The organism is Planctomycetota bacterium (assembly GCA_016125255.1).
In the GTDB taxonomy this organism is placed as follows: Bacteria; Planctomycetota; Phycisphaerae; order Phycisphaerales; family Zrk34; genus RI-421.
Genome location: WGMD01000020.1, coordinates 1 through 57,671 on the forward strand (window position 1 = coordinate 1; position 57,671 = coordinate 57,671).

General features: G+C 61.8%; 51 protein-coding genes and 1 tRNA gene (1 of these 52 running past the window's edge). 20 read left to right on the forward strand and 32 right to left on the reverse strand.

All coding sequences use genetic code 11. The features are described 5' to 3' along the window. Positions 1 to 62: 62 nt before the first annotated feature. From GC162_14230 to GC162_14250, 5 genes are all read right to left on the reverse strand, one after another. On the reverse strand, positions 63 to 977 hold the full coding sequence (locus GC162_14230; protein ID MBI1369799.1) for a hypothetical protein: 915 nt from the start codon (positions 975 to 977) through the stop codon (positions 63 to 65). Positions 978 to 1,156: 179 nt separating this feature from the next. Then, positions 1,157 to 2,317 (reverse strand): hypothetical protein, encoded by a 1,161-nt coding sequence (locus GC162_14235; GenBank protein ID MBI1369800.1) that lies wholly within the window; start codon positions 2,315 to 2,317, stop codon positions 1,157 to 1,159. Positions 2,318 to 2,324: 7 nt separating this feature from the next. Next, positions 2,325 to 2,708: a hypothetical protein gene (locus GC162_14240; GenBank protein MBI1369801.1), complete on the reverse strand. Its 384-nt coding sequence runs from the start codon at positions 2,706 to 2,708 to the stop codon at positions 2,325 to 2,327. Positions 2,709 to 2,716: 8 nt separating this feature from the next. Continuing rightward, positions 2,717 to 3,700 (reverse strand): caspase family protein, encoded by a 984-nt coding sequence (locus tag GC162_14245; protein ID MBI1369802.1) that lies wholly within the window; start codon positions 3,698 to 3,700, stop codon positions 2,717 to 2,719. A gap of 3 nt (positions 3,701 to 3,703) precedes the next feature. After that, positions 3,704 to 4,192 carry a TIR domain-containing protein gene (locus GC162_14250; protein ID MBI1369803.1) on the reverse strand — a complete coding sequence of 163 codons (489 nt, stop codon included), beginning with the start codon at positions 4,190 to 4,192 and terminating at the stop codon, positions 3,704 to 3,706. Positions 4,193 to 4,841: 649 nt separating this feature from the next. Between GC162_14250 and GC162_14255 the strand changes: the two genes are divergently transcribed. From GC162_14255 to GC162_14280, 6 genes are all read left to right on the forward strand, one after another. Continuing rightward, positions 4,842 to 5,369, forward strand: coding sequence for a DJ-1/PfpI/YhbO family deglycase/protease (locus tag GC162_14255; protein ID MBI1369804.1), 528 nt, complete (start codon positions 4,842 to 4,844; stop codon positions 5,367 to 5,369). Between the two features lie 63 nt (positions 5,370 to 5,432). Continuing rightward, positions 5,433 to 5,912, forward strand: a complete 480-nt coding sequence (locus GC162_14260; GenBank protein MBI1369805.1) for a 6,7-dimethyl-8-ribityllumazine synthase — start codon at positions 5,433 to 5,435, stop codon at positions 5,910 to 5,912. Further along, positions 5,909 to 6,439: a transcription antitermination factor NusB gene (gene nusB, locus GC162_14265; protein MBI1369806.1), complete on the forward strand. Its 531-nt coding sequence runs from the start codon at positions 5,909 to 5,911 to the stop codon at positions 6,437 to 6,439. Before GC162_14260 ends, nusB begins: the two co-directional genes overlap by 4 nt. A gap of 94 nt (positions 6,440 to 6,533) precedes the next feature. Further along, complete coding sequence (gene ftsY, locus GC162_14270; protein ID MBI1369807.1) at positions 6,534 to 7,451, forward strand: signal recognition particle-docking protein FtsY; 918 nt, start codon at positions 6,534 to 6,536, stop codon at positions 7,449 to 7,451. A 342-nt stretch (positions 7,452 to 7,793) separates the two neighbouring features. Then, positions 7,794 to 9,506: a hypothetical protein gene (locus tag GC162_14275; GenBank protein MBI1369808.1), complete on the forward strand. Its 1,713-nt coding sequence runs from the start codon at positions 7,794 to 7,796 to the stop codon at positions 9,504 to 9,506. Positions 9,507 to 9,596: 90 nt separating this feature from the next. Further along, the gene (locus GC162_14280) at positions 9,597 to 10,490 is read left to right on the forward strand and encodes a hypothetical protein (protein MBI1369809.1); all 894 of its coding nucleotides are present in this window, start codon (positions 9,597 to 9,599) and stop codon (positions 10,488 to 10,490) included. A gap of 137 nt (positions 10,491 to 10,627) precedes the next feature. Here the strand turns inward: GC162_14280 and GC162_14285 are convergent, their stop codons facing one another. From GC162_14285 to GC162_14295, 3 genes are all read right to left on the reverse strand, one after another. After that, a complete protein-coding gene (locus GC162_14285; protein MBI1369810.1) occupies positions 10,628 to 11,980 on the reverse strand; it encodes a hypothetical protein in 1,353 nt (450 codons plus the stop codon). A 66-nt stretch (positions 11,981 to 12,046) separates the two neighbouring features. After that, positions 12,047 to 12,307 (reverse strand): YggU family protein, encoded by a 261-nt coding sequence (locus GC162_14290; protein MBI1369811.1) that lies wholly within the window; start codon positions 12,305 to 12,307, stop codon positions 12,047 to 12,049. Between the two features lie 198 nt (positions 12,308 to 12,505). Continuing rightward, the gene (locus GC162_14295; GenBank protein ID MBI1369812.1) at positions 12,506 to 13,840 is read right to left on the reverse strand and encodes an excinuclease ABC subunit UvrC; all 1,335 of its coding nucleotides are present in this window, start codon (positions 13,838 to 13,840) and stop codon (positions 12,506 to 12,508) included. Positions 13,841 to 13,958: 118 nt separating this feature from the next. Between GC162_14295 and GC162_14300 the strand changes: the two genes are divergently transcribed. Beyond that, entirely contained in the window at positions 13,959 to 16,115 is a 2,157-nt protein-coding gene (locus GC162_14300) for a hypothetical protein (protein ID MBI1369813.1), read from the forward strand. Positions 16,116 to 16,124: 9 nt separating this feature from the next. Here GC162_14300 and aroB read toward each other — a convergent pair whose 3' ends face one another. Continuing rightward, positions 16,125 to 17,210, reverse strand: coding sequence for a 3-dehydroquinate synthase (gene aroB / locus GC162_14305; GenBank protein ID MBI1369814.1), 1,086 nt, complete (start codon positions 17,208 to 17,210; stop codon positions 16,125 to 16,127). 3 nt (positions 17,211 to 17,213) lie between these two features. Then, positions 17,214 to 18,074: a hypothetical protein gene (locus GC162_14310; GenBank protein ID MBI1369815.1), complete on the reverse strand. Its 861-nt coding sequence runs from the start codon at positions 18,072 to 18,074 to the stop codon at positions 17,214 to 17,216. Between the two features lie 208 nt (positions 18,075 to 18,282). Between GC162_14310 and GC162_14315 the strand changes: the two genes are divergently transcribed. Beyond that, the gene (locus GC162_14315) at positions 18,283 to 19,254 is read left to right on the forward strand and encodes a hypothetical protein (protein MBI1369816.1); all 972 of its coding nucleotides are present in this window, start codon (positions 18,283 to 18,285) and stop codon (positions 19,252 to 19,254) included. Positions 19,255 to 19,507: 253 nt separating this feature from the next. On the opposite strand, the gene GC162_14320 is transcribed toward GC162_14315, so the two are convergent. The 5 genes from GC162_14320 to GC162_14340 all read right to left on the reverse strand — a co-directional run bounded on the left by GC162_14320 (position 19,508) and on the right by GC162_14340 (position 23,308). Further along, positions 19,508 to 19,972 (reverse strand): hypothetical protein, encoded by a 465-nt coding sequence (locus tag GC162_14320; GenBank protein ID MBI1369817.1) that lies wholly within the window; start codon positions 19,970 to 19,972, stop codon positions 19,508 to 19,510. 192 nt (positions 19,973 to 20,164) lie between these two features. After that, complete coding sequence (locus GC162_14325) at positions 20,165 to 20,584, reverse strand: hypothetical protein (protein MBI1369818.1); 420 nt, start codon at positions 20,582 to 20,584, stop codon at positions 20,165 to 20,167. 97 nt (positions 20,585 to 20,681) lie between these two features. Further along, complete coding sequence (locus GC162_14330) at positions 20,682 to 21,203, reverse strand: hypothetical protein (GenBank protein MBI1369819.1); 522 nt, start codon at positions 21,201 to 21,203, stop codon at positions 20,682 to 20,684. Between the two features lie 95 nt (positions 21,204 to 21,298). Beyond that, positions 21,299 to 21,688, reverse strand: coding sequence for a hypothetical protein (locus GC162_14335; GenBank protein ID MBI1369820.1), 390 nt, complete (start codon positions 21,686 to 21,688; stop codon positions 21,299 to 21,301). Positions 21,689 to 23,023: 1,335 nt separating this feature from the next. Further along, entirely contained in the window at positions 23,024 to 23,308 is a 285-nt protein-coding gene (locus GC162_14340) for an antibiotic biosynthesis monooxygenase (GenBank protein ID MBI1369821.1), read from the reverse strand. Between the two features lie 298 nt (positions 23,309 to 23,606). Here GC162_14340 and tatA (GC162_14345) point away from each other — a divergent pair, with 298 nt between their 5' ends. The 4 genes from tatA (GC162_14345) (at position 23,607) to GC162_14360 (ending at position 26,508) form a co-directional block, all read left to right on the forward strand. Beyond that, a complete protein-coding gene (gene tatA, locus GC162_14345; protein MBI1369822.1) occupies positions 23,607 to 23,876 on the forward strand; it encodes a twin-arginine translocase TatA/TatE family subunit in 270 nt (89 codons plus the stop codon). A 25-nt stretch (positions 23,877 to 23,901) separates the two neighbouring features. Beyond that, positions 23,902 to 24,162 (forward strand): twin-arginine translocase TatA/TatE family subunit, encoded by a 261-nt coding sequence (tatA, locus tag GC162_14350; GenBank protein ID MBI1369823.1) that lies wholly within the window; start codon positions 23,902 to 23,904, stop codon positions 24,160 to 24,162. 122 nt (positions 24,163 to 24,284) lie between these two features. Continuing rightward, positions 24,285 to 24,358, forward strand: a tRNA-Val gene (locus GC162_14355). A 242-nt stretch (positions 24,359 to 24,600) separates the two neighbouring features. Continuing rightward, a complete protein-coding gene (locus tag GC162_14360; protein ID MBI1369824.1) occupies positions 24,601 to 26,508 on the forward strand; it encodes a GNAT family N-acetyltransferase in 1,908 nt (635 codons plus the stop codon). A 6-nt stretch (positions 26,509 to 26,514) separates the two neighbouring features. Here the strand turns inward: GC162_14360 and GC162_14365 are convergent, their stop codons facing one another. The 13 genes from GC162_14365 to GC162_14425 all read right to left on the reverse strand — a co-directional run bounded on the left by GC162_14365 (position 26,515) and on the right by GC162_14425 (position 38,003). Then, the gene (locus GC162_14365; GenBank protein MBI1369825.1) at positions 26,515 to 28,185 is read right to left on the reverse strand and encodes a hypothetical protein; all 1,671 of its coding nucleotides are present in this window, start codon (positions 28,183 to 28,185) and stop codon (positions 26,515 to 26,517) included. 19 nt (positions 28,186 to 28,204) lie between these two features. Then, positions 28,205 to 29,029 (reverse strand): hypothetical protein, encoded by an 825-nt coding sequence (locus tag GC162_14370; GenBank protein ID MBI1369826.1) that lies wholly within the window; start codon positions 29,027 to 29,029, stop codon positions 28,205 to 28,207. Next, on the reverse strand, positions 28,966 to 29,712 hold the full coding sequence (locus GC162_14375; protein MBI1369827.1) for a hypothetical protein: 747 nt from the start codon (positions 29,710 to 29,712) through the stop codon (positions 28,966 to 28,968). The genes GC162_14370 and GC162_14375 overlap by 64 nt, the downstream gene beginning before the upstream one ends. Continuing rightward, a complete protein-coding gene (locus tag GC162_14380) occupies positions 29,579 to 29,980 on the reverse strand; it encodes a DoxX family protein (protein ID MBI1369828.1) in 402 nt (133 codons plus the stop codon). Before GC162_14380 ends, GC162_14375 begins: the two co-directional genes overlap by 134 nt. Positions 29,981 to 30,101: 121 nt before the next feature. Further along, the gene (locus tag GC162_14385; GenBank protein ID MBI1369829.1) at positions 30,102 to 31,130 is read right to left on the reverse strand and encodes a glyoxalase; all 1,029 of its coding nucleotides are present in this window, start codon (positions 31,128 to 31,130) and stop codon (positions 30,102 to 30,104) included. Between the two features lie 2 nt (positions 31,131 to 31,132). Continuing rightward, a complete protein-coding gene (locus tag GC162_14390) occupies positions 31,133 to 32,710 on the reverse strand; it encodes an FAD-binding protein (protein ID MBI1369830.1) in 1,578 nt (525 codons plus the stop codon). A gap of 38 nt (positions 32,711 to 32,748) precedes the next feature. After that, complete coding sequence (locus GC162_14395; protein ID MBI1369831.1) at positions 32,749 to 33,594, reverse strand: aquaporin family protein; 846 nt, start codon at positions 33,592 to 33,594, stop codon at positions 32,749 to 32,751. Between the two features lie 8 nt (positions 33,595 to 33,602). Next, positions 33,603 to 33,998: a hypothetical protein gene (locus GC162_14400; protein MBI1369832.1), complete on the reverse strand. Its 396-nt coding sequence runs from the start codon at positions 33,996 to 33,998 to the stop codon at positions 33,603 to 33,605. A gap of 188 nt (positions 33,999 to 34,186) precedes the next feature. After that, the gene (locus GC162_14405; GenBank protein ID MBI1369833.1) at positions 34,187 to 34,450 is read right to left on the reverse strand and encodes an anti-sigma factor; all 264 of its coding nucleotides are present in this window, start codon (positions 34,448 to 34,450) and stop codon (positions 34,187 to 34,189) included. Continuing rightward, positions 34,447 to 35,058, reverse strand: a complete 612-nt coding sequence (locus GC162_14410; GenBank protein MBI1369834.1) for a sigma-70 family RNA polymerase sigma factor — start codon at positions 35,056 to 35,058, stop codon at positions 34,447 to 34,449. Before GC162_14410 ends, GC162_14405 begins: the two co-directional genes overlap by 4 nt. A gap of 96 nt (positions 35,059 to 35,154) precedes the next feature. Continuing rightward, positions 35,155 to 36,978: a Rieske 2Fe-2S domain-containing protein gene (locus GC162_14415; protein ID MBI1369835.1), complete on the reverse strand. Its 1,824-nt coding sequence runs from the start codon at positions 36,976 to 36,978 to the stop codon at positions 35,155 to 35,157. Between the two features lie 103 nt (positions 36,979 to 37,081). Beyond that, complete coding sequence (locus GC162_14420) at positions 37,082 to 37,300, reverse strand: hypothetical protein (GenBank protein MBI1369836.1); 219 nt, start codon at positions 37,298 to 37,300, stop codon at positions 37,082 to 37,084. Between the two features lie 10 nt (positions 37,301 to 37,310). Next, on the reverse strand, positions 37,311 to 38,003 hold the full coding sequence (locus GC162_14425) for an SDR family NAD(P)-dependent oxidoreductase (protein ID MBI1369837.1): 693 nt from the start codon (positions 38,001 to 38,003) through the stop codon (positions 37,311 to 37,313). A 138-nt stretch (positions 38,004 to 38,141) separates the two neighbouring features. Between GC162_14425 and GC162_14430 the strand changes: the two genes are divergently transcribed. The 5 genes from GC162_14430 (at position 38,142) to mdoH (ending at position 46,305) form a co-directional block, all read left to right on the forward strand. Beyond that, positions 38,142 to 40,904: a glucosidase gene (locus GC162_14430; protein MBI1369838.1), complete on the forward strand. Its 2,763-nt coding sequence runs from the start codon at positions 38,142 to 38,144 to the stop codon at positions 40,902 to 40,904. Between the two features lie 112 nt (positions 40,905 to 41,016). Further along, the gene (locus GC162_14435) at positions 41,017 to 41,847 is read left to right on the forward strand and encodes a glucose 1-dehydrogenase (GenBank protein ID MBI1369839.1); all 831 of its coding nucleotides are present in this window, start codon (positions 41,017 to 41,019) and stop codon (positions 41,845 to 41,847) included. A 626-nt stretch (positions 41,848 to 42,473) separates the two neighbouring features. Continuing rightward, positions 42,474 to 43,844 carry a glucan biosynthesis protein D gene (locus GC162_14440; GenBank protein ID MBI1369840.1) on the forward strand — a complete coding sequence of 457 codons (1,371 nt, stop codon included), beginning with the start codon at positions 42,474 to 42,476 and terminating at the stop codon, positions 43,842 to 43,844. A 38-nt stretch (positions 43,845 to 43,882) separates the two neighbouring features. Beyond that, a complete protein-coding gene (locus tag GC162_14445; GenBank protein ID MBI1369841.1) occupies positions 43,883 to 44,227 on the forward strand; it encodes a hypothetical protein in 345 nt (114 codons plus the stop codon). After that, positions 44,224 to 46,305, forward strand: a complete 2,082-nt coding sequence (gene mdoH, locus GC162_14450) for a glucans biosynthesis glucosyltransferase MdoH (protein ID MBI1369842.1) — start codon at positions 44,224 to 44,226, stop codon at positions 46,303 to 46,305. Before GC162_14445 ends, mdoH begins: the two co-directional genes overlap by 4 nt. A gap of 5 nt (positions 46,306 to 46,310) precedes the next feature. On the opposite strand, the gene GC162_14455 is transcribed toward mdoH, so the two are convergent. From GC162_14455 to GC162_14465, 3 genes are all read right to left on the reverse strand, one after another. Continuing rightward, the gene (locus GC162_14455) at positions 46,311 to 47,738 is read right to left on the reverse strand and encodes a DUF1501 domain-containing protein (protein MBI1369843.1); all 1,428 of its coding nucleotides are present in this window, start codon (positions 47,736 to 47,738) and stop codon (positions 46,311 to 46,313) included. Positions 47,739 to 47,750: 12 nt separating this feature from the next. Beyond that, positions 47,751 to 50,714, reverse strand: coding sequence for a DUF1553 domain-containing protein (locus GC162_14460; protein ID MBI1369844.1), 2,964 nt, complete (start codon positions 50,712 to 50,714; stop codon positions 47,751 to 47,753). A 260-nt stretch (positions 50,715 to 50,974) separates the two neighbouring features. Continuing rightward, the gene (locus GC162_14465; protein ID MBI1369845.1) at positions 50,975 to 52,369 is read right to left on the reverse strand and encodes a hypothetical protein; all 1,395 of its coding nucleotides are present in this window, start codon (positions 52,367 to 52,369) and stop codon (positions 50,975 to 50,977) included. Positions 52,370 to 52,746: 377 nt separating this feature from the next. On the opposite strand from GC162_14465, the gene GC162_14470 reads away from it, so the two are divergent. Continuing rightward, positions 52,747 to 53,532 (forward strand): hypothetical protein, encoded by a 786-nt coding sequence (locus GC162_14470; GenBank protein MBI1369846.1) that lies wholly within the window; start codon positions 52,747 to 52,749, stop codon positions 53,530 to 53,532. After that, positions 53,532 to 53,891 (forward strand): hypothetical protein, encoded by a 360-nt coding sequence (locus GC162_14475; GenBank protein MBI1369847.1) that lies wholly within the window; start codon positions 53,532 to 53,534, stop codon positions 53,889 to 53,891. Before GC162_14470 ends, GC162_14475 begins: the two co-directional genes overlap by 1 nt. Here the strand turns inward: GC162_14475 and GC162_14480 are convergent. Beyond that, positions 53,877 to 54,716 (reverse strand): helix-turn-helix domain-containing protein, encoded by an 840-nt coding sequence (locus GC162_14480; protein MBI1369848.1) that lies wholly within the window; start codon positions 54,714 to 54,716, stop codon positions 53,877 to 53,879. The genes GC162_14475 and GC162_14480 overlap by 15 nt on opposite strands. 159 nt (positions 54,717 to 54,875) lie before the next feature. Here GC162_14480 and GC162_14485 point away from each other — a divergent pair, with 159 nt between their 5' ends. Then, on the forward strand, positions 54,876 to 57,671 hold the 5' portion of the coding sequence (locus GC162_14485; GenBank protein ID MBI1369849.1) for a DUF1553 domain-containing protein. Its footprint extends 144 nt past the window's final position; only the first 2,796 of its 2,940 coding nucleotides appear in the window; the start codon lies at positions 54,876 to 54,878; its stop codon lies off the right edge, out of view.

Sequence of the window (57,671 nt, forward strand, 5' to 3'; positions counted from 1 at the left end):
CAAGATGACGAGCTTCGACCGTCAACAGATCGATGCGATCCGAAAGGAACTGAATCAGACCTTCAACACCCAACACCAACCCGCCGTCCAGACACCCGCCCCTTCACGAATTTACAGCACGACAGGGACTTGACCGCGGAACTGGCAGCATCAATAGCCACAATTTGGCACTGTGGAAGCCATTCCAGCACTTTTGCACGCCACTCTTTTGCCTTCACGAAGTCCTTCGCCGCGGTTGCATCGATTCGCTCAAATGTTTCACTAGGCCGTCCAAGGGCAATATATGGACCAATGCACTGAAAGAACAACTTAAAAAGTATCTGCTCATCTAACATGAGCCGAAATGGATCGCGGTCCGATGTCCCCAATTTCCGACACACTCCGGAGTAAAGGAACAAGTTGCCTGGCTTCTTTCTATTCCGCAAGAACCTTGCATATCGAAAAAGAAGACTCAACTGCGATCGCTCTTTATCGAACGATCGCAAATAGAGGATGGGTTGTCGTCCATCCTGCGCCATGGTTTCTGTTGCAGACGTGCTCAATAACCAAGCTGGTGACAACAAGCGCCTATGAAACCGGTTCATTGCCAGACTTCCCATCTGCCACAATGTTGAGCCGATTGCAATACTGCATAATCCCACGACGGAATCAACAAGATTCACGGAGTGAGGCGAAGCGCTTAATGAATGAAAACGTACGTAGAGAACAATCGGCGCAAAAAATAAGACTGTACCAATTGTGCAAAGGAGAATGCTCATCACCGAACGTGGAACATCGGCGGCCGAGATCAGCATCTTGCGCAGAATTCCAGCCAGAAGTAAAAGTCCGCCTGCGGCCACGTATGTCCAGAATCCACGGTGTGGAAGTTGATGCATGATCTCCACAGTGATATATGGAGCAAAGAACCAAAATACCACAGACCAACAGACAAGGCTGACAGCAAACAGCGTCGTAAAGAGTACAAGTTGCCGAAACATTGTCTCGCTCAGACGGATGAACTGCTAAAGTATCCTAAATACGTACTCGCTCGACCCAACGCCGGTAGTTCCGCCAAGACGGTTAGTTTGCACGACTTGCTCTCCATCGCAACATACCACATATGCGGCTGAGATGCGCCGAGGGTGAGGGGTTAAAACACGCCCTCCGAAAGCTCCCTTCATGCTCCCAAGGCGTCCAAAAGTCTCCTGTCACTTTCGATCGCCACCTCTTCTGCTTGCGCCTTTGCTATGCGCGAAATAGCATCTTCTCCTCTTTGAGATCGCCCTCCAGCGCCAGTGCTATCAGATGTAGGCCCGCGCGTCCGTTGTCCCTCCCCCATTGTCACATGAGCTGGATTCACCGTCCGGTCGTCGAACATGTATGTTAAATCCAACCTATGTTCCGGCGTCCCTTGGGGACGTGCCACATTAGGGATGAAATACTCCGAAGGAATCGTGTAATCCGTATGGTAATGGCCGCGATAGACGCAGTGGCTCTTCCCCTGCAAGTCAGGTGGTAGATCAACGGGGCACCTGATCTTGGAGTCGATCTCCTGGACGGGAAGCAACTCCGTGGCCTTTCCGGAGGATGTCGCTGCCGCATTCGCGATTGTTTTCATCGCAAGAATGAGTGCTTTGGGCAACGAATCGACCCGGGAGGCGTTCCACGCCTCATCCGTTACACCCAGGTCGGCGTTTAGTTTTTCCATGTATTCTTTAAGACGGCCCGACTTCACCATATGACCAACGGAGTTCACAGAGAATGCCACCCCCCCCGGCATACGGTGATCCGTCCACCATCGCCCGTCGCCTTGCGTACTGAAGTAATTGACGCCGGTCTTCCATTTCCATGTGACGCGAGCATTGCCCGGTTTCTCAAGAAATATGTCATCATAAAGGATGCGATCTTCCCCGCAGTCATCGAGCAAATACAACGAGCACAACCGCTTTGCTATATCCTTCACCAATGGCGATGGAATCGCGCCGGCAATTCTCTCTGAAACCGCCACGAGCACGAATGCACTCTTCGCTCCCTGATAACCGTCGCGTGTCCATGCGGTCCTATCTCGCTGGATTTTCTCTCGGATGGCATCGTCAGACATCGCAAGATCGCTGTCTGTTAAAAAACAATAACTGATCAGGCCAAGCTTGGCGGCAATGCGGCCAAATAAGCATGGCTGATACTTTTCAAGCCACTGCCCGAGTATTCGCGCGCGCGCTTGATCGGTCGTCGCGCAATATAGCTCGGTGTTCGCGCCTGCTACCTCTTTACTGAACGCAGCTTCCTTACGCCACGGGTCAGGCTCAAGTTGATCCAAGAGCTGCGCAAGACTCAGCATGTTCGCCTCATATTCCAATCAGCGTCTTGAGGTTCGGCCGCGTCCAATCGTAGATCATGTCCGTCGCTAGCGCCGACGATGGTTTCTTGCACACCTTTCCATTCCGGCCCTTGAGCAAAAAATAGCGCTTACCTCCTTCGCGCGCGATCCGGAGTTCAGCGGCAACTCCCGCAGCGTTGTGACACTGCTCCCCGCAAATCACAATGACGACGTCGATGTTCTGAAGGCGTCGTCGGAACTTTTCCTTCCAGTCACCCGTCAACGGTTCTTTCAGGGATCGGTCCTTCATTTCGAACGGGGCATCGGGATGCTGGGCTTGTCCGGCTAGCAGGTTCCGAAGATCCTCGTCGTGGTCGTAGTCAAAGCTGATAAATACTCGTTTTAGTGCCATGTTGCCTCCTATATGAGTTTCTCTTCAACAAGCCGACGATAGTGTTCCCCAAGTACCGTCAGCTTGCACGATTTACCTTCCATTGCAGCATTCCACATATGTTCTGCGCCGACGGGGACTAAGAGATTGACACGGTTATACTTTTGAAGAATTGTGAATTTTCGGTTGTTCTCAAGATTCGCGCGAGGCATTTCCGGTGTACGTCCTTCGTCACGCGGCTCAAAGGATGGGTCCAACTTAAAATCGAAGCCAGGCGTGGGAAAAAACTCTGTAATGCGGTGAAGGTCAGCCAAAGGGATGGGCGGCTCGACCTTGCGCAGTGAAACAAACGTCTTTACATTGGTCTTGAATACGGGGCGCTGCTTCCAATTGCCGAGGGATTGGTCAATGTGCGCGTACACACTGCCAGGGGTGATGTTTCCAAGAAGATCACGAGCTGAGCCCTGTAAAGCATCAATTAATAGCGTTGTGAATACGCCGTGACCGTTCTCCTCGGAGGCGCGCTGTTTGTCCGTAGAAGCCGTCAGAATGGTCATACCATCGGAAAGTGCGGCCTCCTGTTTCGTGACTACTGGGTTTCCAGCACTACCTGAATGGCAACTATCAAGGATGATGATCTTATTCTTTGCCTTCGAGCCTCTCGCGAGTTCCAATATCTCATTCAGCGAAACGCCGTCATCCCATCTCTTTGCGTCACTTGCCAGAATGTAACCGCCAGATGCTTCGATATGACCATGTCCAGCAAAGTAGAGTAGAGCGATTTCATCATCAGTCGAAAACAATTCTTCAATCGCGTCCTTCAATACCTGCTTGTCGCAATTATCTGTCGAGGCAGAGCTGGTCAAAAGCTTTGGAGTACCGAAGTTAATGCTGCCAGTGCCGTCCCGTTCCAAAGTCACCTTCATAGAATGCGCATCATTAACGCAGCCGAATAGCTTCGGAAGTGACTGGTAGTAGTCGATGCCGACCACGAGTGCTTTTTTCGTGTTCATCGCTTACTGTCCTAGAGCAGCCTTCAACTGGCGGTGGAAGGCGTCAACACCTGCGATACCCTCGGACGCTGCCGCATATTTTTCCATGAGCGAGCGTTTCACGATCGGTGCCTGCTGCTTGTAGTGCCTCGCGAATGTGTCAATCGCATTTTCGCCGCGGAGCACCGGCCACTCTGTTAGGTATTCGGGCAGATCTCCCTGCGCGAGATTCGTGTACGAGGTGATGATCCGGGGTGCTTGACGCGCGACGCCGACCTCAAACGGCACCCACCATGAGCCACGCGTATTTTGCGTCACAAGGGCCAAGAGGTTTGTGCAGTCATTGAGCCGCTTCACAATCAGTGCGGTGACGCGATTGCTCTGATTGGCGTAGCCCGCTTCTTTATCAAGGTCGTCCAAGTAGCACGTGATTCCATGCACGTTGGTGAGGCGGTCACGCACTGCTCTGGCGATCACGTCGTCGGCCGTTCGATGTGAGATGAATACGGGCATTAGTTCTCCAATGGCTCGGGTCTTCCACGAATCGTAGCGAAAAATCCCGCCGCGTACAGCCAACAGACAGGTTATCTACACAAAGGCGGGGTCAACCTGTACAGAAAGATTTGGCACCGGTGACACCGCCCACGCGTTCCGTCGCGACCTCGACCACTTCGACATCCGAAGCAGTGCCATTGCAGTGCCAAACGGCTTGCGGTGACAGTCATGTGACGATCACATGACGGTTTTCTGGCACTGCAAGCGTCACATGACGGGGGTTGTGATGCGGTAACATGGGGCAAAAGCGGGTGCAACTCGCACCCATGGCGATTTGGCGCAAGTGTATGATGTGAAGCAGTTTGTCTCTTACGTGACGGGGGTACGACCTCGTCACGTGGATTTGAGACTTTGAGACGATCTCGGCTCTCGGGGGGTGGTTTTCGGGCGCTACCCCGTCACGTGTTTGGGCGGTGCGGCACGGCGGCGTAATTGCGAAAACTCTTTGTTTATAGGTCGAAATGAGCGAAGCCCGCCGCCGGGTGGCAACGGGCCTTGCTCTGGACAGAGACGGGTCGCAAGGACCCGTCCAATGGAGGGAGAGGGGATCGAACCGAAAATCACACATCTGTTATCATGCCCCTTCGCACATTTGCGGAGGATTCGCATGTCGTCCCACAAAAATCATCGCATTCTGATGTTCGTCGACGATGTCTACGAAGATTTGGAGCTCTGGTACCCCAAGCTTCGGCTCATCGAGGCGGGGTGCGAAGTGGTCGTCGCCGGGCCCAAGGCGGACAAGGTGTATGCGGGCAAGCACACGTATCCGTGCAAGGCCGACGCCGCCATCGCCGACATGGACGCCGCGGACTTTGACGGGCTGGTGATCCCCGGCGGGTTCGCTCCCGATCAGTTGCGCCGCGATCCGAAAGTGCTTTCCCTGACGCGCGAGATTCACGAAGCGGGCAAGCTGATGGCGCACATCTGTCACGCCGGCTGGATTCCGATCTCCGCGGGAATCATGAAGGGCTACCGCTGCACCTCGACGCCGGGCATCAAGGACGACCTCGTCAACGCCGGGGCGACTTGGCTCGATGAACCGCTCGTGATCGATCGCAATCAGGTCTCCAGCCGCCGGCCCGGCGACCTGCCGCAGTTCATGCAGGGCGTTTTGAAAGTGCTCAGCGGAGCGTGATCAGCCCGCTATAATCGTCCCCGCAACCAGAAACCAGGAACCAGAAATTCGGAACTTCCCCCGATGCCCATCGACTACCAAGGCGACCTGACGGCCGGCGAAAACCGCTTCGCCATCGTCGTCTCGCGCTTCAACAACGAAATCACCGACCGCCTGCTCGAAGGGGCGCTTCAGGCCCTCGCCGCCTGCGGCGTGAACATCGACGAAGTGCCCGTGGCTCATGTGCCCGGCAGTCTCGAACTCGCCGTCGTCGCCAAGTCGCTGGCCATCACCGGTCAGTACGACGCGGTGATCTGCCTCGGCTGCGTGATCCGGGGCGAGACGACGCACTACGACTGCGTCGCCATGGGAGCCGTCCACGCCATCACCGCCGCCGCCGCCGAGACCGGCGTGCCGATCATGTTCGGCGTGCTGACCACCGAAGACGATGACCAGGCCCTGGCCCGTTCCGACGCGGCCCGCAAAACCAACATGGGCGCCGACGTGGCGCGCGGCGCGGTCGAGATGGCCAACCTCATGAACGCGATCGCCAACCCCTCATGACCCCACGCCACCAGGTTCGACAACTCGCCATTCAGGCGCTCTACCAGCTTGACGCGCGCGGCGACGCCGACGCCGAGCAGGTCGAAGCGACCGTGCGCGAAGCGCCCGCCAGCGCGGAAATCATCACCGACGCGCTGGGCATGGCCCAGCGCGCCTGGCTCATGCACGACGAAGCCGACAAGCTCGCCGCCGAACTCGCCCCCGATTGGCCCACGCATCGTCAGCCCCCCGTCGATCGCGCGATTCTCCGGCTCGCCTATTACGAAATCGCCGGCGAAACCGAGACGCCCGCCGCCGTCGTCATCAATGAAGCCATCGAGCTGGCCAAGACCTTCAGCTCCGAGCGCAGCCCCGCGTTCATCAACGGCGTCCTCGACAAGATCGCCAAGCGCCTGCGGCCCAATGAGGAGCGACTCTCCCGCCGCGAAACACCCGGCAAAGCGGCGGCGCAACCCCTCGCCGTCAAAGTCCCGCCGCAGGCCAATGACCAAGGTCCAAGCACCAATGACCAAGGTAATGAACAATGACCAACGGACGCATTCCTTGAACCTTTGACCATTCGACTTTTGATCATTCCCTTGGTCATTGGGATTTGGTCATTGGTCATTTTTAACCACCACCATGGGCTTGTTTGGTTTTTCATTCAAGAAAGTCAAAGAGGGTCTGGCACGCACGCGGCAGACCTTCGCCCGGCTGCGCGGCTTGTTGACCCGGCAGCTTTCCGATGACGTGATCAACGAAGTCGAGGCGCTGCTCATCCAGTCCGACATCGGCGTCAAGACCACGCAGGACATCATCGCGCATGTGCGGCAGGCCTACCGCGAGAAGAAGTTCACGCGCGGCGATCAGGTCTTCGACTACATCAAGTCGTACATCGCCGGCCTGTTTCCCGCGGCGGATCGCTCGATTCGCTTCGCGCCCAGCGGGCCGACGGTGATCCTCGTCAGCGGGATCAACGGGGCGGGAAAGACGACGAGCATCGCCAAGATCGCCAAGGCGCTGCGCGATGAGAAGAAGAAGGTGCTGCTGGCGGCCTGCGACACGTTCCGCGCCGCGGCGGTGGAGCAGCTTGAAGTGTGGGCCGGTCGATTGGGCGTCGAAGTCGTCAAGGGCCAGCAGGGGGGCGCCCCCGCGGCCGTGGCGTTCGACGCGGCGCAAGCGGCGGTGGCGCGCAACGTCGATGTGCTCCTCGTCGACACCGCCGGCCGACTCCACACGCAGCAACATCTCATGCGCCAGCTCACGAAGATTCGTGACGTCATCGCGCGGAAGATTCCGGGGGCGCCGCATGAGGTGATCCTCGTGCTCGACGCCACCACCGGCCAGAACGCCGTGAATCAGGCGATGATCTTCAAGCAGGCGATCGACGTCACCGGCATCTTCCTCTCGAAACTCGACGGCACGGCGAAGGGCGGCATCGTCGTGGCGATTCGCCAGCAGCTTGAATTACCCGTGAAATTCATCGGCGTCGGCGAAACGCCCGACGACGTGGAGCCCTTTGACCCCGCGAAGTTTGTGGAAGCCCTCTTCGCGGAGTGAGGCGGGGGACCGGCGGGACGGGGCGCGGGCGGGGTTTTCGGAGTAAACCGGGAATTCGCTTGACGGCATAAACGGGTGGTGATATTGTCGAATCGGATATGGAGGTCGCGGAGTTTGTGAGTCCATTTTGTTGTCCGGCGGGGCGTCCTCAAAAAAGTGCGTAGGGTTTGTGATGCAATTGAGTAGGTTCGTTGGCACAGGCGTGCGGCTTTGCCGCGCGGTTGGTGCGCGAATTTCCGCGGGGGCGGGGGCGCGATGACGGCGCGGCGGCGGCGTTGTCTTCGCGCGGCGGTTCCGGAGGACGGTCGCGGATCGGTTGTGCGTTGGACAAAGGAATGAGACATGCACACACGCGCGATGGCGGGTCGATGGGCGGTCGGTGTGGTCGGCGCGGCGATGCTGCTGGGCGGGGCGCAATTGGCGCATGCGGCGGCGTTCATCGACCGCAATGGTGACGCGAACAACGAAGGCAACGAGCTGGCGAACCCCGGCGTGTTCTTCAAGATTCTCGACGAGATTCCCGGCGGGCCGGTCACGACCGTGTTCTGGCGCATCGGCGGGGCGGGGCTCGACCTCTTCGACGATCCGAACAATCCGGGCACGCCCTTCAAGTCCTCCGCCGCGCCCGCCGGGGCGCATGACGCCATCGCTTCCGCGCTGGCGTCGATCGCCGCCAGCTCCAACTTTCTGTTCATCGAATCGACGACCACCGCCGCGCGATGGAACAACCTGCCCGACGCGGGGGTCAACGGCAATGGCAACACCCTCGACTTTTTCTTCGCCGACCTGGACACGGCCTTCGGCGCCGGCACCCTCGGCGGCGCCTCCACCGGCAACGCCGTCGGCGTCCAGAACGGCACGACCCTCGCCGCCAACGACACCTTCATCGCCTCCAACGTCGACCTCGTCTTCAACGACAAACTCGGCGTGTTCAACCCGAACAACGCCCCGGCCGGTTACGCGCCCGTGAAGAACCCGCTGACCAATCCCTACGGGACTTTCACCAGCACAGGCAACGGCGCGGTACTCGACGACATCGAAAGCACCGCCATTCATGAAGCCAGTCACGCACTGGGCCTTCAGCATCCCGACCGGGCGGTGCAGAACATCAACACCGACGCCCGATTCACCCGCAATTACGACACGACCAACGACATGGGGACCATCAAGGCGTCGATGTCGTTCGTGATCAACGAGGACAATTTCTTCACGAGCGGCCTGGTCCGCATGCGCGACGGATCGTCCAACGCCGTCGCCGGCGAGCCGTTCTCCGTGACGACCAACGGCGGATCGTCGGCGTACATGAACTCCGTCGCCGCGACCACCGGCGGCATCATCCGCACCGCCACGCCCGATGACCTGAAGGGGCTGGCCTATTTGTACCAGGACGCCGTGGCGCAGTCGGCCGCCGACACGTTGCAGGCCGCCACCGCCGCGCGATACGCCAGCGTCATTATCGAAAGCGACTACTCCAAGGTCGGCGGGACGACCAACACATGGAACGACGACCCCTCGCAGACGACGCGCAATGACCTGCGTGCCAATGCGCAGTTCCTCGGCGATCTGGACCTGTCCGGCGGATCGTTCACGATCCTCGGCTCCATCGCCGGCCGGGCCACCGGCGCCGAATCGCCCGGCGGCGATGTCGACAATTACCTGTTCATGGCGCTGGGCGGGGACCACATCCGCTTCGACCTCGACGAAGGCGTCGACGTCGGCAACAGCGTCGACACGCTGCTGCGGCTCTACAAGGACGACGGCACGCTGCTCGCGAGCTTCGACACCGATCAGATTCTCGACGCCCAGACCAAGAGCGGGAGTCTGAGCGATGAGGACCCCGCGTTCGACTTCATCGTGCCGGGCAACCTCCTTCAGCAGTTCAGCTTCTACATCCGCGTCGAAGGCGTGCTGCTGACGCCGGTCGGCGGCGGGGCGACGTTCAACAGCGAAGGCGATTACGTACTGAACATCACCGTGATCCCCGAGCCGACGACGTTCGCGTTTGTCGCCGTCGCGCTGGGGGCGGTGATGCTGCTGGGTCGGCGGGTTCATTGAATCATCATCAGCCGGAGCCGCGGCGGAGGATGCACCATCGGGGTCGCCCCGCATGCGGACAGGTTGAATGAGCAACTCTGGAGAACGGACATGGGCTTGCGGAACTGGAAACGGATGGGATGGTGCCTGGCGTTCGTGCTGGCGGCGCAGATCGGGGCGCGGGCGGACCTGACGACCAAGAACGCCACGATCGACGACATCATGCTTAATTATCGAATCCCCTGCGACGGGCCGATTCAGTCGATCAACCTCGGCGACGTGGCGATTTCGCTTTCGGACGCCGGTGCGTTCTCGAACATGAGCGCGACGCTGACGATCGACGCGGCCGCGCAGACCAGCGACATCTGGCACTGCCTGCAACTGCACTGGATCCAGACGATCTGGCACCTGTCGGCGACCGACCCCGCCAAGTACAAGGGCGCCAACCCCGATGTGCCGACCAACGGGCAGATCATCGATCCGCCCAACGGCGGGTGGGACTACATGTACACCGACGGCTCGGCGCGGACGATGCCCGACCCGGCCTACAACTTCTTCATCGATGATCAGCCCTGGTACTACAGCGCGGTCGGCGAAGCGGCGATGAACGTCAACTGCCAGAGCTACACGATCGAAGACGGACCGGCCGACCGCGCCGATCCCGAATACGTCGGGTTCAGCACGTACCTGGTCGCCACCGTCACGATGACCTGCGACGACGACCCGATGCCCGACTGCCTCATCCCCGGTCAGATGATCGTGCTCGGCGGGTTTGATTGGACGACCAGCAACACCGACATCTTCATCCTCGGCACCTTCAACGGCGCGACCGCCGGCGACATCGCCGAGATCAACCTCGCCCTCACCAACGCCGACTTCACCGGCTGGGAGGCCTTCGATAATGACACCAAGGTGATCTGCTGCATTCCGACCCCGGCCGGTTTCGCCGGCGGATTCATGCTCCTGTGCATCGCCGCCACGCGCCGATACCGCGCCGCGGCCTGACCGAAATAAAAAAGGGCTCGTGCAGACGAGATGGCGGATGTCGAAAGGCATCCGCCATTTTTGTTGCGCGCCGAAAATAAAGAAGCCCACGCTTTCAAAGCGTGGGCTTCGGATGCCTTTGAGCATCACGTGTCGACTTACGACCCCGTGCCGAACGGGTCGATCTTCCCGCCGGTCGGCGCGGGGGCATTGCCGGGGGCGGGCGTACTTCCGGGGGCTGGGGCGGACGCCGGCGCGTTCGGCTTGGGCGACTTGCCGGGTTTCACCGAGGCCGGCGGGTTTTCGGTGAGCATCTTCTGATGCCACTCGAGCACCTTGCCGTGCTTGAGGAAGAAGTAGTACATGCGGCCCTCGGCGAACTGTCCGCCGGCCCGCTGCTCGGCGTCGGGGCCGATGCCCATGTAAATATCCGCACGGCCCGCCGCGCGAATCGCGCCGCCCGTGTCCTGATCGAGCATCATCCGATTAAAGCTCCCCTGCGGACCGGCCATCGGCGTCGTCTTCGTCTGCACCACCACCAGCCCGCCGCGCGGGAACACGCTCTTGTCCGTCGCCAGCGTCGTCATCGGCGTCGCCTTGAACCCCAGCGAACCGGCCGGCCAGTTCTGACCGTTGTACTCGGCGAAGAACACGTAGCGGTCGTTCATGTTGATGTACCGCTCCAGCTCCGCCGGCTTGTCCGCGAAGTACGCCCGAATCGCCGGCAGACTCAGATGCTCCGGCGAAATCTTGCCTTCCTTGACGAGCGTCTGGCCCAGACCGGTGTAGTCGTGACCATTGTTGCCGGAATACCCGATGTACATCACGCTTCCGTCGGCCAGCTCCAGCTTCGCCGACCCGTTGACCTGGATGATGTACTGATCGAGTCGATCCTTGACGTAGACGAGCTCGGTGCCCTTGAGCATGTTGCTCGATTCGATCTCGCTGCGTGTCGGGAACGGCTGATACCCCGAGCCGACTTTGCGCCCGAGCACCTTGCCGGTCATCGGTTCGATGTCCAGGTCGGCGGGCTTTTTGTAGAGCGGATACTTGTAGGTGCTGTCGGCGGTCTTGGACGCTTTGAAGACGGGCGTGTAGTAACCGGTGAACAGCACGCCGCCCTTGTTGTCGTAGCCGACGGAGGTGTAGCAGTCGAAGTCCTCGCGCATGCGCTGTTCGAACTGCGAGCCGGACTGCGATTCGGTGAGAATCTTGGATAGTGCATACACGCTCATCTGGGCCCGCAGATGCGACACGTCGAACAGCGGGAAGAACTGCTTCGTCGATGCGATGCCGAACCACGAGCGCGAGCGATCGAGCGACTCCATGAACGCCGGGTCCTTGCGCTCCCACGGCTCCTTGAGGTCGGGCCACTGCGCCGGATCGAGCAGCAGCCGCAGCGCATTGGCGCCCGGGGGCAGGGGTTTGTTGTAATCGGGCTTGACCTGCTGCTCCTTCTGGCATCCGGCCAGAACGGCGAACAGCAACACGACCGACAGGCGACGCATCATGACGGGCTCCTTCCGTGGAGTTCTTGGCCATAAGGATAGCCGCCCCGTTCGCGAACGTCGAGAATGTTAAAAAAGCCCCGCAATATCAGCGGGTTTGATGCCTCGCACCGCAATCCGCTTGTGCGGCTGCGTATGTCCCGAAACGACCTGGACATCGCGCTTGCTCACGCCGAGCTTCTCCGCCAACAGCGCACACACCGCCGCGTTCGCCTTCCCGCCCTCCGCCGGGGCGCTGACTTTGACCTTGATCGCCTCCCCGAGCCGCCCCACAATCTGATCCCGCGAAGCGCCCGGCACGACTTTGACTTCGATGATCACCGAATCCATGCGCGTCGCTCGCCGTTTCCCTCCCCCTTGCAGGGGGAGGGTTGGGTGGGGGTAGATCGTATCAGTTTCAACCGCTTTGACATTGTGAGCTGTCTCATCGCACCGCATTCGATGCGTTACCGACTTCCGCGACATCACTTGAACTGTTACGACTCACCCTCCCCCAGCCCCTCCCTCAAAGGGAGGGGTGTAAGACCCTCACTCACCGATCACCTTCTTGCGCCTTAGCACATGATGATACGATTGGGCGAAGCGGTGGGCTTCGTCGCGGATGGACTGGCACAACTTGAGCCCCGGGTTCTCCCGGCCGAGTTTGATCGGCTCGGGTCTGTCGATCGTGTAGATCAGCTCCTCCTTCTTCGCCAGCGAAATCACCTTCGGCGGCTTCACATCAAGCTGCGCGAAGGCGTCCATCGCCGCGCCGAGCTGGCCGATGCCGCCGTCGATGATGACGACCTCGGGGTAGAGCTGATGACCCGCCCCGGCTTCGCGGTACGCCCGGCTCACCACTTCGCGGATCGACATGAAGTCGTCGTTGCCCGCGGTGCGGATGCGGAACTTGCGGTATTCGCTCTTGCACGGCCGACCGTCGACGAAACACACTTTCGACCCGACCGTTTCCTGCCCCTGAAGGTGCGCGATGTCGATGCACTCGACGCAGCGGATGTCGTTTTCCATGTTCAGCGTCCGCCGCAGCGAGGCGAGCCCCTTCCGGGGGTCGACATAAAACGACTCGACATTCGGCTGAAAACCCATCGATTTCTTGCCGCGCTCGCTGAGCTTTTCGATCGCCTTGATCTGATCGCGCAGCGTCGCCGCCTTCTCGAACGCCAGCTCTTTTGAAGCCGCCTCCATCTCCGCCCGCATCTCGCGCAGCATGACCGACCGCTTCGATTCGATGAACTTCACGAAGCGATCGATGTCCGCCCGGTACGCTTCCTTGCTGATGCGCGCGGCGCACGGCGCGGTGCATTGATGAATCGGATGCAGCAGGCACGGCCGAAAAAAGCGCCGCTGCGGATCATCCTCGCGAATGTCCAGTTCGCATGTTCGGAACTTGAACACGCGTTGCAACATCTTCACCGACTCGCGCAGGGCGGCGACATTCGTGAACGGCCCGATGACCTTCGCGCCTTTGTACCGCTCATCACCCGGCTGCCGCGTGATGAACACCCCCGGAAAATCATCGCGCAGCGTGATGACGAGATACGGAAAACTCCGATCGTCGGTCATCGACGCGTTGTACTTGGGATGCAGATCCTTGATGAGCCGATTCTCAGCAAGCAGCGCCTCCCATTCGCCTTCACATTCGATGACATCGAAGTCATCGATCAGATCAAGCATCGGCTGCTTGCGCGGCCCGAGGTCCGCCGACGCCTGAAAATAACTGCCCACCCGATTCGGCAACACCAGCGCCTTACCCACATACAGCACGACGCCCTTCGCATCCTTGAACAGATACACGCCGGGCGACTTGGGCAACGCCTTCGCCTTGGCCGCGAGCTGGGCCATTTTCGTCGCGCGATCACTCATCGATTGATTATAGATCGAGTCCTTGCGGCGCGATTGTGTCCAACGGTAGAATTGGATCACGGCGTCAGTTTTGCCGCGTCGTATGTCGATTCAAATTTGTCCTTTCCGGAGCTATGTCATGAAACGTGCATTGATGTCCGTATTGTTGGTGGGCTGGACATGTGTTCGTGCGGCGGTTGCGCAGCCGGCGGCGCTGCCTCCGAAGGCAGTGATACCGACGGGGCCGGAGGCGTACACGCAGGCGAAGTTTGAGACAGAGGTGATGATTCCGTTCTACAAACGGACCGTGCTCGACGCCTACAAGCAGCACGGCGTACACGACCCAAAATGGGACGACGCGGCGACGACGTTTCTTGAACATGTGGTGACCTATGAGATGCGCAGTCCCGGCGCGCTGCCGCAGACGGAATTACGTGATGAAGGCGGTCGCCTTGTGGGGAAGCTCAAATGCATGGATCCACTCGTGCGGCTTTACTTCTGGCAATTGCAGCAGGATGTATGGTATTGGGGACAATCGGACGAGGCGGCGAAAATTCCTTCGGAGATGATTCAGTGCGGATATTCAGCGCCGCAAATTGCTGAGGCGTATGAGTTCGCGCAGATGTTGATGGACGGAGCTGGCCAACCTGTCGACAGAGTTTTTGGGTTGCTGGAAGAGTCGCAAAAATTCTGGTTGGAAGCGCTTCGCGATCCACAAAATCAAGGTGCAACACAACGCGTGCTTTATGCAATTTTCACCGCACAATATGAACGCGCAGAGCCGATGGCACTTGAGTCGCGATACGTGGCATCATGGTCGAAGTTTATGGATCAATTAGTGACGGATGCAAGCATTGATGCGTGGACCAAGAACATATTGAATGGATATTGGCATATTCGAACTGCATGGGTATCCCGCGGCTATGGATGGGCGAACTCCGTCACGCCGGAGGGCTGGCTGGGATTTGACGAGCACATTGCTAAGGCTCAGGCGCACCTTCGTGCGGCATATGCAGATAAGCCAGACCGGCCAGAAGCAGCATCTGAGATGATTGCGCTTGCGGGGGCAGGCAAGTTACCGAAGTCCGAAACGATACTTTTCTGGTTCAACCGGGCCGTAGCAGCACAGATGGATTATGAACCGGCGTATTGGCGGGTGCAGCAGTTTCTATTGCCGCGCTGGGGTTTTGACCTCAATGAGTTGGTTGCGTTCGGCGAAGCGTGCGCGGCGACGAAGCGCTATGACACGATTGTACCGATGACCTACAGCAGCGTCGTGAGCGTCGTCGAACGCGACGCACGAGATGGCGGGGTGACGATCCATCATACTGTGCAGTATCAGAAGCTGCTCGATATCGTCAAACATATGCTCGACGAGCCGCGTTTTGCAGATGACCATCGGCGACTCGACTCGGTGGCGATCGCACTGTCGGCGCAATTGGGCGATTATGCATGGGCGAATCAGAAGCTTGAATCGCTCGGTGCGGATCGACTCCGCGACGAGACGATGACCGCGAATCTCCATGCGGCTGAGGTGGGGAGGATCGTGCCGGCGCGTGGTGGGCCGGTCGGGAAATTGGTGCTCGAAGGTGATGCGGCGTTTGACAAGCGTGATCACGCTGGGGCGGCGGCGGTCTATCAAAAGGCGCTTGATGCGCTGCCCGCCGGACACGCCGGCCGCAAGTATCTGCACGATCGCATGCAAGTGATCGCATGGGAGAAAGCGTACGATGCCGGGGAGCGCGTCGATCTGTCGCCGAATCAGGACATGGACGGGTGGATGCCGCTGGAAGGGACATGGGGATTGGACGCCAATGGCGCGATTGTGGGCCGGGTCGAAGAGGCGAGGATGAAGGTTCGTTTGATCAATCTGGGCCGATTCAGCCACCGCTTTGAATACACAGGGCAACTCGATCTGGATGAGGCGGCCAAGCAGTGGGTTCCGTCGGCGGCACCGATCTTTGGATATGCGATGAAGCCCCTGTACCGATTCCGCACGGTAATTTTTCAACCCTCGAACCACAAAATGGCGCTACGCCGCGACTTCGCATTTGGCGATTTCATCCCTGCGAATGTACCTTATTCGATTCCCTTCCGGATCGTGGTCTTTGATCGTCTGGTGCGCATCTACATCGGGGGCCAATTGATGTTGGACACACACTGGCTCAACCCTGATGAAGTCTTCGGTCTCGATGAATTCGTTGGTTGCGGGGCGTCTAGCGGGATCCGTCACAAGGAACTGTTCCGCTTCAGCCACCTGCACATCCGCAAGCTTGACGCCTTGCCGGCCGAGTGATGCGCCGGTTCATTCCCGGATCGCTTCCCAAGCCCTGACGATCGCGTCGTCAGCGATGTCGTTACGCATGATGACTTCGCCGAGGCGGGTGGGGAGGATCAAACGGATGCGGGCGTCTTTGACTTTTTTGTCGAGGCGCATGGAGGCGAGCAGGGTGCTCGAGTCGGCGAGTTTGGCGCGGACGGGGAGGCCGATGTTGACGAGGAGGGCAGCGAGGCGTTCGAGGACGGCGGGGGGGCAGAGGCCGATTTCGACGGCGAGGGTCGTCGCGGCGACCATGCCCAAGCTGACGGCCTCGCCGTGCTCGATGGTGCCGTAACCGGTCGTGGCTTCGATGGCGTGCGCGAAGGTGTGGCCGAAGTTGAGGTGGGCCCGGACGCCGGTTTCCTTTTCGTCCTCCATCACGACGGCGGCTTTGATGGCGACGTTGCGCTCGATGAGTTCGACCATCGCTGCGGGTTTGATTGCCTGAATCTTCGGCAGATTTTCATCAATGAAGTCGATCAGCGACGCATCGCGAATCACGCCATGCTTGACGCACTCGGCGAGCCCGCATCGCAGTTCGCGCGGCGGGAGCGTCGCCAGCACGAGCGGGTCGATGATGACGACGACGGGTTGATGAAACGCGCCGATGAGGTTTTTTCCTTGCGGGACGTTGACGCCGACTTTCCCGCCGACGCTCGCATCGACCATGGCCAGCAGCGACGTCGGCACCTGGACAAACGGCACGCCGCGGAGGTACGTCGCCGCGACGAACCCGACGGTGTCGCCGGTGATGCCGCCGCCGAGGGCGATGACGGGGCTGCGTCGTTCGAGGCGGTCGTCGAGCATGACGTCGTACATTTTCGCGACGGTGTCGAGCGTTTTGTGCGATTCGCCGGGGATCATCGTGCCGGACGTGACGGTGTATCCGGCCGACCGAAGCGACGTCGTCGCGCGGCCGCCGTAGATGTTGTGCACATTCGCATCGGCGAACAGCGCGCATCGATCATGCGGCGCAAGCCCGCGCACGATCGCCCCCATCCGGTCCAACGCCCCCGGCTCGATCAAAACCTCGTACGCATGATGCGGCAGCTTGATTGCAACGCTCGGCATGAATCACTCGACATCTTCAAAGGGCTTGGGGTGGTGCTGCGCCAGCACGTCCAGCGCGTCCGCCGGGTTCTCCGGCAATTCGATCTCCGGCTCGGCGTCCGCTTCGTCCGCCGATGCCGACGCCGCCGCTTTCCGCGCTTCCTCTTTCTTCTGGCGGTATTCTTCCCATCGCTGCGGCGGCGTCAACAGCGCATCGCGCCCGCGACGAAACAATCGCACCAGCATCCACCCCAGAAACATCGCCATCGCACCGATCACCACCGCGATGAGGTACGGCGAATAACTCCGCTCCGCCGCGTTCATCACCGCCAGCTTCTTGCCCACGAACGTCAGATACAGCCGTCCCTCGCCCTTGATGTTCTTCTCGTTGAGCACCTTGTAGAACCGCGCCGCCACGCGCACTTTCGATCCCGTCTCCGCCAGCATGTTCCGATTCAACTGAAGCACCGGCGCGTGAAGATCCGGCGGATCCGTCAGATACACGATCGCCATGTCCTCCGCCGTCAGATCGCCCGGCTTCTTGTCAAAGCCCCGCACCTGCACGATCAGACTCCGCACCTTGTCCCATCCCTCGCGCGACAGTTCCGCCCTCGGCTCCTCCGCCAGCAGCACGCCCTCGATCAGACAAAGCTTCCCGCGCCACTCCGCCGGGCTGTCCATCATCTGCGCGTAATCCGGAATCGTCGCCCCCGCTTCCGATCCGTCCGACGTCGCCGCGTTTTCCAGAAGCGCATACAACGCCGCCTCGTCCACGGTCGCCGACCCGTCCGCCGCCGTATCCAGCCGCGTCTTCTGCGAATCCGTCAGCGGCGCCGCCCCCATCAGCACGGCCGCCGCCATCAGAATGTAAAGCGTCTTTCGCATCGGTCCATTGTATCGACGCCGCACGATGCCCGCAGTTCGCGCCGACGAGGCATTCTCATGCATCGAGAAGCCCACGGATTTCATCCGTGGGTCCACGAAAAATCCCTACATGGATGAATAAAATCCCCGCGTGCCCGCGTTTCATGGATAGCGCCCGTTCATGCCACTTGATGCGCGACCCGCCCGCGCGATTCGGGAAAGTCATTCGATGCTGCGCCATGTTGTCCGCCTCGCCGTGTTGATCGGTCTGTGCTGTGCGTCCGTCCAGGCCGCGGAGGGCGATGCGCCCGCGGAACTGTTAAGCCCGCGCGCGGTGGAGTACACGACGTTTCAGCGCGACAAGCTCACGCTGCATGCATGGGTCGGCGAGCATGTCGCCGTGCTCACGCCGACCGCCGACCTCGACGCCGCGACGATGACGAAGATGGTGCGCGGCCTCGATCGGGTGTATGCGTTCTACCGCACATCGACCGGGCGCGATCCCAAGGCGATCAAGACGAAGATGATCGACGGGCGGACGACCGTGGCGGTGGTCGCAAAGACCTGCGGGGCCGGCTGCGGCAACGTCGGGGCGACCGGCATCGAGATGATGCCCGAGTATTTTCAGGAGCTCTACACCGGCCTCAAAAAGCGCGATCAGTGGGATCAGGTGATCTGCTACGAATTCGGCCGCAACTTCTGGTTCGCCGGCCCGCAGCTTGAGTATCAGGGCGATGACAACCCGCGCTCCGTGCAGACCGGTTACGCCGTGTTCATGCGCTTCATGTCCATGCAATCCGCCGGCCTCGACGGCGGACCCTTCCGCGGCAAATCCTTCGACGAATTCAAGCAAACCGTCGAAGGCCTCGTCGACCTCTACGAAAAAGACGCGTCCCTCACATGGGCGAATACGCTCCGCGTCGACAAGGCCCCGGCCAACCCGATGGACCTCAACGGCACCGACCTGTTCGCCGGCTTCTGCTTCCGTCTCCGCCGCATGTACGGCGACGACTTCGTCGGCAAACTCTGGCAGGAAGCCGCCAAACGCCCCAAAGCCAAAACCTCGCAAGACGCCCTGGACAACTTCGTCATCGCCGCCAGCATCGCGGCCCACGCCGACCTGTCCTCCCTCTTCGCCGACCGCTGGCGCTGGCCCCTCTCCGACGCCGCCCGCAAACTGGCGCACGACGCCGGCTCCTGATCGCCCGAAATGGCCCCGCGTTTCCACGCGGGGCTCACTTCATTAAAAGCGCGCCTCATCAAGGAAGCCCTAAGAGCGTGTGTGAGAGGGCGGCGTTTAACGAGCCGCGACCGTGAGGGAGCGGTCACGGCGCCGCTCATGGATGCTCGTTTCGACCGCTCCCTGACGGTCGCGGCTCGTCGATCGATGGCCTTCTCACACATGTTCCGAGTGGCAACGTGAAGCCCGCATCGCTTCGCCCGCATCACTCGCCTCAATTCTCCGCCAGCTTCAGCACCAATTTTCCCTTCGACGCCTTGCCGCACGCGCGGCAGAACGTGCGGGCGAGCATCTCCGAACGCATGCGTCGATGACGCCGCCCCAGCTCCCGATCGCACCCCGGGCAGTACATGATGTATCGCCCCTGGACCGTTTGCACTTCCTCCCCCGCGAGCCGCACCGGCCTCGCCCCGACGCGCCGGCACGCCGCCTTCCAGATTTCATTGTGCCCGTTCCGCACCCCCGCGATGGCGTGCGCGATCTCGTGCAGGATCGTCTCGCGTACTTCCTCATCGCCGTTGAGCGCCACAAGATGGCGCGAGAGCGTGATTGTTTTGGTTTCGATGATTTTCCCCGTCCCCGCCACGCGCCGCCGCCGCACCTGCGCACTGCCGAGCTGCCGCTTGCCCCGGCTCCACGCGAATCGCCACCCCGCCGCATGCACCCCATGCGCCTTCATCAGCGCCATCGCAAGTTGTCCCGCCTCTTCGTGCGTCATGCTCACCGCTCAGCGTCGTCACCGACAACCTTACCGACTCAAGCACACGGGTCAACACCCGCCGCCCGCGCCGCCGCACGACTCATCATTCAAATTGCAAGCCGTCGCGTAGGGCAGGATTTATCCTGCCGCCTCAATTCGTGCACGTGGCGCTCAATGACCCAAACGGCAGGATGAATCCTGCCCTACGTCACTAACTCCATCGTGCTGCCGAATGAACGCTCGCAAGTCGCCCAGCGATGCAAGCTGCTGCTCAGGCAACTGAACCTCGCAGCAAAAGTAACCCGCCAAGAAAACCTCTGAGCCGTCGGAGAAGCGGAACAGAGTGGCGCCGTCGTCGTGCGTGAGATGGTGTGAACGAAACCAAAAGCGTGATGAGCTGCCGTCGCGACAACTGATGATGCCTGCCTCTGTGCCGTCGGCGAGAATGGCGCGACGAACGTAGTCATTGTAGCCGCGCTCCAAAGTCAGTGACGCCGGGTCTGAACTGCTGGCGCGTTGAACCTCGCGCTGGGCATTCGAGGAGCATCCGGCGAGGATGACAGCAAACGCTATGAGCAGGAGTGCACGCATGACGCCTAACGGACTGACATTCACTGGCCGGCCCGGCGCCAACCAGCTCTGAAATCACGAGGACCGTTCCGCCGGGCCGGTCCAGTGCAATGTTGGGTTAGGCAGCCCGGCGTCGGATCGGATCGCTTCGCTTGGGTATTAAGCGCGGTGCAAGCAGTACGATCGCCAAGCTCAGAAGCATGATGAGCCACCCAACCCATTCGCGATCGCCGATCGGCCAGATCGCATCCAAAGCGATGATGCCGACAAAGGAGATGACCCAAAAGAGCAACCCGCGGCGCATCCAAGACCAGCACTCCCGACGGCACCTTTCGTACCCCTTCATCCCGTAGCGATCGGCAATCAGCATCTGCGGTATGCCAAAGGGGAAAACGAAGTTTATGATTCGCCACACCCACGGCAACGGACGATTAGCGCGAGCTTGATCGACCATCGCCTCTTCCTGCAACGCCGTCTCAACTTTCCTGGCGACCGTAGGATCAATCTCGCGTCGCTCGACTTCGCGCCGGGCGGCAGCCAACGCCTCCGGAGTGTATTCCGACCCGTGACCGATCATGTCGAGCAATTCGTGATCGGGCATCGCTTCCAGACGAGATTCAAAACCATGCGGTAGCGTCATGGCGAGCCTGCCTAATGTAAAAGGCTCAGTTGCCGGCCGCCCGCAGTAAGCGAGCTACAGACCAACAACAAAATATCAATCGCGGGCACAGCCGGTCAACTGCAGCCGCTGGTTAGCGGGCACTCTTGCGGAAGATAGACGTCTAGATCGTTGTGGTGGCCGACATAAGCAAGCCAACCGCCCTTTACAGGAAAGAGGTACGCATCGTTATCGACGCACCAACCATGAGACAAGAGTGTGGAGACCAGCTCAACGACTTCGTCGGTCGATTCAAGAAGAACGACGCGGTGATGTGCTAATGCTGATACTTCTTGTGTTTCGATACCCGCCAATGGCGGGACCGCCTCACGTCCCACGCAGTGTTGTAGGGCAGGATTCATCCTGCCTCCCGCCGCAGGTATGGTGCGCGACTTCGGGTCTTTCAATGGCAGGATGAATCCTGCCCTACGCGACGGCGTTCGACGCGATCGACGGTGTTCGATCATCGAATGATCATATGTCTCGCGTGGCGGGTCCGCCCGGACACGGTTGACATGATGATACCCGAGGTTCGTCGATGCCCCGTCGCGCGACGGGCGCGGGTCGCACGCATCAGTTTCCAGAGCTATTCGTGCAGTGATAGAAATGGAACGATGCAGCTTACTGCAAAGTACAAAACCGATAGGATCATATTGACGATTCCAGCCCACTGCATCCAACCACGGATAAGTTGGCGGCCTTTTGACTGGTCGTGCTTAAAGGCAGCACTGTATATGCAAAGCCCGATGAGTCCTTGTACGGGGCTGAACGCCAAGCCCAAGAACCCAAATAGCGGTGCTTCGGGCGCACCAATTATGCCGATCCATACTCGCGTCATGAATGCGTCCAACAGAAGGCATATGGCGCACCCAATGACCGCTGCCATGGTCAGAATATGACTTTGTCGGGTTGCCATCATCAATAGTCTTTGTGGATCCGAGCCGACGTTACATAATCGGGAAGTCCTGTCGGTCCGGGCCCGCCCGGACACGGTTGACATAATGATACCCGATGCTCGTCGATGCCCAGTCGCGCGACGGGCACGGGTCGTACGCCGCAACCCTGTTCGTCACGCGTGTCCGGGCTGGCCCGGACCTACGTCACTGCGTGCGCAATTTGGGAGGCCGGCGGCTGACGCCGAGTTGCGGGAGAATGGCCACGACGAGAACGATGACGATGCCAAGCAGGAAGAGGACCGAGAAGAGAACGGAGCCGGGGGGTTGGGCGCGGGCGGTGCGGTTCATGGGGGCGCTCCACGGTGGCGCGGGGAGGGGGCGACGATGCATGGTAGGAGCGGGAGGGGGGAGGGGAATTGAAAATTGGCCATTGGAAAATGGCAAATGAAAAATGAAAAATGAAAAATGGAAAGTGGAAAATGGAAAATGGAAAATGGATCCGATTTTCCATTGGTCATTTTCCAGTTGCCATTTTCCATTGGGGGGGGACGGGGTGGGATGAAAAAGTGGGGATCGTGGGGCGGGGAATTGGGCGATTTTCGCATGGGGGTGACGCGAAAGGCGCATGGTGGAGGCAAATTTGCCGCGGGGGTGCGCACGGGGTTTTGTAAGTCGTTGATTGATGGGGCGCGGGGGGCGAGGGGATTGCCTTGGCGGTGCGCATGAGCGCGCCGATGCGCGCGGTAGGAGCGGCGTGGGATGGGATTTAGGGGAAATGGAGAGGGGAGGCGCGTTGGCGGGGGAGTGCGCGGGGTGCGCTCGCTTCGCGGAGGCGAGGCGGGGCGGGGCGGGGGAACGCGGGGCGGTGCCCCGCCGCTAAACGGGGGGCGAATCGGGGATGGAGGGTCAGTGTTTGTAGACTTTGTGTTTGGGGCGGTCGGAGAGGATCTGTTCCTTGCCCCAGGTGGTGACGGCTTTGAAGGCGTCGGAGCGGATGAAGTCGGTGAAGGCCTGTTCGTCGTTCCATTCGGAGACGATGAGGTAGGAGGCGTCATCGTTGATGTCGCGGTAGAGATGGGAGGCGGTGTGGCCGGGGGCGGCGTTGAGTGCGGCGAGGACGGCGTTGAATTTGGATTCGAAGTCGTGCTGCTTGCCGGGGAGGGTGTGGTAGTTCATGCCGACGGTGATCATTTTTAACTCCGGGGTGGGGGGAAGGGGGTTGGGGAGAGGGGTTTGGGGATGATTGTAACGGAAAAGGGGTCGCGGGGCGGGGATGTGGATATTGAGGGGGCGGGTGGATAGGATTTGATGCTCGCCCATGCGGCGATCGCGTATCTTGATGGGTTCTGGTGCGTTCATAGGCCGCGCACCGGGCTCGTCGGGCTCCAGCGGTCGGGAGTGGGTCGCGCTCGTTAGGCAGGCCTGAATCCGAAAGCCGGTCCCGTGCAGGGCTCCCGGCGCTAACGAACGCGAACCTGCGAGGTGCGACATGTTTGGTTTACCCGGCGGCTCGGAGTGGATGGTCATTCTCGTCGTGGCGCTGCTGATTTTCGGCAAGCGTCTGCCTGAAGTCGGGCGATCGATGGGGCGAACGATCACGGAATTCAAGAAGGGCATGGCGGGCATCGGCGACGAGGTCGAACAGGACATGCGTCGCGTCGATCGTCAGATCGCCGCCAAGAGTGAAACCCAGCCGTCCTCTCCGGCCGCCGAGACGACGCCGACTTTGACTGAGGAACATCATGCACATCACACCTGATCTGACGCTGGCTGGAATCCTCGGGATGCCGGGCGGGTCGGAATGGATCGTCATTCTCGTCGTCGCCCTGCTGATCTTCGGCAAGCGTCTGCCCGAAGTGGGCAAGTCGCTGGGCAAGGGCATCGTCGAGTTCAAGAAGGGCCTCAAAGGCGTCGAAGACGACATCGACGATGTGGATGGCGAGATCGACGACGCCGCGTCCCGCAAGACCAAAAAGCGCACCGACCAGCTCGAATCGCAGCAACACGTCGTCGGCGAACGCAGCAAGGATAAGGCCGAGGCATGAGGCGGGGCTTTCAGCAATCAGCGATCCGCAGGCGCCCCTCCGGCTGATCACTGAAACCTGACCGCTGATGCCTTGCATTCGATTTGACCCGGTCGATCCACCTGCTATCTTAATTCCCCGACGGGCGATTAGCTCAGCTGGCTAGAGCGCACGGATCACACCCGTGAGGTCGAGGGTTCGAGTCCCCCATCGCCCATTTTTGTAAACCCAGCCGAACGCAATTCTTGCGTACCTGCCTATGTTGGTCGATGAAGCATTAGGCGATTGAGCTGAGGCCGTACAGGCCATCGATTCACCCAGTTCGGTGGCCCCGAATTGCCCTACGCAGGCTCAGTCAGGCAAATTCAGCGACGGGACATACGTGCGTTGTGAAGCGTGGCGTCGGTAGGTCGGTCTGCTCTGGGCAGTAATAGTCGCGGCGCTAGCTGGCAATTCGCTGTGTACTCATCACTGGCAAATTTGAACTTGCCACCATTTATGGGCTTGGTGCATCCAACCGTCATCGATCGCATTGGAGGTGCACTGATGGTCTGGTCCAAAGCTTCCGCGTCTGAATCGCCGTTCCGGCTGACCGGCGGCGGGACGGTTATTGGTCGAACGGGAATCAGACGGGTGGGCTTGTCAGCAGTCGAGCGGCTTCTGTCGCTTCGACGCCTCGAGTCCTTATACCGAACGGCGCAGGACGGGAACGCAAGTGATCGCTTCATCGAGCGAGCGATGGACGCGCTGCACATTGAGGTTGTTACCGACGAAGCTCGTCTTGCGACGTTGCCGTGCACCGGTCCGCTCATCGTTGTCGCCAACCATCCTTTTGGGGGTCTCGACGGTCTGCTGCTGGCGGGGCTGATCCGACGTGTACGCCTTGATGTGAAGATCATGGCCAACTACATCGGCGCCCGTGTGCCCGAGCTCAATCACCATTGCATCTGGGTCGATCCATTCGGCGGTCCCGGTGCAGCAGCTCGCAATGTCGCAGGCATGCGACAAGCCGTCCGATGGGTACGCGACACGGGCGGGGCGCTGATCGTCTTTCCCGCGGGTGAAGTGGCCCATCTTCGTCTGGCGGATCGGGGTGTTGTGGAATCAACATGGTCGCCGTCCATCGCGCGACTGATTCGACTTACCCAGTCGCCGGTCGTGCCGGTGCACTTCCCGGGACGCAACAGCATCGCCTTCCAGTTAGCCGGCCTGATTCATCCGCGCCTTCGCACCGTCATGTTGCCGCGCGAGGTGGTCAACAAGCAGGGCAGTTGCGTGCATGTCGAGGTCGGCCATGTCATTCCTGCCGTCAAACTCCTGCACCGCTCGGATGAGGAGATGACCGACTATCTCCGCGCTCGGACGGAGTTGTTGTCCGCCCGAGTGCCTGTTCCGCCACCCGCGTATCCCATGACGGTCACGCCGCCCGGTGAGATGGAGCCGATCATCGATCCCGTCGCCGCGGAACTGATCGCGGCGGAAATCGACGCGCTGCCGGCGGAGTCGATGCTGGTCGAGGCGTCGGATCTTTCGACATACATTGCCCCGGCTCACGCCATTCCGCGAACATTGCGAGAGATCGGTCGTTTGCGCGAGTTGGCATTTCGAGCTGTCGGCGAAGGCACCGGCAACTGCATCGACCTCGATCGCTTTGACAATCATTATCTGCATCTGTTCGTTTACCGCCGCACGCTCAAGCGAATTGTCGGAGCGTATCGCCTTGGCGTGACAGATGAGATTCTTCCGAAGTTGGGTCGTGCGGGAATGTACTGCTCGACGCTCTTTCGCATCAGCGAGCGCGTGTGGCGACAGGTGGGTCCGGCCATCGAGTTGGGACGATCCTTTGTTCACCCGGAACATCAGCGTGAATTCTCGCCGTTGTTGATGCTCTGGCGCGGAATCGCCACGTTCGTCGCCCGTCATCCGCACCGCCATCGCCTGCTCGGGCCTGTCAGCGTCTCGCGCGAATACCAATCGCTCAGCCAGCACATCCTTGTCGAATTCCTGCGACATAACCGCATGGCCGCCGACTTGGCGCGCTTCGTCCGTCCACGTCGTCGCCTCAAGGGTCGCCTAACCGACGCCCTCGCCGGACTGTTGCGATCCGCCGCAGTGGCGGACTTGGACGATGTCGATGAGCTCATCACGGAAGTGGAGTCCGACGGTCGATCCATGCCCGTTTTGATGCGTCAATACCTCAAGCTCAACGCTCGTGTGCTCGGCTTCAACCGCGACGCTGCGTTTAGCGACGTGCTCGATGCGCTGATGCTCGTGGATCTCGCGGAGGTTCAGCCGATGGTGCTGACGCGATACATGGGCCGGCAGACAGCGGCGGCGTTCCTGGCCCATCATGGCGTAAAGATATAGGGCGATTCAATCCGACCGCAGATCGCGATCACGGTTGCGGTAGAACGACCAGGTGGTTCGCACCAGTTCGATAAACGAAGTAACGCGACCGCCGCGCTGACGATTGAGCGCGCCGATCCGGTACGCCAACGCCCACTGTTTGCCCAGCGTCCGATAGGCCCAGATCAGCGATCGGCTTGGGTCATACACATTCGTCGACTCGCTGGTGACGCCGTTGAGTTCGATGATCGTCAGGTCGCGGCCGGCCATGAACGCGGCGCGGTCGGTGTAGCGCACGTCGAATCTTCCGATGTAAAAGCCATCGACGGACCGGGCGATTCGGTCAATGGCGCGCTCGAGGTCGGGAGTGATCAGATCGGCGCCATCACGGAACATCGTGCCCTGACAATGATTGCCCGCCATCGCTAAGGCGATTCGTTCGCCGGCGGTAGGCACCGTGGCGGCGGCTTCGCCCAGGCGCGAAAGGAATGTCGCCGCCTGCATGCGATAGCGCGGATGGTGGCGGATGAGCGACTCGAGCGTGCTTGTGCCATCGCCTTCGATGGCGGCGAAAATCTTGTCGGTGATCGAGTAGATGTGGCCGTGGGATTCGTTGGGCAGTCGATAGTAGAACACGCCCGCTTCGAGCGGGCCGGGATGAAACGCCTGCGCGACGATAGGTCTCGTATGAACAGCCAGATACGCGACCGCTTCGTCCGGCGACGCGACTTTACGGACACCGGCCCCGCGCTGGCCCGTGTCAGGCTTCAAGATGATCGGCCAGGCGATGCTCCGCTCGCTCATCCATGTGCGCAATTCTTTGACGCGCTCCGCCGCTGCGCCCGGTGCGATCAGTTGCCACGCCGGAACGGAATCCGCCGGGAGCAGCGACAGAATCTCGCACTTGGATTCGCCGACAAATCCGCCGTCACGAATTGCCGGGTTCGCCGCGGTCAGCGTCGTCGGCCCCCCATAACGGAGCCACAGCCACGCGAACCACGGCCCGAGCGGCGCATAAAACACCCACGCCGGCCAGAATTCCCATCGCCACAGTTTGCTCACGCGCGCCATCATCCGCGCCCGCCCGTCGGTCGTGCGCATCGCATTGATCAATCGCCACGTCAACACCACCAGCGCCGCTAGACACGGCGCCAGCAGCCATCCGCCGCCGAGCCATCGCTCCAGCGCCGCCATTGTCGCAGTCCCGCCGAACGCCGCGGCCAGCACCAGCAGCGGCGTCCAAATCGCCGCCGCCAACAGTGTCCATCCGGCAAATCGTCGTGCGCTGATGCGCCCGAGCCCCGCAGCCACATATGTCGGTAAACGCAGCCCCGGCGCGAAACGCGCGGTGAAGAGCGCTGCGGGCAGATTGCTGTCCAGCCGGTGGCGCACACTCGCCATCGTCACTCGGCCGGTCGTGCGCGATCGCCGAAACAGCCAGCTGCTCCCGCCGCGCCCCAGCGCATAAAGACCCAGATCGCCGAGGTAGATGCCCGCCAGGCAACCCGCGATCGCCGCTCCCGCCGGCACATCACCGCGTGCGATCATCAGACCGGCCGTGATGCATGTGAGGTCTTCCGATACGAACGTCGCCACCGCCAGCGCCGTGACCGCCAGAGCGACCGACGCGACACCGTCCGTCGTGTCCGTCATCGACGGTTGCAATGCAATGATCGAGATCCAGTCCGCCAGCGTCATAAACCTTCCTTATGGCGACTTACACGCGTGCCGCACCGGCCTCGTCGAACACGAGCACCTGACTAGAAAGATGCGTGATGCTGCCCGTTTCGTCGAGTGCTTCGTAGCGCAGAGCGACATGACTCGCGTGTAGATCGACGGATGTGCGGCTGACGGTGCGGGCGGCGGCTCGGCTCATGAGCACACTCAACTGCGGCCGCTCACGCCAGCGATGGCTGTGAAACGCCTGCTGCGCTTCGGCAAGGCAAGCGGCCCGGTCGCACAGGTCATCGAACAGTTCCTGCCGAGGGCCGATGACTTGATCGTCGCCCAATCCCGACGAGCTGAACACGGCCAGCGCATTACCCACCATCGCTTGCCCGCAGCGGACGCGCCTGCCATCGGAAACGACTTCGATGCGCCCGTTGAGCGATACGACAAGGAGGCGGAACGGGTCGAATTGACCGGCATCGATCATCAATGCGGCGCGGAAGACTTCATCAATCGTGGCGTGTTCCAGCAGGGCGGGGACGATATGCCCGCGGCTGCGGCGGGCCGGCACGCTCGTCTTGCCGGGCCGATCGGATTCGTTGACATTCAAAAGCGCTAGAACAAGACCGGCGTCGGTGGCGGCGATCCAAGTGCCGTCCGATTCAGGGTCGATGGGCATGATGGCGGTGCGCTTGCCAAAGGATCGCCGCTGCGGGGGCAGAGCGGCGGGGCGGGTTCGCTGCTCATCACGGTTGCACACGAGGCGACAGCCGACCGGATCGGCGAGCGGAATGAGCGAGACGGTGCACATCATCGGCACCGCTGCATATGGGCAATCGTGCTGGGCGCGTAGCCGAAACGTTCGGGGATCCATCCGCCGAGCGTCGTCACCATCGCGCTGATGATGGCTTCGTGATGGATAGTGTGGCTCACCACGTAGGCGGCCTCGCGGCCGAGTGACGTGACAAGTGTGAGTGGCTCGCCGTCGGCGCTGACGAGCATGCGGATCGCGAGCGGGCGATCGTGATCAGCGGGACGAATCGCACGCAGGCGATCGATGAGCATGGCGATCGCGGCAATGGTGACATAGCGGTCCGATTCGATGGGCGTGCCGCGCTCGCGATGGTCGTAGTCGAGCACACCGGTCCGGGCGGCCGACACGAGAGACGAAACGTGGTCGAGACAGTGCCGCACATGACCGCCGATGCTCGAGTGGATCACGCCGACGGGCTTTTGCGTGTACTGCGCGTCGTTGAGCAATTCGATCACATGAGCCAGGTCATGCAGGAGGATGACGAGCGGCCCGATCAGGGCGTCGCCAGCCGAATTAATCGTTGGACGATCAGCGGTCGGTGTGGTCATTTGCGTGATCATGAATGAAACCCCAAGTAGAGACGGAATCAGGTTTGTCTGGACGGAAGATTCAGTGCATCGAGGGCGCATCGTGTCGAGCAAGCGACGCTCCGATGAGCGGCAGGTCGGCGCGACGAAGGAAGAGCACGCCGGCGCTGGCGGCGAAGACGACGACGGCGAGGATAAACAGCAGTCCGCCGTCATCCATCACGACGATGCCCAGCTTCGTCAGATGGCTGATGATGGCGCCGCTGATGACCCCCAGCGAAAGCAGCGCGCCGATCGCCGCGGTGCGTGGCATCATCAGCAGTATGCAGGCGATCAACTCCGCCACGCCCGAGCCGATCCGGCCCCATGGCTCCATGCCCAGCGTGCGGAAGATGTAGACCGATTCCTCGGCGGCGGTGAACTTGAAGAAGAGCGTCTGGAAGAGGATGGCCGCGGCGATGAGCGAAAAGGCCCAGGCGGCGATGTTCTGTCGGGGGCTGAGCGTCTGCACGGGGAAACCTCCCTGGGGCTCGTCGCCCCGGTGTTGCGTCGGCAGTTGGATGCGGCGGTGGGTCTAAAGGTGACAAAAAACGATGTCGATTTGATTAAGGTTCGATCAGCTCGACGACATGCCCATCAGGGTCAGCCACCCGAACTGCCCGTGGCGTGCCATCACCGACTGCCGGCGAGATTGTCGCAAAGTGCGATCGGCGAAGACGATCAAGCGCGGCGGGGGGATCGGCAGTGCGCAGGGTCGTATGCCAATGCACCAGGTCATCCGCCCGGGCGTCAGGGGGGTACGGCCGGCCGGTCGTCGGGGCCTGATATTCGAGCAGTTCGATGCCGGGACCGCCGAGGGGGGCTTTGAGCGTGGTCAGTCGAAGATGAGCGCCCTGTACATTGTTGAGGTGTTCCTGCTCGTCGCCGTAGTTCTCGCCCGAGCCGACGATACGCATACCCAGCGCATCACGATAGAAACTTAACGCCTTGTCCGTATTGGCGACGACGATCGCGGTATGGTCAATACCGGCAAAGAGGTCGGTCGCGCTTTGCCAGCGCGGATCGCCTTTGCCACGCGGGAACCAGATGACTTCAAGGACGTGGCCATCGGGGTCGTGAAAGTAGAACGCACGGATGCCGGCCGCATTGACGTTCCAATCGGGCAGGCGTTGCGGGCCGGTCGAGGCATGACGCACATGATGTGCACGCAGCCGGGCGTACGCTTTGTCCATGTCGGTCGTGACGATGGCGATATGTTGGAACCACCGATCATTGCTATGTGAATCGGGCGGCAGGGGGCGACCGCCGCTGGTGAGATACTCGGTGAGCTCCAGGCGCTCTACGCCCAGTGCGAGTACCGCCACGCGCGCCCGCAAGCCAAAGACACCGGTGATCTGCTCGTATGTTTTGCCGGCGACCTCGGTCTCATCGACCTTCGTAAAGTTCAGCACATCACGAAAGAACGCCACCGACCGGTCCATGTCGCTGACGGTCATGCCGATTCGGATCACCGACTCAATCGGCGCGATCGGTTCCGCCCCGCGCAGATTTGCCACCATTAGCACGAGCGCAACGAAGGCGGCGATCGGCACGGGTCGGCGCGGGCGGCGAAGGGGTGTGCAGTTCGTCGACATGGTCAGACTCCTTGTGCGACCGGCTCGGCGGCGGGCATCGACGCAGTGAGCTGAGCGATGAGGTGGTCACCGACGCGCAGCGCGTTGGCAATGATCGTCAACGCGGGATTGACTGCGCCGCTGGAGCAGAAGAATGAACCATCCACGACGTAGAGATTCTCGACCTCGTGGGCTCGGCAGTTGCGGTCGAGCGCGCTGGTGGCGGGATCATCGCCGAAACGGATCGTCCCGCACTGATGCGCCACGCCGGCGAGCGGAATCCGCTGTCCTACGAAAAGGTTACGCGGAATCAGATGGCTGTGGCAATCCAGATGATTGAGCAGCGACTTGAGGCGGCGCGTGAGCTGCTGATGAGCGAGGTCGTTGTTGGGCTTATAGCTGAGCATGATGCGGCCGACCGAGTCGAGCGTCACGCGGTTGCGCGGATCGGGCAGGTCCTCGCTGGTGAGCCAGAAGTCCAGCGAGTGTTTGGCCATGAGTTCGAGCGTGAAGCCGGGCACAAGCGGCGGGGCACCGGCGGAGAGCGTCATCGCGTCGAGCTTGCCCACGAAAGAGATGTGCCCCATCGGATGCGGCCATTCCTCGTCGCCGAAGTAGTAGTCGTTGAGCGCCAGCGTCTTCTGAAACACGGTCGGATTGGGTGTGCGGCTGATGGCCATCAGCACGCTGTTGACATGGCCCATGTAGTGCCGGCCGACGACGTCGGACCCGTTGGCGAGCCCGTTCGGATGTCGATCGCTGCGCGAACGCAGCAAGAGCGCCGCCGAGTTGATCGCACCGCAGGCGGAGACGACGACGTCCGCGCTGAGCGCGAGACTTTGGCCCTGGTGCTTCACGTGTACTGTTTTGACGCGCCGGCCGGCCGCATCGGTTTCGAGGCACTCGACATACGCGCCGGTCATGAGGGTCACGTTCGGATACGCCAGCGCGGGATCGACGCAGCAGGTTTGTGCATCGGCCTTGGCGTTGATGAGGCAGGGGTGGCCATCGCACGTCGCGCAACGGATGCAGGGGCTATTTTGCGGATGCGCTTCGTCGAGCATGACGCCCAGCGGGACATGGAACGGATTCCTCCCGGCGCGGACGAGGTCGTCGTGCAGCTTCTGAATGCGCGGCTCATGCGAGACGGGCGCGTGCGGATACGGCGCGCTGGCGGGCGGGTCCGTCGGGTCGATACCGCGCTCGCCGTGCACGTGATACAACTGCTCGGCCTGTGTGTAATACGGCTCGAACTCTTCGTAGGCGACAGGCCACGCGGGCGACACGCCGGTCGTATGCTTTAGTTCGCCAAAGTCGCGCTCGCGCAGGCGGAACAGGGCCGCGCCGTAGAATTTCGTGTTGCCGCCCACGTAGTAGTTGGTGTGCGGATGCAGGTCCTTGCCGGCGCGGTCGACCCACTTCTCCTTCGTGTGGTAGAGGCCATCGACATTGACGGCTTTGGTGGACCAGTTGTCCGCCTCGCGCTTCACGTACTCCCCGCGCTCCAGCAAGAGGATGCGCTTGCCGGTCGGCGCGAGCTTGTAGGCGAGCGTGCCTCCGCCGGCGCCGGAGCCGATGATAATCACGTCGAAATGGTCCATGGTGTTGGTGGACATATGTGGTTCCTTGTGAAAGGTCGTCAGGTTGAACGCGTGGCAGGCGCGTAAGCGACGCAGTTGCAACGGAAGATGCACGGGACTTTGTGTGAATGGCTGAGCTTGCAGCAGAGGGTGTCGGGCTGACGAGTGAGCCGGGCGATAAACTCGACGGCTCCAAGCATGCCCAGCGGCGGGGCTGTGAAGTAGATCCAAAGCCCCGGCCAATCGCTGGCAACGAAGGCGGAGCCGAGCGAACGTGCAGGATTCATGCTCATGCCGGAGATGGGCGCTTCGAACGTGATGTAGAGCGCGACGAGCAGGCCGGCGAACCAGCCGGTGTATGGCGCGAGGGCGGGATGGCGGTTGATGCAGAGGACCGTGGTCATCAGAAGTGCGGCGATCGCGCATTCGGCGAACCATGCGGCGACCGCGCCGGCAACTCCAGGATGCGTCGCCACAAAGTTGACGGCCGGATCGCTGACGGCGGATCGCATCAAGCTGCTGATCAACGCCACGCCAACGATCGCGCCGACGAATTGGGCGAGAATATAGCCTGCCGCGTCTCCCCGGCCGATGCGGCCGAGGCGAAGAAAGCTGAGCGTGACGGCGGGATTCATGTGCGCTCCGCTGCGACGACCCCAGCGCGAATAGATCAACGCGATGGCCGTCGCGCCCATGGCCAGACCCATGATCGCTCGCCGCAAAAACGCCGACTCAATGGTGCGGCGAATCGGCGAAGCGGGATGCTCCAATGCGATTGCAAAGACACAGGCGCTGATCATGAAAGCGCCCAGTAGGGCCGCTTCCATCAGGTACTGCCGCCAGTGCAGGACCTCGCCGCTGCGGCGGCTCATCGGCGTCGTGATGTCGGTATTGACGGCGCTCATGACGTGAATCACTTTTCGGCTTTGATGGTCGGCCAGTTGGCGTCGGCTTTGACGATGTAATTCGCTTCGTCAGCGGTCCACGGCGGCAGCGCATTGCCGAGCAGGCCGTTGTAAAAGAGAAATAGACGACCGTTGGTGATCTTGAACGTCTTGGGATTGATCTCGACCTTCTTCCCTTCCGCGATGGCTTTCGCACACCAGCCGCCGTACTGCGGCGCATACTTCTCAGGCGAGGCGATGAAGGCTTCGCGGTGGGCTTCGGTGGCGAAGCGATAAGTCACGCCATCATGCTCAGCGGTCAGATCCTTGCGCCCTGGCGTCGGATTGCCGCCGTCGAAATACGCGACGGGGTCATAGCCTTTGAGCGCGACGCCATGCCGATCCGCATTCTGCCAGGCGGGCACCTGCGGCTCCGCCGCCGTGCACGCGGCGACAACAAGCAATGACACCATGCTCATGCGATAGAAATTCATGACTCGTTCCTTTCATCAATGTCAGGATCATGCGTCGGTCATCGACGCGAGACATCGATCAGATGCGGAGCGAGATATTTTGGTGACAAGCTTGTAGGAGCGATCCGCCGAAGTCGTGATCAGGTTTCGTCGCGCCCGCCCAGACGGCGGGAGGCGACAATCGCGCGGACGAGATCGGCCGGGACGGAGGGTGGCACGACATCATCTTCGTGATTGAGCAGAACGAATCGACCCAACGAGATCGTGTCGCGGAACGACTGCACATAGTTGACGCAATCCGGGCACACCGCCAGATGCTCTTCAAATGTGGAAACTTCCTCAGCCGGCAGCGCGCCGTCGAGGTAGTCGCCCAGATAATCAATAAGTTCGCGGCAGGTTATCAAGGTCGATTCGCCTCGCTCAACATCGGATCGAGAATTTCGCGCAGCGCCTGTCGCCCGCGGTGCAGTCGTGTCTTGATCACGGTCTCGGTGAGACCCAGTAGTTTAGCGGTCTCGGCCGTGTCGAGCCCTTCGATATCCCGCAGAAGGACGACGACGCGGTAAATTTCCGGCAGCATTTCCACGCCTTTACGCACCAGGTCGCGGACCTCGCGCCGCTGCGCATTGTCATCGGCCGAGCCCACCCACGCGGCGCGTGGATTGACGCGGTGGTCGAAATTCGTCGTGTATTTAGGCAGGAAATCATCGATCGAGGTCGTTTCCTGACTGCGGTAGGTCCGCAGACGCATGAGCGCCGCGCGGACGACGATGGAATGCAGCCATGTGCCCAGGGCTGATCCGCCCTGGAAAGTGTCGAACTTTCGGAATGCGGAGATGAATGCGTCTTGGAGTGCGTCCTGGGCGTCGGGCTCATTCTTGAGATAGCGCATCGCGACGGCGAGCATGCGGGGTCCATAGATGGTGACGAGTTCAGTGAATGCTGCTTCCTCGCCGGCGCGCAGTCGTGCGATCAAAGCCTGTTCATCTGATCGAGCCGTGACCGAAGTCATGCCGGGTACCCCTGAGACGCGTCTATTATACTGACGCGCTGGCAGGGCGGGCAATGACCAATGTTCGGGCGAGGATGAAAGGATGGCGGCGCCTCATCACCGCGTAAGAGTATTCCGATCCAGCGTCAGTGTCCGCAATGGGCCAAGTGATCCGACCGCGCCATGCACGGAGATCGGATCGCCGACGAAATCGAGGAACGCGGTCAGCGCTTCGCCGTCGATCGGACCGCCCGATCGATCGACGAGCAGGAAGCAGTCGGGGGGGCCGGTGCGACCACCAGCCCAAACGGCGAACATGGGCGGGATCCCGCCGCGCAGGCACAGAATGGCGCAGCCCTTATGGGTCTTCCCTTCACCCGGCTTCATCGCACCCAAAAAGCACTTGGGATCGATGATCTCGCCTTCGAGCGAAACGACTTGTTCGGGCGCGGTCACGAGCGGCATGTTAGGCGGGTTCGTCGATTCAATCATGACCAGCGCGGCCGGGTCGTCGGCGACTTCGATCATGCGGTATGCGTCGCGATGCAGCACAGTGCCGTGAATGCGCACACGCCGTCCGACCAGAACGCCGTCGTAATCGGGGATTCGGTGCTTGCCTTCGCCGACAAGAAGCGTCGGCATCGCCGAATCGGCGGTCAGAAGCATCGGGTAGGGAAGGTCGATGTATGTCCCTTCGATCGTGATCGGTTCGTCAATGGCCCAGACCGCGTCGCCGGGGTCACGCTCAGCGGCGGCGAGAAGCGCGGCGATGAGGACGCCGGCGATGCCGATGCCTGCGACGTTGCGCTTGGTGAATTTCGCTTGGGCGGGGGGCGTCGGCAGATAGCCGACGAAGAATGGGTCGGCGTCGTTCTTCGGCGAATTTTGCGGCGCATCGACAGAGACGGGCTCGACCGGCGTGCCGGGGGCGAGCGGACGTGGATCGATGAGCACCCGCCCGGTCTCGATGCGCAGACGATACGTCGGCACCTTCTCAGTAAACGGCGGCGGCGACTGGCCATTGTGCGGTTGATATTGATAGCCATGCCATGGGCAAGTGACGCAGCCATCGATGATGCGCCCTTCGCCGAGCGGGCCGCCCTGGTGGACGCAGACATTGCTCATCGCCGAGAACCGCCCCTGATGTCGGAACACCGCAATGCGTCCTCGCCCCGGGATGCACACCGCTTTGCCGCGCCCTTCGCGCACGTCGTCAACCGCGCAGGCATCGACCCACTCGGTCGTATCCATCGCGACCGATCCCGAGCGGTCGCGCTTCACTTCGCGCCGTCCCGCGGTCACATGAAGTCCCGCCACGAGCACGACGCTGACGATCAGCATTGCGGGGTAGGCCACGCTCCGCTCGCTCTGCATCGCCCCCACCGCGATGTGCATCACCAATAGCGCCCACGCGATGTAAACGAGCATGTGCAGCGATTTCCACCAGCGGGGCGAGAGATTCTTGAGCCAGAAGTCATGGCTGGTAGCCGCCATGGCAAAGAGAATGAAAAACGCGAAAACACCGAGAATTTCAAACGGAAATGCCGAGGCGGAAGTGTAGGCACGGTTGCCGGTGATTAAGGATTTGATCGGATCGACAATGCCGAATCCGTGATACCACACGAGCACGAGCAATACATGCAGCGTCGCAACCGCGCACGTCGCCACGCCCAAATGCCTTCGGTTATAGAGTAGCGGCAGGAATCGACGATCGAGCCGGCAAAGCGGGCCGATGCAGAGAATCAATGTCAGCAGACCGAACGCGCAAGTCCCCAGCGCTCGCAGCAGCAGGATCGGATCGCTGACGGCGTGATCGCCGCCGAGCGCGACTTTGCCGGCGATGATGAAGACGATCAGATAAACGCCGATTCCGCCGGCGACGACCAGGTCGTAGCGCTGCTTGTAGGGCGACCATTGGACGGGGCGGTAGCTGGTGCTCATGGCGCGGCACTCCGTGCGGCGACCATCGCGGCGATCAGGCCAATCGCTAGAAGCGGCGTCAACATCAGCCATAGACGCACATGCCATCGGCGCTGCTCAATAGTCATGGATGAACCTCCCTTGATCCGCATTGCAACCATTTGACCGCCAGCACGGGCCAGAGCAGCGCCGCGCCCGGCACGAGCATCAGGCGGAAGGCGAAGCCTGAGCCGGCGGCAGCGTGATCGACGCGCGTCAGGCCGAGGGTAACGAACGCCATCGCGAAGAGCAGGCCGGCGATGAAGTACGCAGCAATCGGCGCCATGATGAAGGTGTAGAGCATGGGCAAATCCTTAAGCGCCGCCGTAGACCGGAACGAGTGCGCCGCTGGTAAGCACGTTCGCCGGGCTCGCCAGGTGCAGCATCACATCGGCGACCTGGGCGGCGGTGGGCCAGACGGCGTGGTCGGCGTCGGGCATGGCGGCGCGATTGGCGGGGCTGTCAATGAGCGAGGGCACGATGGCGTTGACGAGAATGCGGTCGGGGCGGAGCTCGACGGCGAGGGTCTGTGTCAGTGCGGCGACGGCGGCTTTGCTCATGGCATATGCCGTCAACCCAGCGACGGGGGCGAGCACGGGGCGGGCGCTGACGTTGACGATGCGCCCGCCGGCCCCGGTGAGACGGATCCGTTTAGCTGCCGCGCGGCTGCAGAGCAGGGCGCTAACGGCATTGATTTCGAACATGCGACGCGCTTCTTCAGCAGTCGTCGATTCAATCGGCCCCACGGCGAATCCGCCGACCGCCTGCAATGACGCCCAGACATTGTCGATCCCGGCGTAAACAGCCGACACGGCTGCATCGTCGCGCAGGTCCGCCCGATGCATGGTGACATGATTCGCCCAAGATGACGGCGCCTCGCCATGTCTTGGCGAGACAATCGCATGCACGACCGTCTTGGCGTCGAGGAGACGCTCCACGAGCGCCGACCCCAGCGCCCCCGCCGCGCCCGCCACAACTGCTGTTCGTCCCTGCATATCCGCGCTCATGGTGATGACTCCAAAACTGGCTCAGACCGTTGGATGCACGCGATCGCAAATCGGTGACAAGAAATTGGCGTGTCACCGTTTGGCATTGGGCGGCATCTGACGAGCGATTCGATTCACCGATTCAGCGAGATCCACCCCATGAAAACCCCCCGTCGCCACTCAGCCGCACCGACGCTCGAGCACGACCGACTTGCCCAAGCCGACCGCGGCGTCGCGCCGTGGCGACTGTGGGGCCCGTATCTGAGCGAGCGCCAGTGGGGCACGGTCCGCGAGGACTACAGTTCCGACGGGTCCGCGTGGGATCACTTTTCGCACGATGCCGCCCGGAGCCGGGCCTACCGATGGGGCGAAGACGGCATCGCAGGCGTCAGCGACGATCAACAGTGTTTGTGTTTCGCGCTGGCGATGTGGAACGGGCATGACTCGATCCTCAAGGAGCGACTCTTTGGCCTGACCGGGTCCGAAGGCAATCACGGCGAAGACTGCAAAGAACATTACTACTACCTCGACGCCACGCCGACCGGCTCGTACATGAAGATGCTCTACAAGTATCCGCAGCGGGCTTACCCGTATGCGGACCTCGTGGCGGAAAATCGCCGTCGGGGTAAGTCGGCCGGGGAATACGAACTGATCGACGCGGGCGCATTCGACGACGATCGATACTTCGATGTTTTCGTCGAATACGCCAAGGCGGATGCGCACGATCTGCTTATCCGCATTAGCGTGCACAACCGAGGGCCCGACGCTGCGACGATCCACCTGTTACCGCAATTGTGGTATCGCAACACATGGTCGTGGGGTGAGGACGTGGCGCGAGCCCATGGCGGCGCCAAACCGAACCTCGCAAGCACCGGTCCGCGCAGTCTGTCCGCCGTGCATCCCACGCTGGGCACCTATCACCTTCACACGGCTTTCGACGCATCCTGGCTCTTTACCGAAAACGAAACCAATACCGCGCGTCTCTTCGGCGGCGGCGAACGCAGCGGTTACTACAAGGACGCATTTCATCGCTTCGTTGTCGAAGGCGATACGATGGCCGTCAATCCCGCGCATGTCGGCACCAAGGCGGCGGCGCGCGTTGAACTGTCAATTCCGGCAGGCGAATCGCGCACAATCCGACTGCGTCTGACTCACGACGCGAAGCCCCCGGCATGGCGCGGATTTGATGCGGTGATGGCACAGCGTCTGGGCGATGCCGACGCATTTTATGATCACGTTCAGCGCGGCCTCGATGACGCCGACGCTCGCATGGTCCAGCGCCAGGCTTTCGCGGGCATGGTTTGGAGCAAACAGTATTTCTATTTCGATATCCCGCAGTGGTTGCGCGGCGATCCGGGTCAGCCGACTCCCCCGGAATCGCGCTGGCGGGGTCGCAACAGCGATTGGCCGCATCTTAATAATGCTGACGTCATCTCGATGCCCGACAAGTGGGAGTACCCGTGGTACGCCGCTTGGGATTTGGCCTTTCATTGCATCCCGCTTGCACAGATCGATCCGCAGTTCGCGAAGGATCAGCTCCTGCTGCTGACACGCGAGTGGTACATGCATCCCAATGGCCAGTTGCCGGCATACGAATGGGCGTTCGGCGATGTGAATCCGCCGGTGCATGCTTGGGCGACATGGCGCGTCTACGAGCTGGACCGCGAGCAGCGGGGTGGTGAAGGCGACCGCGCGTTTCTCGAAGCGGTGTTTCATAAGCTGCTGCTGAATTTCACATGGTGGGTCAACCGGAAGGACCGCGAAGGGCACAACGTCTTTCAGGGCGGATTTCTGGGGCTCGACAACATCGGCGTCTTTGACCGCAGCGCACCGCTGCCTACGGGCGGGTTCATCAATCAGGCGGACGGCACGAGTTGGATGGCCATGTACGCGCTGAACCTGATGCGCATCGCGCTGGAACTGGCGCGGCAGAACCCAGTTTACCAGGATATGGCGACGAAGTTCTTCGAGCATTTCCTGCATATCGCCGCGGCGATGACGAACGTCGGCGGCGACGGGACGAATCTCTGGGACGAGGACGATGCATTCTTTTACGACGTGCTGGGCCTGCCCGATGGGCGGCACGTACCGCTGAAAGTGCGCTCGATGGTGGGACTCATTCCAATGTTCGCTGTCGAGGTGCTCGATACCGACCTGCTCGCGTCCGTGCCAGAGTTCAAGCAACGGCTTGAGTGGTTCCTCAATTATCGACCGGACCTCGCGCAGCTCGTCTCGCGGTGGTTCGAGCCGTCGCATTGGCCGGACTGTGAACATCAGGAGACGCGGCTGCTCTCGCTGCTAAGGGGCCATCGGCTCAAGGCGCTGCTCCGCCGCATGCTCGACGAAAGCGAATTTCTCTCCGACTACGGCGTGCGAGCGCTTTCGAAGGTGCATGCAGCGCAGCCCTACATGCTCGAACTCGGCGGGCAGTGCTTCGGCGTTTCGTATCAGCCGGGCGAAAGCGACTCGCATCTGTTCGGCGGCAACAGCAACTGGCGCGGCCCGATCTGGATGCCCGTCAACTATCTGCTCATCGAATCGCTCCGCCGTTTCGATCGCTACTTCGGGCCGGAATTCCAGGTCGAATGTCCGGTCGGCAGCGGGACGATGCTTTCGCTCGCCGACGTGGCCGACGAATTGACTCGCCGCCTCGTGATGCTGTTTAAGCGTGATACAGCCGGTCGACGCGCGGTGTTTGGTGATAACGAGCGCCTGCAGCGCGACCCGCATTTTCAGGATTACATCCCGTTCCACGAATACTTCCATGGCGACACCGGCCGAGGCGTCGGGGCAAGCCATCAAACCGGCTGGACCGGCTTGATCGCCTCGCTGCTCACCCTCAATCCGCGCGCCGCCGAGCCTGAGGTAGATGTTCGCACTTCGCGTCCGCCGGTCGAAGCGCCCGCCGCTTCGATCGTCTGATCCCCTCACTCATACTCTTCTGGAGCTTTCCATGACTACCGCCACCGCCCAAGCCGTCACCAGCAGCGCACAGGTCCGCGACCTGATGCCCGACCAACTCCCCGACATCCACATGCCCCAGTGCGAAGCGCGCAAGGTCCTGCGCGGGCAGAAGGCCATCGTGACCGGCGCCAACAGCGGCATCGGCAAGGCGATCGCTATCGCATTGGGCCACGCCGGTGCGGATGTGATGATCAACTACGTGCTGGGGGAAGGCGAAGCCAATCGCGTGGCGGAGATGGCGCTGTGCGGCTGCAAACACGAACCCAATCGCACGCTCATCCATCAAGCCGACGTATCCGACGAAGCGCAGGTCCGCTGCATGTTCGAACATGCCATCGACGCATTCGGCACCGTCGACATCCTCGTCAACAACGCCGGTCTTCAGCAGGACGCGGCGCTGGAGGAGATGACGCTCGCGCAATGGAATAAGGTTATGGGCGTGAACCTCACGGGACAGTTCCTCTGCGCCCGCGAAGCCGTGCGCGAGTTCAAGCGACGCGGCATCCGTCCGGACGTATCCTGCGCTGCGGGGAAGATCATATGCGTCTCGAGCGTACATGATGTGATCCCGTGGGCGGGGCACGTCAATTACGCGGCGAGCAAGGGTGGGGTCATGCTCATGATGAAGAGCATCGCGCAGGAAGTCGCGCCGTACCGCATCCGTGTCAACAGCATCTGCCCAGGTGCTGTTCGTACGCCCATCAACCGTGATGCCTGGGAGACGCCCGCTGCGTACAACAGTCTGCTCAAGCTCATCCCGTACAAGCGCATCGGCGAGCCCGACGATATCGGCCGCGCCGCCGTCTGGCTTGCCAGCGACGAAGCCGACTACATCACCGGCACGAACCTCTACATTGACGGCGGCATGACGCTCTACCCCGGCTTTGAAGCGGGCGGTTGATCGATGCGGCGCTCAATGATCGCCGACCGGCCGTACAGACGAGTCATCTTGCTGGTGACGCCGAATACATCGAGGATCTCGAAGCGTCCTGGGGAAACAAGGCGTCGGGCGGTGGCGAAGTTGCGTCGACGTTTGACGATGTCAGGCCGACGCTGCTCTGCGGCGATCAGCGATTGTTTTTAAGCGACTGGTTCATCTTCAGTAGCGCATGGCATACCGTCGGCTCGGATATCCCTGCGGCTCGGGTTCGCAGTCGAGATTGTAGACGAAGGAGGACTAGCAGTTCTTATATTTCGGCTCTGTCGCCAAACCCGGTCGGCTGAGTCGAATTTCCAGATTTTGGACTTCGCCATTGGTTGGTTAATGTCTACGGAGTTGTACGGATTGCGGAGCTTCTACGGAGACAGATTGCGTTAAAATGCGACGAATTGCGACGAATTGCGAAACGCGCTACTTCGCAGTAAACTCATTCTTCAGCTGCTCCTGGGTTGATTCAGCGTGGTTTTGTCAAGGTCGATCACACCCGTGAGGTCGAGGGTTCGAGTCCCCCATCGCCCAATTTTCCCTCCCCCCTTTGAAATTCGAGCGGTGCATGACCGGGCGTCTGCGGTGGCGGACGGTCAGCGATGGTACAATGGGGCCGTCGGCGAACGTCGGCGAGCCCGCCGCTTGTGATGCTCGCTGTGGCATTTTCCGTCGCTGCGTGTGCGGCTGCGACAAAGTCGAGTTTCACCATGTGTTCGCGTCTGTGGTTTGGGATGCTTCTGGCCTGGCTCGTGGTCTCAGCCGGCTGTACGAGCGTGGTCGTGAGCGATCGGCCGGGGGTGGGTTCCGACAAGTCCATGTTCGCCTGGCTTGTCGCCCAAGCCGACGCGCGGGCGCGTCAGCCGTATGTCGCGCCGGACGAGACGCTCCCGCCCAAACTCGAAAAGCTCGACTACGACAGCTATCGCAAGATTCTCTATCAATGGAACAAGACCCTCTGGGCGGACAGTGCCGAGCCGTACAAGCTTCAGTTTTTTCATCGCGGGTTTCTGCATCGTCAGCGCATCGCGGTGAATCTCATCACCGATGCCGCCGTCGAGCCGCTGACGTTCTCGCCCGCGCTGTTCGAGTACATGCCCGAGATTCGCGCGGCGCTCGAGCCCGACACGCTGCCGACCGATCTCGGTTTCGCCGGCATCAAGGTGCTCTACCCCCTCAACGAGCCGGGCAAGCTTGATGAACTGATCACCTTCCTCGACGCCAGTTATTTCCGAGCCCTGGCCAAAGGGCAGTTCTACGGCATCTCCGCCCGCGGCGTCGCCATCGACACCGTCACCGATCATCCCGAAGAATTCCCCTGCTTCCGGTCGTACTGGATCCGCAAGCCCGTCGCCGGCGATGATCACATCGCGATCTTCGCGCTCCTCGACGGCCCGAGCGTCAGCGGGGCCTACCAGTTCGTCCTCCGCCCCGGCTCCACCACCACGCTCGACATTCACGCCCATCTCGTCTTCCGCCGCGACATCGCCAAGCTGGGCCTGGCGCCGCTGACAAGCATGTTCCTCAATGGCGAATCGCACCCCGGACAGTTCGACGCCCATCGCCCGGAGCTTCACGATTCGGATACGCTGCTTGTCGCGATGCCCGATGGCCAATGGCTCAATCGCCCGCTGACGAACCCTGACAAAGTGACGATCACCGACCTGCCCGCCGATCACCCGCTTGGCTTCGGCCTCATGCAGCTCGATCGCCGGTTCGCTCATTACAACGACCCCGAAGCGCACTATGATCTTCGCCCCAGCTACTGGGTTGAGCCGCTCGGCGACTGGGGCAAGGGCGACATTCAACTCGTCGAGTTGCCGACGAAAAACGAATTCGCCGACAATGTCGTGGCGTTCTGGAAGCCGCGACAAGCGATCCGGGCCGGCGACGTGCGCGACCTGCAATATCGGCTCCATGTGACCAGCGCCGACCCGCAATCGTCGGGTCAAGGCCTATGGCGGAGACCTTAACCACGCACTTACCCCCACCGGGATTCCCGGAGCAATCAATGCATGTGACGTCTGACACGAATCTGCAGGAGCGGATGGCTCTGTATTTTCACGCCCTGGGCCGCACCGAGCACCAGTCGCGCAAGCTCGCCGCGCAGCTTCTGACGCGGCTGGGTTCCGAGCCGAGCGAACCGGATGCGCGCGTCGCCGCCGCGATGGATCTGGTTATGGCCGAAGCGCAGCGACTGCGTCCGACCGGCATGTTGCTGCCTGCGCCGATCGCGCCGCCGCCGTCGCCCGGGGCCATGCCGCGCCAGTTCCTCGGCCGCACGCCTGTCGTGCTCCGCGCCGGCTTCTGGCGCCGCCTGTTCACGCGGATTCGCAGAAAGTGGCTCGACACATGAATCGCTTCGTCCTTCAGTCCATCGCCCGATTCCGCACAGAGACCGCCCGCTACGGGCGATGGTTCTCCGTGCGCTGGGTCGTCTGGGCCGCCGCCGTCTTGACGACGATCTTCGGCGCCACGGTGTTCGTGCATCTGATGACCGCGGACGGGAACTTCGGCGTGCTCGACCTGCCGCTGGTCATCCTCTTTATCGTCCTTTTCGGATGGATCAGCTTCGGGTTCTGGATGGCGACGTCGGGGTTCGTGTACTGCCTGGCCTTCGGTCGTCGGCCGCATGTGTCCGCGCTCGATCCGACCGCCGACAAGCTTCCGCTGACCGCCGTGGTGATGCCCATCTACAACGAAGACCCGCATCGCGTGATGGCGGGGCTTCGGTCGATGTACGAATCGCTCGCCCGCGCCTCTCACGCCGATCGCTTTCACTGGTTCATCGTCTCCGACACGACCAACCCGCGCGTCGCCGTGCGGGAGGAGATGGCGTGGGCCCGGCTTGTCGAGAAACTCGGGCGTCCGACGAATGTGTTCTATCGGCGCCGTCCGCGCAACATCGGGCGAAAGAGCGGGAATCTTCGCGATTTCTGCGAGCGGTGGGGGCGGGCGTATGTGTACATGATCGTGCTCGACGCCGACTCGCTGATGATCGGGCCGACGCTGGTGCAGATGGTGCAGCGGATGGAGCAGTCGCCGGATGTGGGCATCCTTCAGGTTCCGCCGACGACGGTGTGTCGCAACACCTTCTTCGCCCGCCTTCAGCAGTTCTCCGCCGCGTCGTACGGCGAGCTGTTCGCCACGGGCCTCGCCCTCGTCACCGGACTCGACGGCAACTACTTCGGACACAACGCCGTCCTGCGCATGCGTCCGTTCATGAACTACTGCGGCCTGCCGCGCCTGCCGGGCAAACCGCCGCTCGGCGGTGAAATCTTCAGCCACGACTTCGTCGAAGCCGCCATGATCCGCCGCGCCGGATGGCGCGTCGTCATCGCCCACGACCTCGACGGCTCCTACGAGGAATCGCCCACCACCATCGTCGACTACTCCAAGCGCGATCAGCGCTGGTGTCAGGGCAATCTTCAGCACGCCCGCCTCGTCCTCCGCAGCGGGCTGCATCCCTCCAGCCGCATGCACATGCTCATCGGCATCATGTCGTATGTCTCCTCGTCGCTGTGGCTCCTGATGCTGGTGCTGGGCATGGCAACGGTCGCGCACTGGCCATCGTCGCCCGGCGGCGAAAGCGGCCAGAGCTTCGTGCAAATGGTCGAAGGCGTCGGGCTTTTCGCGTTCACGATGGCGCTCCTGCTGGTGCCCAAATTCTGGGGCTACGTGCTTGTCCGCAATCGCCCGCTGCGCATGCTCCTGCAGCGCGGCGACGACGCGGTGCTGTTGAGTCTGATGCTCGAGACGCTCATGTCGTTTTTGCTCGCGCCGATCTTCATGGTGTATCACGTCACGTTCGTCTTCTCGGCGCTGACGGGGCACATGGTGCAGTGGTCGGCCCAGCAGCGCGGCGAGCGGCGCTCCGGCTGGCGCGACTCGGCCCGGGCGTGCCGTTGGCACACGATCGCCGGGATTTCGCTGGCCGTCATCGCCTACGCCCTGACGCCGTCGCTGTTCTGGTGGCTCGCCCCGATCTGGGGGCCGCTCATGGTGTCGATCCCGGTCACGCATGCGCTGGACAGCGTGAAGGTCGGCGAATGGCTCGCCCGGCGCGGCCTGCTGGTGATCCCCGAGGAGACCGCGCCGCCGCCGCTCATCACCCGGCTTCTTCGCTACATGCAGGAACGCAACCCCGCCGCCGACGCCGGCGGCGACCCGGTCCGCCGCGTCATCGTCGATCCGTCATGGCACGCCCGGCACATGGCGATCCTCGACGGCACGCACATGCCCGATCCGCCGATCGAGGATCTGCGTCCGACGATCGATCAGTTGATGCGCGACCCGTCGCATCAGCCGACGGATGACCAGTGGCGCACGCTGCTATTGAGCCGCGCCGCGATGCGCGAACTGCATCGCGGTGTCTGGCGCCATTGGCCCGACGAAGAGCTTCGTGAAGCGATGACGCCCGCGGTGATGCACTGACGCGACTACCCGAGAATGGGTTGGATCACGTGCGCTTCCTCCACGCCGGTCAGGCGGAAGTCCAAGCCCTGGAATTTGTAGGTGAAGCGATCGCTTTCGATGCCGAGCATGTGGAGGATCGTCGCGTGCAGGTCACGAATATGGGTGCGGTTCTGCACGGCGTTGTAGCCGAAGTCGTCGGTTTCGCCATAGCTGACGCCGCCCGTCACGCCGCCGCCGGCGAGCCACATGGAGTAGCCCTTGATATGGTGGTCGCGGCCGTCGCCCTGGGCCATCGGCGTGCGTCCGAACTCGCCGCCCCAGAGGATGAGCGTGTCGTCGAGCATGCCTCGCTGTTTCAGATCATTGACCAGCGCCGCGGTGCCTTGATCGACCAGCGACGCCGTTCGCGCCACGCCCGCCTTCACCCCGCCGTGATGGTCCCATCCGCGATGATAAAGCTGGATGAATCGCACGCCGCGCTCGGCGAGCCGGCGCGCCAGCAGGCAGTTGCTGGCGAAGGACCCGTCGCCGGGCTTGCAGCCGTACATCTCGACGATGTGCTTGGGTTCGCCGGACATATCGGTCAGCTCGGGCACCGACGCCTGCATGCGGAACGCCATTTCATAGCCGGTGATGCGCGTGGCGATTTCCGGATCGTCCAGTTCGCTGTTGCGCATGCGGTTGATCTTCGCCACCGCGTCGATGATGTCGCGCTGCTGCGGGCGGCCGACGCCGTCGGGATTCTTCACGTAATGCACCGGGTTCCCGGTCGAGTGCATCTGCACGCCCTGAAACCGGCTGGGCAGAAATCCGCTGTGCCATTGGCGCGAGCTGATCGGCTGCGCCTGTCCGCCGCCTTCGCTGGTGAGCACGATGAACCCGGGCAGGTCCTGCGTATCGGCGCCGAGGCCGTAAAGCACCCATGATCCCATCGAAGGCCGTCCGCTGATGGCGGTGCCGGTGTTGAAAAACGTATGCGCCGGGTCGTGATTGATCTGCTCGGTGTACATCGACTTGATGACGCACATTTCGTCGGCGATGCCCTGCATGTGCTTGAACACATCGGTCATCATCAGCCCGCTCCGGCCGCACTTGACGAACTTGTGCTGCGGGCCCAGCACACGCAACGCCTGGCCCTGAAGCTGCGCGATGGGCTGGCCCTTGGTGAGCGAATCGGGCATGGGTTTGCCGTTGTACTCGGCGAGCGTCGGTTTGTAATCGAAGGTTTCCAGATGGCTCGGGCCGCCGGCCATGCACAGATGGATCACCCGCTTGACGCGCGGCAACAGATGCGGCGGATTGATCACGCCGCGCCACGGCCCGCCTTCCGACGGCTCCGCCACGCGCGCCGCCCGCGCCAGCGATGGGTTCATCAACGACGCCAGCGCGATCGAGCCGATGCCGCTGCGGCGAAGAAAAGTCCGACGGGTCTGCTCGATGGAATCATGCATCGGGTTCATGGTTCAGTACCGTGTGATGGTTTCGTTGAGATTCAGCACGACACGCGCGACGCTGGTCCATGCGGCCAGCTCGACCGGATCGAGCGCCGCATCCGCCGGCGCGTCCCCCGCGGCGATCAACTGCTTCGCCTCCGAGGTGTGCTCGCGGTAAAACGCCAGATGATTCTCATACACGCCGCGGAGCACCTCGGTGATTTCATTGCCCGGCGGGCGCGACAGCGCATGGCGATAGCCCCATGCCAGTCGCGACTCGGTCGTCGCGCCGCCTTCGTGCATGATCCGGGCGGCGAAGACGCGGGCGCATTCGACGAACGTCGGATCGTTGAGCAGCGTCAACGCCTGCAACGGCGTATTGGACCGTGCCCGCTGAGCGGTGCATTCCTCGCGCGACGGTGCGTCGAACGCCTTGAGCATCGGATGCAGGAACGTGCGCTGCCAGTGCGTGTAAACGCCGCGCCGGTATTGATCTTCGCCTTTGCTCGGGGCGTAGCCGCGCCGGGGGAAATTGAGCTGATCGTAATATCCGCCGGGCTGATACGGCTTGACGCTCACGCCGCCGACTTTCTCCACGAGCAACCCGCTGATCGAAAGCGCATTGTCGCGGACCATTTCCGCGGCGATCCGGTAACGCCCCTGCCGGGCGAACAGATCGTTGAAGGGATCCTCCGCCCGCAGCTTCGGCGTCGGACGCGAGGACTGGCGATACGTGTTGCTCGTCACGATCAATCGCAGCATGTGCTTGATGTTCCACCCGCTCTCGACAAACTCGACCGACAGCCAGTCCAGTAGCTCCGGATGCGAGGGATACGTGCCCTGACCGCCCAGGTCGTCGACGCTTGTGCAGATGCCCCGGCCGAACATCAGATACCAGAGCCGATTCGCCATCGTGCGCGACGTGAGCGGGTTGTCCGCTTCGCAAAGCCAGTTGGCCAGATCCAGCCGTGTCGCCCGCTTGTCGCCGGTATTGAGCTTGCCCAGAAACGCGGGCACGGCGGGCTCGACGATGTCGCCCGAATCATTCATCCAGTTGCCGCGCGGCAGGATGCGGATCACGCGCGGCGCGACCGCCACGGTGATCGGCGTCGTGACGAATGACCCTTCAAGCGACTTGTGCTCCTTATTGAGCGATTCGATTTCGCCACGCAGCGCGAGCATCGGCTCCGCGTGATCCAGGTAATAGTCCTCCAGACTCTTGCGCTGTGCATCCGTGCGGGCGGCGGCGGCGACTTTGAGAATCGTCGCGATCGCATCCGGCGGACCGACGTGCTGATTGACGCCCGCATCATCCCAGTAGACGGTTCCGCCGAACTGCGTGAACGCCATCCCGTTGATCTTCGCGCCGGCTTTGAGCCCGACGTCGGCGGGATCGACTTGCAGTCGGACCCACTGTCCCGCCGCCGGCAGGGCGCCCATGCGGTGATACGCCGGCGACGGCTGATCCGTTTTGCCGTAGACGATCTGATCGCCGCCCCAGACGGCCCGGTGCTCCCACCCGCCGTCGTTGAACTGGAGCATGATCGCCTGCGGGGGAGTCTTCGCATCGAGATAGACCCATGCGTAAAAAGCATTCCCGTCTTCGAGCACGATCGGATCCTTCGCGCCCAGCGTAAAGTGCTGGACCAGTCCGTTTGATGACTGAACGCGCGACTCGGCGCCGCTGTGGATCGGCCCCTTGGTCGCATCGATGAAGTTCCACGCGCCGTCACGCTTGCCGGGCACCTCCGACGCCGCGTCGATCCAGGCCACATCCGTCGCCTTGTGCGTCTCCAGTGCCGCCAGCGTATTCTCCTCCCATGCGCCCTGCTGCGAGAGCAGCGACGGACGCAACCGCTCCATCCGCTTGTTCGCATCGGCGAGCTTCGCATCGATTGTTTCAAGCTGCTGCTTCTGCTCGTTGGTCGGCACCGGGATCTCCGGCGGGCGCCGACGGGCGCCGTACTTGCCTTCCTCCTGAACATCCGCGAAGAACGCGCCCATCGAATAAAAGTCGCGCGCGGTGTACGGATCGTACTTGTGGTCGTGACACTGGGCGCAGCCCATCGTCGCGCCCATGAAGACCTGCGACACGTTGCGCACGCGGTCGGCGAAGTAAATCGCCAGATATTCCTTGGGCTGCGCGCCGCCTTCCTCGGTGGTCTGGTTCAGGCGGTTGTAGCCGGAGGCGACGATCTGATCGAGCGTGGCGTTGGGCAAAAGATCGCCGGCAAGCTGCTCCCGCACGAACCGGTCAAACGGCATGTTCGCGTTGAATGCGTTGATCACGTAGTCGCGGTACGGCGATTGGGAAATGTCCTGATCGCCGTGATACCCGACGGTGTCGGCGTAACGGACCAGGTCGAGCCAGTACACCGCCATGCGCTCGCCGAAACGCGGCGAAGCGAGCAGGCGATCGACCACTTTCTCATACGCATTCGCAGACGAATCCCCGACGAACGCATCGACTTCCGCAGGCGTCGGCGGCAAACCCGTCAGGTCGAAACTCAGCCGGCGAATGAGCGTGATGCGATCGGCGGACGGACTCGGCTCGACGCCCGCCGCTTCACGCCGCGCAGCGATGAATTGATCGATCGGATTGATCACCCATTGCGTCTCGCTCGCATTCGGCGGCGCCGGACGATGCAGCTCCGTGTACGCCCAGTGCGGTTCATATTCGGCGCCCTGTGCGATCCATTCGCGCAGCAACTGCTGCTCCTGCGGATCCAGCGCCTTGTGCGCCTCGGGCGGGGGCATGCGCTTCTTTTCATCGGCGGCGAAGATGCGGTGGATCAGCTCGCTCTTGTCCGGATCGCCGGGCACGATGGCGATGTGGCCGTGTTTGTTGGGCTTCGTCGCGACGTCGCGCAGGTCCAGCCGAACATCCCCCTCGACTTTTTTGGCGTCGTGCCCGTGACAGGCCAGGCACTTGTCGTTGAGGATCGGACGGATATCGCGATTGAAGCGAATCGTCGGTTCCGCCGCGCTCAACATGCTCGTGACGAACAGGCATGCTGCAACCGCAATACGGACGATCGTATCTGCTTTGGTCACTGGTGAACCTCGAAGCGTGGAGTTTGAGTGCTCGACGAGCCGGCGGGTGGAGCTGGATTAAGTATACCGGATTTCTCTATCAAATTCTGCTTTTGCGACGCGCCGCAAAATCCCGGCATCGCGATATGCGGATTTTTCGCTTGGGATGCGCGACGAAACGCTCCAATACGCTGTCGAATGCGGCGGCGGTCGATCGGCGATCAGCGGAGCCGCTCTTTGATGCGGCGCAGACCCGCCAGCACATCCGCGGCGGAATTGTACTGCGGTCGCCGCGGATCGGTCGGACGCAAAATCGCCTCCGTCAGATTCGTAATCATCCGCGCTTCATCCGAGTGCGCCTCGTAGCGGACCATCTCCTTGATGTCGGGATTGGAGTGCGGTTTGTCGATCTGCACCGCCAGATAAAACAGGTCCGCCGCCTTGTCGACCTTCTGGTAATTGCCCGTGAACATCTGGCTCGTCACCAGCCCCGAACTGGTCATCTTCGCGAGCATGCGCTGAATCTGAGACGCTTTCATCATCTCTTGGAACAGCTTGTCGAGCAGCGGCGACTGGGCGATGTTCTCGCCGACGCGCGCCGCCGATCCGTAGTCGACGAATCCGACGCCATGCTCCGTCACGACGAAGTTGTCGAGGCGCAGGTCCAGATGAATCACACGCGCCTGTTCGTGAAGTTTGTCGAGCAGGTCGGCCGCCTGAATGGCGAAGTCGATCTGTGAAAGCGGTTGCCCCGCCTTGCGGAGCCAGTTGAGGTGCATGCGCGAAACGAAATTGCGCGAGTCTTTTTCGATGGCCAGCACGTGCGGCACCCGCCGGCGATACGGCTCGGGCAGGTCACGCTGAAGGATTTTCAGGAACGCCGCCTCGCGCGTCAAAAACACCGGGAAAATCGATTGGATGAGCTTCTGCGCCTGCGCTTCGATGAACTCGGTGGTCGTTTCAGGGAAGCGATTCTTGAGGCGAAGCATGACCGATTCGAGATCGGGCACTTCCTTGGCGACGACGTATCCGCGGTCCGCCTGACGCGATGGTTGAAGGTAGACGTTGTAGGTGAACCGGTTGGTGACTTCGCCGGGGCGGACGAGCAGCACCTTGCGCGCGACGAAAAAGTGAATCTTTCGCCCCAGGCCGGGGATGCGCATGCCAAAGACCGGCTCCCGCACGAAGCTGGGCGGATACTCGATGGCGAAGCCCTTGGAGGCGTAGACCTGCGCCAGTTTGAGCACCTGCTCCGGGTCCTCGGAGACGAAGACGAATTGTCCGCCCCAGCGGAGGCGGTCGAAGATCTTGTACCAGCGGTGCAGATCGTAGGGCGTGGCGAAGACATAGTCGGCGGTGCGCGATTCGCGCAGCTCGTCGATGCAGTCGTAGTAGCGATCGAATTCCGGATCGCCGGCGAAGATGCGCGACTGCACGAGGCGGATCATCATGTCGCGATCGCGCAAGCGATGACGACGACGGGTGCTCGTCTCGACGCTCGGCTCGCTCGCCTCCGGCGGCTCGGCCAGCGAAGGCGAAAGCGGCAGGGGCGAAAGCAAATCATCGGTCTCGTCGTGGGGTCGCGCGGGCGGCAAAGTGGTGGGGGCCGGGGTCATTTGAGAATTATCGTCATCCGTCAGGGAACGGATCAGGCGTGTTGCGACAGTTTACGCCGGTGAATCGGACACATCGAGTCGGCTTGGGTGAAACGCATGTGACATAAACACTTGCCCAATCTTGCCCAGCCGCGGAACACGCGGCGCGGTCGGCGTGATTACGCCACTCATCGGCACGTCGCCGGTCGCTTCGCCAACAACGAACGACGCCTCGGCCCTTGCATTTGATCCCTTGCCCGCTACAATCCATCCCCACTTAGTTGAGAATGAATTGCATATTCATTCTCAATTACGACGGATCATGGCGCGCGTCATTGATTCAATCAGAGGGATGTAAGCGACAAAGCATTGAAGTATAACAATTTAGGAGCATCGATATGAATCAGATTCGACAGGTGCGGGGTTCACAAGGGGTTGGGGCGGCGTTCGTGATGGCTTTGGTGGTCGCGACGGCCGGGGTGGCTCGGGCCGATGCACGCCCATTTGTGTTCACCTATGAAGTCACCACGATGCCCGTCGGAGCGGTTGAGTACGAGCAGTGGGTCACATGGAAGACCAGCAAGGCGATCGACTCCGACTACGACGCGATCGACTTCCGTCATGAGATCGAATTCGGCGTCACCGATCATTTCCAGCTCGGTCTGTACGTTTCGGACTGGGGCTACGAAGACGGCGACTCGGTGACGAACGACGGCACGCGCTGGAACGATGTCGCGATCGAAGGCATTTACAACCTCAGCGACCCGGTGGCGGATCCGATCGGCGTCGCGCTCTACGGCGAGATCAAGGGCGGCGACGAAGTGCTCGGCGTCGAAGGTAAGCTGCTGCTTCAGAAAAACATCGGGTCATGGATCATCGCGTGGAACGGCGTGATCGAGGCGGAGTGGGAAGGCGACCATTTCGACGATGACAACGGCACGCTCGAACAAACCCTCGGCATCAGCTATCAGGTAACGCCCAGTCTGCTCCTCGGCGCCGAACTCGTTCACGAAATCGATTACGCCGACTGGTCCGCCTGGGGGCCGCACGTGGTGTATGCCGGGCCGAACGTTTCCTACCGCAAGGGCAACTGGTGGGTCACGGTCGCGCCGTTGTTTCAGTTGACTCGCGTCGATGACGAAGCGGATTTCCAGACGCGTCTGATCTTCGGTATCAACTTCTGATGCGCCTACCGGTCGCTCAGCTCGTCCTGCGATGCGCGATCGCATTCTCGCTGCTCGGCGGGCTGTGCGGATGCCTGAGCATCGAGCAGATGGCGCCGCCTGTGGAGCGTCTCGCGGCCTCGGGGTCGATCGCCGACGCCGAGGCCTCGATGCTCCATCGCGGCCGCCGGATCTACCTCACCGCCTGCGCCAAGTGCCACACCATCGAGCCGATCGATCGATATTCGCGGGAAAAGTGGCTCAAAATCCTGCCCGAGATGATCGAGGAATCCAAGCTCGACGAAGCGCGGGCGTCGGAGGTGACGCGCTATATTCTCGCGGCGCACGAACTGATGACCACCTCGTCAATCGCGCAATGACGCGATCGGATTGTGTCCGAATCGCTGGCTGATCCGTCGGGCGCCGGCGGCGATGAGGGGACCGAGCCGCGGAAAGTCAGCGGGGGTCAGCCGAAATGCCGGGCCGACGACCCAGACCGCGCCGATGGGAGCCGCGCGATGATTGAGCACCGCGGCGCCGATGCAGCGGATGCCGTCATTGTGCTCGCCATTGTCGATGGCATATCCATCGACGCGGGCGCGCTCGATCTCGTCGAGCAGGGCGGCGCGGTCGGTGAGCGTGTGATCCGTGAAGCGCGTCAATGTGAGGCGATCGAGCAGGGCGTCGCGCTGTGCGACGGGCAGATGCGCCATGTACGCCTTGGCCGGCGCGGCGGTGTGCAGCGGGAAACGCGTGCCCACGCCGATCATCACGCGGACCTGCTGATTGGAAAGCACTTGCTCGAGCACGACGCCTTCGGAGCCGTCGATGATGCCCACAAGCGTCGTCTCATCGGTCTGATCGCGCATTTCGTGCATGACGTCGAGCGCGTTGTGCACGAGCCCGCTCTCGCCGAGCGCGGCGTAACCGAGACTCAGAAATTTGGTGCTCAGCGAGAAGCACTTGGTGGCTTCGTCGCGCTGGAGATAGCCGTAGGCGTGAAGCGTATTGGCAATGCGGAAGACGCTGTTCTTGGGCAGGCCCAGCGCCTCGGCGATCTCGCTGATGCCCTGCGGGCGCTGCATCGACGCCAGATGCTCCAGCAGCATGAGCGCCCGCGAGAGATTCGGCACGTGATACCGGTCCGCCGCCGCCGCCGCCTCGGCCGGATGCACCAACTCGTCATCACGCGAATTTGTCGGCAAAGGTGGTTGACTCCGGTTTGAATCAAGTTAAACTGTGTTTGTTATATAGAACGACCCGCAAAAAAGCAAGCATCCACACGAAGAATCCGCGTAGACTTCCCGAGCAGGCACGACCCACGGAGCCCACGGATGACGCACACGACGGCTCGCGGCATGACGATGCGATGGCTGGCGGTGGCGATGCTGCTGCTGGTCATCGGGCCGCGCGGCTGGGCGGCCGACGACGCCGGGCCCGAAGTGGATGGCGTCAAGTTCTTCGAATCGCAGGTCCGGCCCATCCTCGAAGCCAACTGCTTCAAATGCCACGGCAACGAAACCAAAATCCGTGCGAACCTCTATCTGACCTCGCACGCCGGTGTCATGCGCGGCTCGGAAGTCGGGCCGGTCGTCGATCTTCAAAATCCCGCCGACAGTCTTTTGCTGAAGATGATCAATTACACGGATGACGATCATCAGATGCCCCCGAGCGGGAAGCTGCCGCAGGAGAAGATCGATGTGCTGACGAAGTGGGTGATGATGGGCGTGCCATGGACGGCGGAGTCCGACCCCGTGCTTCCGCCGCTGACGCCCAAGTCCGATTCGATCATCACGGAAAAGGCGCGGCAGTGGTGGGCCTATCAGCCGGTCGCCCGGCCGGTCACGCCGAAGGTGCATGACGCGACCTGGCCCCGCAATCCGATCGACAATTTCATCCTCGCCAAGCTCGAAGCCAAGGGCCTCAAGCCCGCCCCGCCCGCCGATCGCGTCACGCTCATTCGCCGCGTGTACTACGATCTGATCGGCCTGCCGCCGACGCCCGCCCAGGTCGATGCCTTTGTCCATGATGCGAACCCCGATGCATATGCGAATCTGATCGAGCGCCTGCTGGCCATGCCGCAGTATGGCGAGAAGTGGGGACGGCACTGGCTCGACGTCGTCCGCTACGCCGAGACGAACGGCTACGAGCGCGACAATCCCAAACCCAACGTCTTCAAGTACCGCGATTACGTCATCCGTGCCTTCAACACCGACAAACCCTACGACCAGTTCCTGCGCGAGCAGATCGCCGGCGACGAACTGGATCATGTCACGAGCGATTCAATCATCGCGACCGGCTACTACCGTCTCGGTCTCTGGGACGACGAACCCGCCGACCGCCCGCAGGCGTTTTTCGACGGGCTCGACGACATTGTCTCCACGACCTGTCAGTCGATGCTCGCCATGACCGTCAACTGCGCCCGCTGTCACAACCACAAGGTCGATCCGATACCGCAGGCGGATTACTACCGGATGACGGCGTTTTTCCGCAATTTGACGCCGATGGCCAACGGCGGGCCGACCATCGAGCGCGACATATTCTCCGACGACGCTGACGCCGCGGAAACCGAGCGCCTCGCCGCGCAGCGCGCCGAGCGCATCGATGCCCTGACCGCTCAGCTCGCCGCCGTCGAAAACGAACTGCGCGAGGCGTATCAGAAATTCCGCAAGACCGATCAGCCCGTGCGCCTCGCCGACATCGAATCGCTGCATTACCGGTTTTATCGCGACACATGGGACAAGCTCCCCGACTTCGATCAGCTCAAGCCCGAGAGCGAAGGCGAACTGACGCAGGGTTTTTACACGCTCAATCCGCGCACGCGCGACGACGCCTTCGGCTTCGTCTTTGAAGGCATGCTCAAAGTCCCCGCCGCCGGCGAGTACGCGTTCGAAGTCAATGCCGACGACGGCGTCCGCATCATCGTTAACGGTCAGCGCGTCGCCGAGATGGACGGCGTGCACGGCTTCCTGCCCGAGCCCAGCCGGGGCACGATCACGCTCAAAGCCGGTCAGGTTCCGATCCGCCTCGAGTACTTTCAGAAGGCGAACGGCCTGGGCCTCGAAGTGGCGTGGAGCGGGCCGGGCGTGAATCGCCGGCTGCTCAGCGAAACCGATCAGCCCGAAAACGCCGGCGACCTGCGCATCGACCGGCTCATGGCCCAGTACGGCAAGAAACTGCTAAGCGCTCAGACCGTGGCGAACTATCGCTCACTGCGCAAGGAGCTCAACGAACTGAACAAGGAGCCGGTGCACACTGAAAAGGCCCTGTGCGTCACGGAGAACGGTCCCACCTCGCCCGATTCGTTCATCCTCTCGCGCGGCAGCGCGCACGCCCCGATGCAGCAGGTCCAGCCGGGCTTCCCGCAGGTGCTCGGCTTCGCCGATCCGACGATTCCCGACCCCGCCCCCGGCGCGAAGACGACCGGCCGGCGACGCGTCCTCGCCGACTGGATCGCTTCGCCGAAGAATCCGCTGACGGCGCGCGTGATGGCCAATCGCATCTGGCAGCATCACTTCGGCCGGGGCATCGTGCGATCGACCAATGACTTCGGCGGCCTGGGCGAACTGCCGACGCATCCGCAATTGCTCGACTACCTCGCCACCGAGTTCATCGCCCGCGGTTGGTCCGTCAAGGACATGCACCGGCTGATCCTGATGAGCAGCGCGTACCAGATGTCATCGCAGGACGACGACAAGGCGCTCGCCGCCGATCCGAACAATGATTTGTTCTGGCGATTCGACATGCGGCGGCTCACCGCCGAGGAAATCCGCGATTCGATTCTGGCGATCAACGGCACGCTGAATTTGCAAATGGGCGGGCCGAGCATTTTCACGAAGGTGCCGGCCGAGGTGTTGGCGACGGCATCGCGGCCGGATCACGCATGGGGCAACAGTCCGCCGGATCAGCAGCGCCGCCGCAGCGTGTACATTCATGTAAAGCGCTCGCTGGTGGAGCCGATTCTCGAAACATTTGATTTGCCCGACACGGACACAAGCTGCGCGGTGCGGTTCGCCACGACTGTGCCGACGCAGGCGCTGACGGGGCTCAACAGCGATTTCATGAACGAGCAGGCGGTGATTTTCGCTGATCGTCTGCGGGCCGAAGCGCCGGGCGATGTGCCGGCGCAAGTTCGCCGCGCCCTGCGACTCGCCGCCGCG

What these genes read in the sequence shown, in the direction of transcription:
- GC162_14425 (MBI1369837.1), bottom strand. Translation starts at nt 38,003, where the DNA reads ATGAGCGCGGATATGCAGGGACGAACAGCAGTTGTGGCGGGCGCGGCG.
- GC162_14445 (MBI1369841.1), top strand. Translation starts at nt 43,883, where the DNA reads ATGCATGTGACGTCTGACACGAATCTGCAGGAGCGGATGGCTCTGTAT.
- GC162_14315 (MBI1369816.1), top strand. Translation starts at nt 18,283, where the DNA reads ATGCTGCGCCATGTTGTCCGCCTCGCCGTGTTGATCGGTCTGTGCTGT.
- tatA (MBI1369822.1), top strand. Translation starts at nt 23,607, where the DNA reads ATGTTTGGTTTACCCGGCGGCTCGGAGTGGATGGTCATTCTCGTCGTG.
- GC162_14415 (MBI1369835.1), bottom strand. Translation starts at nt 36,978, where the DNA reads ATGAGCACCAGCTACCGCCCCGTCCAATGGTCGCCCTACAAGCAGCGC.
- GC162_14470 (MBI1369846.1), top strand. Translation starts at nt 52,747, where the DNA reads ATGAATCAGATTCGACAGGTGCGGGGTTCACAAGGGGTTGGGGCGGCG.
- GC162_14440 (MBI1369840.1), top strand. Translation starts at nt 42,474, where the DNA reads ATGGTACAATGGGGCCGTCGGCGAACGTCGGCGAGCCCGCCGCTTGTG.
- GC162_14365 (MBI1369825.1), bottom strand. Translation starts at nt 28,185, where the DNA reads ATGACGCTGGCGGACTGGATCTCGATCATTGCATTGCAACCGTCGATG.
- ftsY (MBI1369807.1), top strand. Translation starts at nt 6,534, where the DNA reads ATGGGCTTGTTTGGTTTTTCATTCAAGAAAGTCAAAGAGGGTCTGGCA.
- GC162_14435 (MBI1369839.1), top strand. Translation starts at nt 41,017, where the DNA reads ATGCCCCAGTGCGAAGCGCGCAAGGTCCTGCGCGGGCAGAAGGCCATC.
- nusB (MBI1369806.1), top strand. Translation starts at nt 5,909, where the DNA reads ATGACCCCACGCCACCAGGTTCGACAACTCGCCATTCAGGCGCTCTAC.
- aroB (MBI1369814.1), bottom strand. Translation starts at nt 17,210, where the DNA reads ATGCCGAGCGTTGCAATCAAGCTGCCGCATCATGCGTACGAGGTTTTG.
- GC162_14240 (MBI1369801.1), bottom strand. Translation starts at nt 2,708, where the DNA reads ATGGCACTAAAACGAGTATTTATCAGCTTTGACTACGACCACGACGAG.
- GC162_14235 (MBI1369800.1), bottom strand. Translation starts at nt 2,317, where the DNA reads ATGCTGAGTCTTGCGCAGCTCTTGGATCAACTTGAGCCTGACCCGTGG.
- GC162_14460 (MBI1369844.1), bottom strand. Translation starts at nt 50,714, where the DNA reads ATGTTGAGCGCGGCGGAACCGACGATTCGCTTCAATCGCGATATCCGT.
- GC162_14295 (MBI1369812.1), bottom strand. Translation starts at nt 13,840, where the DNA reads ATGAGTGATCGCGCGACGAAAATGGCCCAGCTCGCGGCCAAGGCGAAG.
- GC162_14340 (MBI1369821.1), bottom strand. Translation starts at nt 23,308, where the DNA reads ATGATCACCGTCGGCATGAACTACCACACCCTCCCCGGCAAGCAGCAC.
- GC162_14370 (MBI1369826.1), bottom strand. Translation starts at nt 29,029, where the DNA reads ATGGATCCCCGAACGTTTCGGCTACGCGCCCAGCACGATTGCCCATAT.
- GC162_14455 (MBI1369843.1), bottom strand. Translation starts at nt 47,738, where the DNA reads ATGCATGATTCCATCGAGCAGACCCGTCGGACTTTTCTTCGCCGCAGC.
- GC162_14375 (MBI1369827.1), bottom strand. Translation starts at nt 29,712, where the DNA reads ATGACGGCGGACTGCTGTTTATCCTCGCCGTCGTCGTCTTCGCCGCCA.
- GC162_14285 (MBI1369810.1), bottom strand. Translation starts at nt 11,980, where the DNA reads ATGATGCGTCGCCTGTCGGTCGTGTTGCTGTTCGCCGTTCTGGCCGGA.
- GC162_14300 (MBI1369813.1), top strand. Translation starts at nt 13,959, where the DNA reads ATGAAACGTGCATTGATGTCCGTATTGTTGGTGGGCTGGACATGTGTT.
- GC162_14395 (MBI1369831.1), bottom strand. Translation starts at nt 33,594, where the DNA reads ATGAGCGCCGTCAATACCGACATCACGACGCCGATGAGCCGCCGCAGC.
- GC162_14390 (MBI1369830.1), bottom strand. Translation starts at nt 32,710, where the DNA reads ATGGACCATTTCGACGTGATTATCATCGGCTCCGGCGCCGGCGGAGGC.
- GC162_14325 (MBI1369818.1), bottom strand. Translation starts at nt 20,584, where the DNA reads ATGCGTGCACTCCTGCTCATAGCGTTTGCTGTCATCCTCGCCGGATGC.
- GC162_14275 (MBI1369808.1), top strand. Translation starts at nt 7,794, where the DNA reads ATGCACACACGCGCGATGGCGGGTCGATGGGCGGTCGGTGTGGTCGGC.
- GC162_14430 (MBI1369838.1), top strand. Translation starts at nt 38,142, where the DNA reads ATGAAAACCCCCCGTCGCCACTCAGCCGCACCGACGCTCGAGCACGAC.
- GC162_14320 (MBI1369817.1), bottom strand. Translation starts at nt 19,972, where the DNA reads ATGAAGGCGCATGGGGTGCATGCGGCGGGGTGGCGATTCGCGTGGAGC.
- GC162_14245 (MBI1369802.1), bottom strand. Translation starts at nt 3,700, where the DNA reads ATGAACACGAAAAAAGCACTCGTGGTCGGCATCGACTACTACCAGTCA.
- GC162_14330 (MBI1369819.1), bottom strand. Translation starts at nt 21,203, where the DNA reads ATGACGCTACCGCATGGTTTTGAATCTCGTCTGGAAGCGATGCCCGAT.
- GC162_14290 (MBI1369811.1), bottom strand. Translation starts at nt 12,307, where the DNA reads ATGGATTCGGTGATCATCGAAGTCAAAGTCGTGCCGGGCGCTTCGCGG.
- GC162_14420 (MBI1369836.1), bottom strand. Translation starts at nt 37,300, where the DNA reads ATGCTCTACACCTTCATCATGGCGCCGATTGCTGCGTACTTCATCGCC.
- GC162_14335 (MBI1369820.1), bottom strand. Translation starts at nt 21,688, where the DNA reads ATGATCGAACACCGTCGATCGCGTCGAACGCCGTCGCGTAGGGCAGGA.
- GC162_14410 (MBI1369834.1), bottom strand. Translation starts at nt 35,058, where the DNA reads ATGACTTCGGTCACGGCTCGATCAGATGAACAGGCTTTGATCGCACGA.
- GC162_14230 (MBI1369799.1), bottom strand. Translation starts at nt 977, where the DNA reads ATGTTTCGGCAACTTGTACTCTTTACGACGCTGTTTGCTGTCAGCCTT.
- GC162_14255 (MBI1369804.1), top strand. Translation starts at nt 4,842, where the DNA reads ATGTCGTCCCACAAAAATCATCGCATTCTGATGTTCGTCGACGATGTC.
- mdoH (MBI1369842.1), top strand. Translation starts at nt 44,224, where the DNA reads ATGAATCGCTTCGTCCTTCAGTCCATCGCCCGATTCCGCACAGAGACC.
- GC162_14465 (MBI1369845.1), bottom strand. Translation starts at nt 52,369, where the DNA reads ATGACCCCGGCCCCCACCACTTTGCCGCCCGCGCGACCCCACGACGAG.
- GC162_14475 (MBI1369847.1), top strand. Translation starts at nt 53,532, where the DNA reads ATGCGCCTACCGGTCGCTCAGCTCGTCCTGCGATGCGCGATCGCATTC.
- GC162_14385 (MBI1369829.1), bottom strand. Translation starts at nt 31,130, where the DNA reads ATGTCGACGAACTGCACACCCCTTCGCCGCCCGCGCCGACCCGTGCCG.
- GC162_14310 (MBI1369815.1), bottom strand. Translation starts at nt 18,074, where the DNA reads ATGCGAAAGACGCTTTACATTCTGATGGCGGCGGCCGTGCTGATGGGG.
- GC162_14260 (MBI1369805.1), top strand. Translation starts at nt 5,433, where the DNA reads ATGCCCATCGACTACCAAGGCGACCTGACGGCCGGCGAAAACCGCTTC.
- GC162_14280 (MBI1369809.1), top strand. Translation starts at nt 9,597, where the DNA reads ATGGGCTTGCGGAACTGGAAACGGATGGGATGGTGCCTGGCGTTCGTG.
- tatA (MBI1369823.1), top strand. Translation starts at nt 23,902, where the DNA reads ATGCCGGGCGGGTCGGAATGGATCGTCATTCTCGTCGTCGCCCTGCTG.
- GC162_14250 (MBI1369803.1), bottom strand. Translation starts at nt 4,192, where the DNA reads ATGCCCGTATTCATCTCACATCGAACGGCCGACGACGTGATCGCCAGA.